Origin of the sequence: Photobacterium ganghwense, from assembly GCF_017329545.1 — a bacterium.
In the GTDB taxonomy this organism is placed as follows: Bacteria; Pseudomonadota; Gammaproteobacteria; order Enterobacterales; family Vibrionaceae; genus Photobacterium; species Photobacterium ganghwense.
Map to the genome: position 1 here is coordinate 2,706,231 of NZ_CP071325.1, position 57,671 is coordinate 2,763,901.

Annotated in this window: 49 protein-coding genes (2 of these 49 cut by a window edge); 15 read left to right on the forward strand and 34 right to left on the reverse strand. The window is 53.4% G+C overall.

Annotated elements, in window-relative coordinates; genetic code table 11:
* The 14 genes from pilW to trmJ all read right to left on the reverse strand — a co-directional run.
* Positions 1–220, reverse strand: partial view of a type IV pilus biogenesis/stability protein PilW gene (pilW, locus tag FH974_RS12335; RefSeq protein WP_047886605.1) — the start only. The gene continues 539 nt to the left of window position 1, outside the view; the window shows 220 of its 759 coding nt (coding positions 1–220); it begins with the start codon at positions 218–220; the stop codon falls past the left edge of the window.
* Between the two features lie 67 nt (positions 221–287).
* Positions 288–1,409: a dual-specificity RNA methyltransferase RlmN gene (rlmN, locus tag FH974_RS12340; RefSeq protein WP_047886604.1), complete on the reverse strand. Its 1,122-nt coding sequence runs from the start codon at positions 1,407–1,409 to the stop codon at positions 288–290.
* A 317-nt stretch (positions 1,410–1,726) separates the two neighbouring features.
* Complete coding sequence (gene ndk / locus FH974_RS12345; protein ID WP_047886603.1) at positions 1,727–2,152, reverse strand: nucleoside-diphosphate kinase; 426 nt, start codon at positions 2,150–2,152, stop codon at positions 1,727–1,729.
* 99 nt (positions 2,153–2,251) lie between these two features.
* Complete coding sequence (gene pepB, locus FH974_RS12350) at positions 2,252–3,532, reverse strand: aminopeptidase PepB (RefSeq protein WP_047886602.1); 1,281 nt, start codon at positions 3,530–3,532, stop codon at positions 2,252–2,254.
* A 62-nt stretch (positions 3,533–3,594) separates the two neighbouring features.
* A complete protein-coding gene (pepB, locus tag FH974_RS12355) occupies positions 3,595–4,884 on the reverse strand; it encodes an aminopeptidase PepB (protein ID WP_047886601.1) in 1,290 nt (429 codons plus the stop codon).
* 402 nt (positions 4,885–5,286) lie between these two features.
* The gene (gene iscX, locus FH974_RS12360; protein WP_047886600.1) at positions 5,287–5,487 is read right to left on the reverse strand and encodes a Fe-S cluster assembly protein IscX; all 201 of its coding nucleotides are present in this window, start codon (positions 5,485–5,487) and stop codon (positions 5,287–5,289) included.
* A gap of 122 nt (positions 5,488–5,609) precedes the next feature.
* Positions 5,610–5,948, reverse strand: a complete 339-nt coding sequence (gene fdx, locus FH974_RS12365) for an ISC system 2Fe-2S type ferredoxin (protein ID WP_047886599.1) — start codon at positions 5,946–5,948, stop codon at positions 5,610–5,612.
* Positions 5,949–5,950: 2 nt separating this feature from the next.
* The gene (gene hscA / locus FH974_RS12370; protein WP_047886598.1) at positions 5,951–7,804 is read right to left on the reverse strand and encodes a Fe-S protein assembly chaperone HscA; all 1,854 of its coding nucleotides are present in this window, start codon (positions 7,802–7,804) and stop codon (positions 5,951–5,953) included.
* Between the two features lie 38 nt (positions 7,805–7,842).
* A complete protein-coding gene (gene hscB, locus FH974_RS12375) occupies positions 7,843–8,358 on the reverse strand; it encodes a co-chaperone HscB (RefSeq protein WP_047886597.1) in 516 nt (171 codons plus the stop codon).
* An 88-nt stretch (positions 8,359–8,446) separates the two neighbouring features.
* Entirely contained in the window at positions 8,447–8,770 is a 324-nt protein-coding gene (iscA, locus tag FH974_RS12380) for an iron-sulfur cluster assembly protein IscA (RefSeq protein ID WP_047886596.1), read from the reverse strand.
* A gap of 21 nt (positions 8,771–8,791) precedes the next feature.
* A complete protein-coding gene (gene iscU / locus FH974_RS12385) occupies positions 8,792–9,175 on the reverse strand; it encodes a Fe-S cluster assembly scaffold IscU (protein ID WP_047886595.1) in 384 nt (127 codons plus the stop codon).
* A gap of 33 nt (positions 9,176–9,208) precedes the next feature.
* The gene (locus tag FH974_RS12390; protein WP_047886594.1) at positions 9,209–10,423 is read right to left on the reverse strand and encodes an IscS subfamily cysteine desulfurase; all 1,215 of its coding nucleotides are present in this window, start codon (positions 10,421–10,423) and stop codon (positions 9,209–9,211) included.
* A gap of 32 nt (positions 10,424–10,455) precedes the next feature.
* A complete protein-coding gene (gene iscR / locus FH974_RS12395; RefSeq protein WP_047886593.1) occupies positions 10,456–10,962 on the reverse strand; it encodes a Fe-S cluster assembly transcriptional regulator IscR in 507 nt (168 codons plus the stop codon).
* Positions 10,963–11,083: 121 nt separating this feature from the next.
* Positions 11,084–11,806: a tRNA (cytosine(32)/uridine(32)-2'-O)-methyltransferase TrmJ gene (gene trmJ, locus FH974_RS12400; protein ID WP_047886592.1), complete on the reverse strand. Its 723-nt coding sequence runs from the start codon at positions 11,804–11,806 to the stop codon at positions 11,084–11,086.
* Between the two features lie 242 nt (positions 11,807–12,048).
* On the opposite strand from trmJ, the gene suhB reads away from it, so the two are divergent.
* The gene (suhB, locus tag FH974_RS12405; protein WP_047886591.1) at positions 12,049–12,849 is read left to right on the forward strand and encodes an inositol-1-monophosphatase; all 801 of its coding nucleotides are present in this window, start codon (positions 12,049–12,051) and stop codon (positions 12,847–12,849) included.
* A 325-nt stretch (positions 12,850–13,174) separates the two neighbouring features.
* Positions 13,175–15,790, forward strand: coding sequence for a DUF3772 domain-containing protein (locus FH974_RS12410; RefSeq protein WP_053061907.1), 2,616 nt, complete (start codon positions 13,175–13,177; stop codon positions 15,788–15,790).
* Between the two features lie 177 nt (positions 15,791–15,967).
* On the opposite strand, the gene secF is transcribed toward FH974_RS12410, so the two are convergent.
* The 6 genes from secF to FH974_RS12440 all read right to left on the reverse strand — a co-directional run bounded on the left by secF (position 15,968) and on the right by FH974_RS12440 (position 22,885).
* Positions 15,968–16,915 (reverse strand): protein translocase subunit SecF, encoded by a 948-nt coding sequence (gene secF, locus FH974_RS12415; RefSeq protein ID WP_047886590.1) that lies wholly within the window; start codon positions 16,913–16,915, stop codon positions 15,968–15,970.
* A 12-nt stretch (positions 16,916–16,927) separates the two neighbouring features.
* Positions 16,928–18,781 carry a protein translocase subunit SecD gene (gene secD, locus FH974_RS12420; RefSeq protein ID WP_084712653.1) on the reverse strand — a complete coding sequence of 618 codons (1,854 nt, stop codon included), beginning with the start codon at positions 18,779–18,781 and terminating at the stop codon, positions 16,928–16,930.
* Positions 18,782–18,805: 24 nt separating this feature from the next.
* Entirely contained in the window at positions 18,806–19,138 is a 333-nt protein-coding gene (gene yajC, locus FH974_RS12425; RefSeq protein WP_047886588.1) for a preprotein translocase subunit YajC, read from the reverse strand.
* A gap of 16 nt (positions 19,139–19,154) precedes the next feature.
* Positions 19,155–20,285, reverse strand: coding sequence for a tRNA guanosine(34) transglycosylase Tgt (gene tgt, locus FH974_RS12430; protein WP_047886631.1), 1,131 nt, complete (start codon positions 20,283–20,285; stop codon positions 19,155–19,157).
* A gap of 288 nt (positions 20,286–20,573) precedes the next feature.
* Positions 20,574–21,626, reverse strand: coding sequence for a tRNA preQ1(34) S-adenosylmethionine ribosyltransferase-isomerase QueA (gene queA / locus FH974_RS12435; protein WP_047886587.1), 1,053 nt, complete (start codon positions 21,624–21,626; stop codon positions 20,574–20,576).
* Between the two features lie 170 nt (positions 21,627–21,796).
* On the reverse strand, positions 21,797–22,885 hold the full coding sequence (locus FH974_RS12440; protein WP_047886586.1) for a S1 family serine peptidase: 1,089 nt from the start codon (positions 22,883–22,885) through the stop codon (positions 21,797–21,799).
* Between the two features lie 230 nt (positions 22,886–23,115).
* Between FH974_RS12440 and FH974_RS12445 the strand changes: the two genes are divergently transcribed.
* Together FH974_RS12445 and FH974_RS12450 are read left to right on the forward strand one after the other, a co-directional pair.
* Positions 23,116–23,589 (forward strand): CBS domain-containing protein, encoded by a 474-nt coding sequence (locus tag FH974_RS12445; RefSeq protein WP_047886585.1) that lies wholly within the window; start codon positions 23,116–23,118, stop codon positions 23,587–23,589.
* A 42-nt stretch (positions 23,590–23,631) separates the two neighbouring features.
* Entirely contained in the window at positions 23,632–24,225 is a 594-nt protein-coding gene (locus FH974_RS12450) for an acyl carrier protein phosphodiesterase (RefSeq protein ID WP_047886584.1), read from the forward strand.
* A 298-nt stretch (positions 24,226–24,523) separates the two neighbouring features.
* Here FH974_RS12450 and aceA read toward each other — a convergent pair whose 3' ends face one another.
* From aceA to FH974_RS12465, 3 genes are all read right to left on the reverse strand, one after another.
* The gene (aceA, locus tag FH974_RS12455; protein WP_047886583.1) at positions 24,524–25,828 is read right to left on the reverse strand and encodes an isocitrate lyase; all 1,305 of its coding nucleotides are present in this window, start codon (positions 25,826–25,828) and stop codon (positions 24,524–24,526) included.
* A 231-nt stretch (positions 25,829–26,059) separates the two neighbouring features.
* Positions 26,060–27,670, reverse strand: a complete 1,611-nt coding sequence (aceB, locus tag FH974_RS12460) for a malate synthase A (RefSeq protein WP_047886582.1) — start codon at positions 27,668–27,670, stop codon at positions 26,060–26,062.
* A gap of 613 nt (positions 27,671–28,283) precedes the next feature.
* Positions 28,284–29,186 carry a hydrogen peroxide-inducible genes activator gene (locus FH974_RS12465; protein WP_047886581.1) on the reverse strand — a complete coding sequence of 301 codons (903 nt, stop codon included), beginning with the start codon at positions 29,184–29,186 and terminating at the stop codon, positions 28,284–28,286.
* Between the two features lie 134 nt (positions 29,187–29,320).
* On the opposite strand from FH974_RS12465, the gene FH974_RS12470 reads away from it, so the two are divergent.
* From FH974_RS12470 to ppk2, 3 genes are all read left to right on the forward strand, one after another.
* Positions 29,321–29,929 carry a peroxiredoxin C gene (locus FH974_RS12470; RefSeq protein ID WP_047886580.1) on the forward strand — a complete coding sequence of 203 codons (609 nt, stop codon included), beginning with the start codon at positions 29,321–29,323 and terminating at the stop codon, positions 29,927–29,929.
* Between the two features lie 257 nt (positions 29,930–30,186).
* Positions 30,187–30,981: a copper homeostasis protein CutC gene (locus tag FH974_RS12475; RefSeq protein WP_047886579.1), complete on the forward strand. Its 795-nt coding sequence runs from the start codon at positions 30,187–30,189 to the stop codon at positions 30,979–30,981.
* A gap of 174 nt (positions 30,982–31,155) precedes the next feature.
* Positions 31,156–31,977, forward strand: a complete 822-nt coding sequence (gene ppk2 / locus FH974_RS12480) for a polyphosphate kinase 2 (protein WP_047886578.1) — start codon at positions 31,156–31,158, stop codon at positions 31,975–31,977.
* Between the two features lie 137 nt (positions 31,978–32,114).
* Here the strand turns inward: ppk2 and phoU are convergent, their stop codons facing one another.
* From phoU to FH974_RS12500, 4 genes are all read right to left on the reverse strand, one after another.
* Positions 32,115–32,825, reverse strand: coding sequence for a phosphate signaling complex protein PhoU (phoU, locus tag FH974_RS12485; protein WP_047886577.1), 711 nt, complete (start codon positions 32,823–32,825; stop codon positions 32,115–32,117).
* 11 nt (positions 32,826–32,836) lie between these two features.
* The gene (gene pstB / locus FH974_RS12490; protein WP_047886576.1) at positions 32,837–33,655 is read right to left on the reverse strand and encodes a phosphate ABC transporter ATP-binding protein PstB; all 819 of its coding nucleotides are present in this window, start codon (positions 33,653–33,655) and stop codon (positions 32,837–32,839) included.
* A gap of 18 nt (positions 33,656–33,673) precedes the next feature.
* Positions 33,674–35,290 (reverse strand): phosphate ABC transporter permease PstA, encoded by a 1,617-nt coding sequence (pstA, locus tag FH974_RS12495; RefSeq protein ID WP_047886575.1) that lies wholly within the window; start codon positions 35,288–35,290, stop codon positions 33,674–33,676.
* An 83-nt stretch (positions 35,291–35,373) separates the two neighbouring features.
* Positions 35,374–37,593: an ABC transporter permease subunit gene (locus tag FH974_RS12500; RefSeq protein WP_047886574.1), complete on the reverse strand. Its 2,220-nt coding sequence runs from the start codon at positions 37,591–37,593 to the stop codon at positions 35,374–35,376.
* A gap of 301 nt (positions 37,594–37,894) precedes the next feature.
* Here FH974_RS12500 and FH974_RS12505 point away from each other — a divergent pair, with 301 nt between their 5' ends.
* The 3 genes from FH974_RS12505 (at position 37,895) to ppx (ending at position 42,182) form a co-directional block, all read left to right on the forward strand.
* The gene (locus tag FH974_RS12505; RefSeq protein WP_047886573.1) at positions 37,895–38,398 is read left to right on the forward strand and encodes a glycine cleavage system transcriptional repressor; all 504 of its coding nucleotides are present in this window, start codon (positions 37,895–37,897) and stop codon (positions 38,396–38,398) included.
* Positions 38,399–38,574: 176 nt separating this feature from the next.
* Positions 38,575–40,668, forward strand: a complete 2,094-nt coding sequence (gene ppk1, locus FH974_RS12510) for a polyphosphate kinase 1 (protein ID WP_047886572.1) — start codon at positions 38,575–38,577, stop codon at positions 40,666–40,668.
* Positions 40,665–42,182, forward strand: a complete 1,518-nt coding sequence (ppx, locus tag FH974_RS12515; protein ID WP_047886571.1) for an exopolyphosphatase — start codon at positions 40,665–40,667, stop codon at positions 42,180–42,182. Before ppk1 ends, ppx begins: the two co-directional genes overlap by 4 nt.
* Before the next feature lie 165 nt (positions 42,183–42,347).
* On the opposite strand, the gene FH974_RS12520 is transcribed toward ppx, so the two are convergent.
* The 5 genes from FH974_RS12520 to FH974_RS12540 all read right to left on the reverse strand — a co-directional run bounded on the left by FH974_RS12520 (position 42,348) and on the right by FH974_RS12540 (position 50,772).
* The gene (locus FH974_RS12520) at positions 42,348–43,280 is read right to left on the reverse strand and encodes a PstS family phosphate ABC transporter substrate-binding protein (protein WP_047886630.1); all 933 of its coding nucleotides are present in this window, start codon (positions 43,278–43,280) and stop codon (positions 42,348–42,350) included.
* 198 nt (positions 43,281–43,478) lie between these two features.
* Positions 43,479–44,783: a phosphate regulon sensor histidine kinase PhoR gene (gene phoR / locus FH974_RS12525; protein ID WP_047886570.1), complete on the reverse strand. Its 1,305-nt coding sequence runs from the start codon at positions 44,781–44,783 to the stop codon at positions 43,479–43,481.
* Between the two features lie 64 nt (positions 44,784–44,847).
* On the reverse strand, positions 44,848–45,537 hold the full coding sequence (gene phoB, locus FH974_RS12530; protein ID WP_047886569.1) for a phosphate regulon transcriptional regulator PhoB: 690 nt from the start codon (positions 45,535–45,537) through the stop codon (positions 44,848–44,850).
* 171 nt (positions 45,538–45,708) lie between these two features.
* Positions 45,709–49,494 (reverse strand): AAA family ATPase, encoded by a 3,786-nt coding sequence (locus FH974_RS12535; protein ID WP_207103318.1) that lies wholly within the window; start codon positions 49,492–49,494, stop codon positions 45,709–45,711.
* Between the two features lie 36 nt (positions 49,495–49,530).
* Positions 49,531–50,772 (reverse strand): exonuclease SbcCD subunit D C-terminal domain-containing protein, encoded by a 1,242-nt coding sequence (locus tag FH974_RS12540; RefSeq protein WP_047886567.1) that lies wholly within the window; start codon positions 50,770–50,772, stop codon positions 49,531–49,533.
* A 153-nt stretch (positions 50,773–50,925) separates the two neighbouring features.
* Between FH974_RS12540 and rdgC the strand changes: the two genes are divergently transcribed.
* The 3 genes from rdgC (at position 50,926) to FH974_RS12555 (ending at position 53,847) form a co-directional block, all read left to right on the forward strand.
* Positions 50,926–51,837 (forward strand): recombination-associated protein RdgC, encoded by a 912-nt coding sequence (rdgC, locus tag FH974_RS12545; RefSeq protein WP_207103717.1) that lies wholly within the window; start codon positions 50,926–50,928, stop codon positions 51,835–51,837.
* Between the two features lie 358 nt (positions 51,838–52,195).
* A complete protein-coding gene (trhP, locus tag FH974_RS12550; protein WP_047886565.1) occupies positions 52,196–53,587 on the forward strand; it encodes a prephenate-dependent tRNA uridine(34) hydroxylase TrhP in 1,392 nt (463 codons plus the stop codon).
* Between the two features lie 5 nt (positions 53,588–53,592).
* Positions 53,593–53,847 (forward strand): YfhL family 4Fe-4S dicluster ferredoxin, encoded by a 255-nt coding sequence (locus tag FH974_RS12555; protein ID WP_047886564.1) that lies wholly within the window; start codon positions 53,593–53,595, stop codon positions 53,845–53,847.
* 132 nt (positions 53,848–53,979) lie between these two features.
* Here FH974_RS12555 and mepA read toward each other — a convergent pair whose 3' ends face one another.
* Both mepA and FH974_RS12565 read right to left on the reverse strand, forming a co-directional pair.
* Positions 53,980–54,819, reverse strand: a complete 840-nt coding sequence (mepA, locus tag FH974_RS12560) for a penicillin-insensitive murein endopeptidase (protein ID WP_047886563.1) — start codon at positions 54,817–54,819, stop codon at positions 53,980–53,982.
* A gap of 149 nt (positions 54,820–54,968) precedes the next feature.
* The gene (locus FH974_RS12565) at positions 54,969–55,949 is read right to left on the reverse strand and encodes a sugar-binding transcriptional regulator (RefSeq protein ID WP_047886562.1); all 981 of its coding nucleotides are present in this window, start codon (positions 55,947–55,949) and stop codon (positions 54,969–54,971) included.
* A 526-nt stretch (positions 55,950–56,475) separates the two neighbouring features.
* On the opposite strand from FH974_RS12565, the gene FH974_RS12570 reads away from it, so the two are divergent.
* Together FH974_RS12570 and FH974_RS12575 are read left to right on the forward strand one after the other, a co-directional pair.
* The gene (locus tag FH974_RS12570; RefSeq protein ID WP_047886561.1) at positions 56,476–57,306 is read left to right on the forward strand and encodes a siderophore-interacting protein; all 831 of its coding nucleotides are present in this window, start codon (positions 56,476–56,478) and stop codon (positions 57,304–57,306) included.
* An 87-nt stretch (positions 57,307–57,393) separates the two neighbouring features.
* Positions 57,394–57,671, forward strand: partial view of a 3-deoxy-7-phosphoheptulonate synthase gene (locus tag FH974_RS12575; protein ID WP_047886560.1) — the 5' end (the start) only. The gene runs 802 nt beyond the window's last position; the window shows 278 of its 1,080 coding nt (coding positions 1–278); its start codon is at positions 57,394–57,396; the stop codon falls past the right edge of the window.

Consider the following 57,671-nt stretch of genomic DNA (forward strand, 5'->3'; position numbering starts at 1 on the left):
TCTGGGCACGATAGTATTTCGGTGCATATTCCAGCGCACGTTCCAGATTATCTCGGGCTCGCTGCCACTGGCCATTGTCCAGATATCCCAGACCTAAGGTGATTCGGGCTTCGGCCGCCTCTACCTCATCAACTTCCTGTTTCGTTGTGCCAGCTTGATCGACCGTAACACATCCGACCGTTAAACTACACAATAATAGGTACATCGTCCACCGTACCATGGCCAGCCGCTCCTTTGTCCTCAGTAAATTTCAGCCAAACCTGATGGTTTGGCTGAATGATCGTCTATTAGACTGATTTTACCGGGATTTGTTCACCGTTTTGAAGCTTAGCTTGGGTGCGTTTCGTGCGGTCAATCACATCGCCAACCAATTGTCCGCATGCGGCATCAATGTCATCACCACGGGTTTTACGAACGGTGACGGTGAAATCGTATTCCATCAGCGTTTTCATAAAACGGTCAATACGGGAGTTGCTTGGCTTCTTGTACGGTGACCCCGGGTACGGGTTAAACGGGATCAGGTTAATTTTCGCCGGTGTATCGCGCAGGGTATGAGCCAGCTGGCGCGCGTGATCCATATCATCGTTGACGTGATCCAGCAGGATGTACTCAACGGTCACACGGCCACGGTTAGCATTGGACGACGCAATGTAGCGACGTACCGAAGCCAGAAAATCTTCGATGTTCCAGCGATCGTTAATCGGCATGATTTCAGAACGCAACTCATCCGTTGGCGCATGCAGTGAAATCGCCAGTGCCACGTCGATTTTGCCTGTCATCTGATCCAGACCAGATACCACGCCAGAGGTTGATACCGTTACGCGACGCTTTGACAAACCAAAGCCCAGATCATCCAGCATGATTTCCAGTGCCGGGATCAGGTTTTTCATGTTCAGCAACGGCTCACCCATTCCCATCATCACCACGTTGGTTATTGGGCGACGGCCGGTTTCTTTTTCCACACCGACTTCTTTGGCTGCACGCCAAACCTGGCCGATGATTTCAGAGACTTTCAAGTTACGGTTAAAGCCCTGCTGTGCCGTTGAACAGAATTTACAGTCCAGCGCACACCCAACCTGAGAAGACACACACAGCGTGGCGCGATCGTCTTCCGGAATGTATACCGTTTCAACGTCCTGCGAACCCACACGCATCGCCCACTTGATAGTACCATCGCTCGAATACTGCGCTTCTGATACTTCCGGGGCACGGATTTCCGCCACCAACTTCAGCTTTTCACGCAACTTCTTGTTGATGTTGGTCATTTGGTCGAAGTCATCACAACCGAAATGGTAAATCCACTTCATAACCTGATCGGCACGGAAGGCTTTTTCGCCCAGTTCATCGGCGAAATACTGACGCAGCCCTTGGCGATCAAAATCCAGCAGATTAGTTTTAACAGTTGTCATCGGTTGTTGCCTCTTTACTCATGCGTGACGTTATCTGTACCTTGGGTAAGCTGCATATTATGGCTTACGACAGGACCTTTTAGGGACTGAAACCCCGCCGTCATCGGCTTGAATTTCAGTTTGGATTTAAGGCGCGAAATTGTACAGGCTTTGCCTGCGAGTTTCCACTTGTTAACACATTGGCAGCGTCAGGAGAAAAACACTGCGTCTCGTGCCTGGCGAGCAGGCATAAAAAACGGGAAGCCAGGCTTCCCGTCAGATTCTGATAGCAGCATCAACGCCGCCGTTTGTACCAATAATTTACAAGGGCAGCTTCATTAGCGAGGGCAGATTTCGTCTTCGGCAAAGAAGTAAGCGATTTCGCGCGCTGCTGAAACCGGGCTGTCAGAGCCGTGTACCGAGTTAAGGCGCATGCTTTGCGCGTAATCTGCACGCAGCGTGCCGCATGCCGCTTCTTCCGGATTGGTTTTACCCATCAGCTCGCGGTAGCGGGCAATCGCATTTTCGCCTTCCAGCACCTGCACCATTACAGGGCCCGATGTCATGAAGGCAACCAAGTCATCATAAAACGGTTTGCCTTCGTGCTCAGCATAAAAGCCTTTCGCTTTGTCTTCAGACAGGTGCACCATTTTCGCGGCAATAATTTTCAGCCCAGCACTTTCGATACGCTGATAGATAGCACCAATCAGGTTACGTTCTACAGCGTCCGGTTTTACGATGGAAAATGTTCTTTCAATTGTCATTATTATTGTTCCTTTTGAATCGTTCAGAGGGAAGCCGACCAGCCAGTCCTGACATAGCGCCTTTATGGCTTCCCATCGAGGAAACAACGCGTGTCGCGTTTACTGCAGCAACAGTGCTGCAATGTTCGCGACGCCTAAACCTGTCGCCCCTGCTGCCCAACGGCTGTCTCCGCTGTCACGGAAGCAGGAAGCCAGGTCAAAGTGTACCCAGCTGCTGTTGTCTGTATCTACAAAGCGGGACAAGAACGCGGCGGCATTCGATGCCCCGCCCATACCCCCACCTTTCTGCGCCCGGCTGTTAGCCGTATCTGCGTAGAATGACGGACAGTGACCCTGATGCCATTTTTCCAGCGGCAGCGGCCAAGCTGGCTCATTCACCAGTTCAGATAGTTGCTGCGCCTTAAACACCAGTTCTTTGTCCAGTCCAAACAAAGCGTTGTAATCACTACCTACGGCCATCATAGCTGCACCGGTCAACGTCGCGGCGTCAATCACAAGCGGCGCTTTAGTTTCGGTAGCAGCAATCAGGCCATCGGCCAGAACCAGACGCCCTTCGGCATCGGTATTCACGATTTCAACGCTCAGGCCGTTCTTGTACGTTAACACATCACCAAGCTTATAGGCGTTACCGGCAATCATGTTTTCCGCACAACACAGGATCAACTTCACACGTTGACGCAAACCTTGCTCAATGGCGTAGCCAAGTGCCGCGGTCACGGTCGCGGCTCCGCCCATATCGCACTTCATGGTGACCATGCCTTCGCTCGACTTGATGCTGTAACCACCAGAGTCAAACGTGATCCCTTTACCGACCAGGCACGCCGCTACCGGCGCGTCAGCGTTACCGGTCGGGTTGAAATCGAGCGTCAACATGACTGGCGGACGGCTGCTGGCACGACCCACGCTGTGGATACCAATCCAGCCGTGATCAACCAGTGCATCTCCCACAATCAGTTCGTGGCTGATCGCATCACCGGCAATACCGCCTAGAAACGCAATCGCTTCTTCCGCGAGCTTCTCCGGATACATTGCTTCTGGCGTTGCGTTCACCACCTGACGTACCCAGTCTGCACTGCGGCGACGAGCATTCAGCAGTTCCAGCTCATCTTCATCAATGGATGCCCAGCGTAGTTCAACTTGGGTTTTCGTATTGGCAAAGCCGCAGTAAAACGCCCACTGGCGCTCATAGCTCCAGCCAGTACCTTCTAGGCTGGCGCTGTTAATCCCCTGGCTCTGCAACTGACGTGCCGCCTGCTGAATACGACGCAGCGGGAAATCACCGGAAAAGTGAATTACCGCCCCTTCCGCTTCATAAGACACCAGTGCGTTATCACCCCAGATACCCGAGTAAGTGTCTGCAGAGAGTGAAATCCTTAACATATCTTTTCTTCCTTTTGCGGCCGCCCGCTCAGGCAGCCACCGTTAACTTGGTTAATGAGTAATTACTCTTCATCACACAGGATGTTAGCCAGGGTGCGCACGCCCATACCGGTTGCGCCAGTGCCCCACTTATCGCTGGCCGACTTGCGGTAGGTACCGCTGGCATCGATGTGCATCCAACCGTTTTTGTAGTCTTCCACGAAGTAAGACAGGAAGGCCGCAGCGGTGCTTGCTCCCGGCATGAACTCACCTTGTGAGATGTTCGCCAGATCGGCAAAGCTGGATGGCATCATGCTGCGGTGCTGCTCAGCCAACGGCAGCGGCCACAGACCTTCATGCTCTTCGCTGGCTGCCATCAGGGCTTTTTGTGCCAAAGCATGGTCAAAGCTGAACAGCGCGTGGTAATCGTTACCCAGCGCATTTTTCGCCGCGCCGGTCAGGGTCGCGCAGTCGATGATCAGTTCAGGATTCTGCGAGCTGGCATAAATCAGGCCGTCAGCCAGAACCAGACGTCCTTCTGCGTCGGTGTTCAGCACTTCAACGGTTTTGCCGTTCTTGTAAGTGATCACATCACCCAGTTTGAAAGCATTGCCGGAAACCATGTTTTCCGCACAGCACAGGATAAGCTTGATACGTTTGTTAGTGCCACGTGCAATGGCCAGTGCCAGCGCACCCGTCGCCAATGCCGAGCCGCCCATGTCCGCTTTCATCGCTGACATGCTGCCCGACGGTTTAATGCTGTAACCGCCTGAATCGAAAGTAATGCCTTTACCAACCAGGCAGGTGTGAACCGGTGCATCCGGGTTGCCGGTCGGGTTGTAATCCAGACGCAGCATTGCCGGAGAATGAATAGAGCCACGGCCGACAGTGTGAATGCCCACCCAGCCTTCATCCAGCAGGTCATTACCTTTGATGATTTTGTAGTTGACGTGCTCCGGAGCCAGAGACTTGATGAATTCACCGGCACGGGTAGCCAGTTGTGACGGGCGAATGATTTCTGCCGGCTGGTTAATGATTTCACGAACCCAGTTAGTTGCCATCAGGCGCGCCTGTAGTTCCGCTTCGTCTGCCTCTGACAGACCTTCCCAGCTCACTTCGTTACCCGGTTTGGTCGTGCGGTGGCCCTGAATAAATGACCAGATCGCTTCCAGATCCCAGCCTTCGCCAGTCAGTTGTACCTGCTTGATGCCCATACCGTCCAGCTTACGGCCGGCACGCTGAATGGTATCCAACAGGTTGTCATCGTTCAGGTGAACCAGCGCCCCTTCTCCGACGAACGTCACCAGAGCATTGCTGCCCCACTTCTCATCAGCAGCTTCCCTGGACAGTTGAACAATCATTTTGGCAGACATGAATTACTCCTTGGGTTGGTCGCCTTCCCTGTATGTGATGAGGAAAGACACAAAGTCGGTTAAACGTCCTGACGTCTGTTTCCGGTAATCCTCGCTGTAACGCCGTGAGGTAACAAAGGCATGACAACACTGTTATCGGATATAACAGCCTGTATGGGGGCGCTCACTGACTTTACCAAGGGGGTCACCGTCGGTTTCATTCGATTTCGGGCGATTTAACCGTAAATAACCGGAACAATAGAGTTAAATATTTTGTCTTTAACTCTATTTTCAGAATATTGAATACTCTGCCTTGCTCCCGATAAATAAACAAGTTGTTTACAACGAGACTAAGAGCAAGATCAGATCCTCGGCTGAGGAAGAGAAGCGTTTAGCGTAGAAAAAGAGAGGGGCAGCCGCAGATTATTCTGCTTCTTCGATCCAGTACATTTGCACGGCTTCCAGCACGCGTTCACTGCAGTGTTTCGGATCGTCGTCGAAGTCTTCCAGTTCCAGAATCCATTCCCGTAGATCGGTAAAACGGATTGTGGTCGGGTCAACATCAGGGTGCAGCTCAGAAAGCTCAATCGCCAGTTCGCGAGAATCAATCCATTTCAAGCCCATACGATACTCCTTACTCGTTTGCTCAGAGGGTACACCGTTGCCGGACAGCGGCACACGCCAAGGTTGGAATTGTTTTAGTGTAGCGGATCTGCCGGCGACAGGGCGCCGGCAGAGAGTCACAATCAGTGGCCTTCAGACGCCAGATTGATCGTGTATTTCGGGATTTCAACCACCAGGTCTTCATCCGCCACGCGAGCCTGACAGCCCAGACGTGATTCCGGCTCCAGACCCCATGCTTTATCCAGCATGTCGTCTTCCAGCTCGTCACTTTCTTCCAGCGAGTCAAAGCCTTCACGGATGATCACGTGGCAAGTTGTACATGCGCACGATTTCTCACAGGCATGCTCAATAGCAATCCCATTTTTCAACGCCACATCCAGGACTGTTTCACCGGTATTGGCTTCCAGCACCGCACCTTCCGGACACAGTTCATCATGGGGTAATACAACAATCTTAGGCATGCCTAAACCTCATCAATCGAATGACCAGCCAGTGCGCGACGAATAGACTGATCCATCCGACGAGACGCAAATTCCTGGCTTGCTTTATCTGTTTTCTTAATACCGGCTTCAATTGCACGCGGGTCTGTACCCTGACGCAGCTGAACCAGTTCCATCATGACGGCTTCCAGCTCTTCGCGCTCTTCTTTGCTCAGCAGGGTATCCCCGTCCTGAGCCAGCGCGGCAATCAGACCTTCCAGCACGCGATCTGCCTCAACTTGCTGCTCGGCAAGTGCACGGGCGTCTTTGTCTTCCTGTGCGTGAGCCATAGAATCGCGAATCATGGTCGCAATTTCATCGTCGGTCAGGCCGTAAGACGGCTTAACCTGGATAGACGACTGTACGCCACTGCTTTTCTCCATCGCGGTCACAGACAGCAGGCCGTCTGCATCAACCTGGTAGGTCACGCGGATATGAGCAGCCCCGGCCGCCATGGCCGGAATGCCACGCAGTGTAAAGCGGGCCAGTGAACGGCAGTCATCCACCATTTCGCGCTCACCCTGCACCACATGTACGGACATCGCTGTCTGACCATCTTTAAAGGTGGTGAACTCCTGGGCACGAGCCACAGGGATTGTGGTGTTACGCGGAATAATTTTTTCAATCATGCCGCCCATAGTTTCGATACCCAATGACAGAGGGATCACATCCAGCAGCAGCATCTCAGAGTCCGGCTTGTTACCCACCAGGATATCAGCCTGAATCGCAGCACCGATCGCCACCACCTCATCCGGGTTGATTGACGTCAGTGGTGTCTTACCGAAGAAACCACCAACCATCTCACGCACCAGTGGTACGCGGGTTGAGCCGCCAACCATGACGGTTTCGATCACTTCGTCAGTCGTTACATCCGCATCTTTCAGCGCACGACGACAGGACATCAGGGTTTTCTTCACCAGCGGCTGAATCAGTGTCTCAAACTGTGCGCGGGTTACCTTACCCTGCCAGCCCAGCACATCCACTGCCACGCTGTCGCTGTCAGTCAGAGCTTCTTTCGTCTGTTGAGCGACATCTTGCAGTAGGCGCTGCTGCTGCGCAGACAGCGCGGCGGTCACGCCCGCCTGCTCGGCGATCCAGTCCGCTAGCAGATGGTCGAAGTCATCGCCGCCCAGTGCCGAGTCGCCACCGGTTGCCAGCACTTCAAACACCCCTTTGGACAGGCGAAGAATTGAGATATCGAACGTACCACCACCCAGGTCATAAACCGCAATCACGCCTTCCTGACCAGAGTCCAGGCCGTAGGCAATCGCAGCCGCCGTTGGCTCGTTCAGCAAACGCAGCACATTCAGGTTCGCCAGTTTAGCCGCATCTTTGGTACCGGCACGCTGCGCATCATCGAAATAAGCCGGCACAGTGATAACCACACCGGTCAGCTCACCACCCAGTGCAGCCTGAGCACGCTCGTTCAGATTTTTTAGAATTTCGGCAGAAACCTGTACCGGGTTAACCTCGCCCGCACGGGTCACCAATTGCGGCAGACCATTGTCGGTCGCTTTAAACTGGTATGGCAACTGCGGATAACGCTGCTGGATATCCGCCAGCGAACGACCCATCATACGTTTCACTGAAATGATGCTATTGGCAGGGTCCTGCTGAGCAATGTCACGCGCCTGATGGCCGACAACAATGCCCGCTTCGCTATAGTGCACGGCCGAAGGCAAAGTCGATCGCCCCAGCTCATCTTTCAGGGTTTCGGTGGTGCCGCTGCGAACCGCAGCTACAAGTGAATTGGTGGTACCCAGATCAATGCCCACCGCCAGCTTATGTTGGTGCGGGGCAGCGCTTTGGCCGGGTTCAGCAATCTGTAACAGTGCCATGTTTGTTCCTGTGGAGTTAGTACCGGGTTTGGAAAAGATCAGTCAAGCAGGCTGTCTTCCAAACGCTCAACTTCATCACGCAGCTTAACAATAAACTTCAGCTTGCGCACGACGTCGGCTGCGGTTTCCCAGTTTTCATCTAGTAGTCGTTGCTCAAGATCAGCCATGTTCGCTTTATAAAGCGCGGTGACCTCTTGCTCGAAATCAAACAGTGCCGCTTCGGGATCACTGGCTTGCGGGATATCTTCCAGAGTTTCACGCAGTTCCATTTGCTGCATCAGGAAGACAGGATCCTGGAGGGTCTTCTGTTCGCCCCGGATCTCCACCCCTCGCTCTGCCAGCATGTACTCAGCGCGGGAGATCGGATTCTTCAGCGTCTGGAATGCATCGTTAATCTGAGCGGCTTTCTGCACAGCCATCAGACGATCACGCTCTGAAGCCGTTGCGAAATTGTCAGGGTGAAAACGGCGCTGTAATTCCCGGAACTGATTTGCAAGAAGGCTACCGTCCAGCTCAAACTGAAAAGGTAGCCCGAAGAGTTCAAAATGATTCATATCACGTCAGTAACTGTAAAGCTGAATCCAGAAAAACAGAACCTGATAACCGCCGGAGGGCAGCAATCAGGCTCCGTTGACTCAGCGATTAAACGTTGAAGCTTTCACCACAACCGCATTCGCTGGAAACGTTAGGGTTGTTAAACTTAAAGCCTTCATTTAATCCTTCTTTGGCAAAATCCAGCTCTGTCCCTTCGAGGTAAACCAAGCTTTTGGCATCAACGATAATTTTGACACCTTTTTCTTCGAAGACGTGATCGCCTTCGTCCAGCTGGTCGACAAACTCAAGGACGTAGGCCATTCCTGAACAGCCTGAAGTGCGTACACCCAGTCGCAGGCCGATGCCTTTTCCTCGGTTTTCTAGGAAGCTAGCGACGCGACTTGCTGCCGCTTCAGTAATTGTAATGGCCATACAACAACCCTTAAAACGTTATTATTGTTCGTGCTTTTTCTTGTAGTCGCTAACTGCGGCTTTGATTGCATCTTCCGCCAGGATCGAGCAGTGAACTTTAACCGGTGGCAGTTCCAGCTCTTCCGCAATCGCAGAGTTTTTGATTGCAGCAGCTTCGTCCAGGGTCTTACCTTTCACCCATTCAGTGATCAGTGAGCTTGACGCGATAGCTGAACCACAGCCGTAGGTTTTAAATTTCGCATCTTCGATGATGCCGTCTTCAGATACTTTGATCTGAAGTTTCATTACGTCGCCACAGGCTGGTGCACCCACCATGCCGCTACCAACGTTTTTGTCATTTTTGTCAAATGAGCCAACGTTACGCGGGTTCTCGTAATGATCAATTACTTTTTCACTATATGCCATGACAGTTTCCTCAAATACGTGATGACCGCTATATCAGTGGTGTGCCCACTCAACCGTGTTCAGGTCAATACCTTCTTTGTACATATCCCACAGCGGAGACATTTCACGTAGTTTCTCTACCGCGCCGCGGATTTGCGAAACTGCGTAGTCTACTTCTTCTTCAGTCGTGAAGCGACCGAAAGAGAAGCGAATTGAGCTGTGTGCCAGTTCATCGTCCAGGCCCAGCGCACGCAGTACGTAAGAAGGCTCAAGACTTGCCGATGTACAGGCAGAACCAGAAGAAACAGCCAGATCTTTCAGCGCCATCAGCAGAGATTCACCCTCAACGTACGCGAAGCTGATGTTCAGGTTGTTTGGCAGGCGTTGTTCCAGATCACCATTGATGGTCATCGCTTCCATACCTTCCAGACCTGCCAGCAGACGGTTACGCAGAACCAGAGCGTGCTGGTAATCTTGCTCCATCTCTTCTTTAGCAATTCGGAATGCTTCACCCATACCGACAATCTGGTGAGTTGCCAGCGTACCGGAACGGAAACCACGCTCGTGGCCGCCACCGTGCATTTGCGCTTCCAGACGGATACGAGGCTTACGGCGAACGTACAGTGCGCCAATACCTTTCGGACCGTAGATTTTGTGCGCAGACAGCGAGATCAGGTCAACTTTCATTTCCTGAACATCGATAGGCAGCTTACCCGCAGACTGAGCAGCATCCACGTGGAAAACCACTTTTTGCTCACGGCAGATTTCGCCAATAGCAGCGATGTCCTGAATAACACCGATTTCGTTGTTCACGTGCATGATAGAAACCAGCACCGTGTCTTCACGGATAGCGTCACGCAGTTTAGCCAGGTCAATCAGACCGTTAGACTCAGGCTCCAGGTACGTCACTTCGAAGCCTTCACGCTCCAGCTGACGGCATGGGTCAAGAACCGCTTTGTGTTCTGTTTTACAGGTGATAACGTGCTTGCCTTTCTTGTCATAGAAGTGGGCAGCACCTTTAATGGCCAGGTTGTCTGACTCAGTCGCACCTGATGTAAATACGATTTCGCGCGGGTCTGCATTCAGCAGATCAGCAACTTGCTCACGAGCAGTATCAACCGCTTCTTCAGCCTGCCAACCAAAGCGGTGAGAACGAGAAGCCGGGTTACCGAAGTTTCCATCCATCGTCAGGCATTGCATCATCTTCTCTGCAACGCGAGGGTCGACCGGGCAAGTAGCGGAATAGTCAAAATATATTGGCAGTTTCATCTTCATCTCCGAAAACACGGACGTCTAGTTCTCTAGGAGCGAACATCGACACCGATAGCGGTGCTGTCGTGTGTATTTTTGTGTCCAAATGACGATTTCTTCAGGATTTGATCCTGTCGATCAGAGATCTCCTGTACGTCATTATCTTGCATCAACTCACCAAGAGTGATGTTGTTCAAAAAGCCGCTGATACGGGCGCTTAAATCATGCCACAGCGTATGGGTCAGGCAGCGTACTCCGCCCTGACAATCACCCTTACCCTGGCATTTCGTCGCGTCGACTGATTCATCGACTGCGGCAATCACCATACCAACAGCAATATTATTGGCATCTTCGCCTAGGCGGTAACCACCACCCGGACCACGCACGCTGGCAACCAGACCAGCCTTGCGCAGGCGTGAAAACAGTTGTTCCAGATAGGATAGTGAAATCCCCTGACGTTCAGAAATATCCGCCAGTGGAACAGGACCATCCTGAGAATGCAGAGCCACATCCAGCATGGCTGTGACTGCGTATCTTCCTTTTGATGTCAATCTCATAACACACCGCTACCCACGTTTGTTCATGGGAGGAGTGTCGCATACCCGAGTAAAATGGTCAAGTATATACCTGAGCAATTTACTCAGACATTTAACCATTCAGTTTGTATGCCTACTAGCATTACTTAAAAAGAGATTTTTCTATGGAAGACAGAATTCCACGCAGGATATTCAGCTCCTGCGCTTCAGGCCTCGCACGGGAAAACAATCGGCGCATTTTAGTCATGACCATGCTTGGTTTATCCGGAGCAATAAACGCGGTTCGCGTCGCGACTTGCTCCAGATGCTGGTAGAACTGTTCGAGTTCTTTCATTCGAGGATAATCATCATCCTCTGGCTGACCGGCATATTGCTGGCTGTCGAGATGTGCCATCCGGATTTCATAGCTGATGGTCTGAACCGCCATCGCCAAGTTCAGGGAACTGTATTCCGGATTGGCAGGAATGTAGACATGGAAGTGGCAGCGTTGCAGCTCTTCGTTGGTCAGGCCCGTACGCTCTCGACCAAACAAAATCGCCACCGAATGGTTGGCGGCTTCTTTAACGGTGCGGATACCGCACTGACGCGGATCCAGCTGAGGCCACTCCAAGGTGCGCGAACGGGCACTGGAACCGACTACCAGACCGCAGTCGGCAATGGCTTCATCCAAGGTTGCCACAATCCGGACATTCTCAACGATATCAGACGCCCCGGCAGCCAGTGCGTACGTAGTTTCGTCAATCTCACAGGCAGGGTCGACCAGCACCAGATTGGTCAGTCCCATCACTTTCATTGCTCGGGCAGCCGAACCAATATTGCCCGGATGTGATGTACCAACAAGAACCACACTGACTTTTTCTAACATGGGGGTGTAACTTCCGACTCGCTTATAGTGAACCGACAGATTCTAACACAGAGTTTTTAAAATAGGTGAAAACCTGTAAAAACAAGGTTGCACTCTGCGGTTGCGTGAATTAAACGAATAAAAACGCATCACTTTTCCTGACGTAACCGTTAGCGTGCAAAAAATAACCACTTCCCTTTTGCTCAAGCTCTGATATACTCGCCGCCGCTTTTTAGTTCTTTAACATCCGTTGGGAAGATCCTATGCATCCGATGCTAAACATCGCCATTCGCGCTGTGCGAAAGGCTGGTGACCATGTCATTAAATCACTAGAAAAACCGCAGACTATTGAAGTCGCAAATAAAGGTACTGATGTTGTTACCAATATCGATCATGAAGCAGAAGCTATCATTATCGACACTATTCGTAAGTCTTATCCTGATCACTGCATCGTAGGTGCTGAAACTGGCAATTATGACGGTAAAGACAAAGAATGTCAGTGGATCATTGACCCAGTGGATGGCACCAAAAACTTCGTTCGCGGTTACCCGCACTTCGCTATCTCTGTAGCCCTGCGTATGCGTGGCCGTACAGAAGTTGCCGCCGTTTACGACCCATCTCGCAACGAACTGTTCACAGCAACCCGTGGTTCTGGTGCTCAGCTGAACAGCCAGCGTATCCGTGCTTCTCAACCACGTGACCTGACTGGTACGACACTGGCAACTGGCCTGCCTTACGCAGCAAAACAACATGCTGAAAGCTACATGAAAATCCAGAGCGCTCTGTTTGTTGAGTGTGATGACATGCGTCAGAGCGGTTCTACTGCACTAGACCTGTGTTACCTGGCAGCTGGCCGCGTTGACGGTGTCTTCAAGCTGGGTCAGAAACCTTGGGAAATCGCAGCCGGTGAACTGATTGCTCGTGAGTCTGGTGCTATCTGTGCAGACTTTACTGGTAACACTAACTACATGAGTACTGGCAACCTGGTTGCTGGTAACGCACGTGTTGTTAAGCCTCTGCTGAGCAAAATCCGTGAACACGGCAGCGACGCGCTGAAAAAATAATGCCAGAGTCGCTCATTGACTGAGTGCCTGTTTCGAAACGCCCCGGCAAATGCCGGGGCGTTTTTTTTGCTTAACCACGGTTCGTCTTGCCGTGCTTCAGAGCCCTCATGGCTCTCGTGCCTGATCCTATTTCTCTTCTTTTATTACTTCTTCTATTGCTACTTTCTTCCGCCGTCCGATGCCTCTTCTTGATTGGCCCTGATTTCCCCCTCCATACCCATCGTTCGCACTCCTGCTCAGGCGGCCTGCCTATTTTTGACTTATTCTAAAATATCCGTCATTTCCACCCGGCCTACCTGACAGCCGGAACGAGAAGGAGTCACGCATGCGCACTGACCAGACTGGATGGCTCTCGTTCCTTCGAGGCTCAGGGGGGCTTGCGGTACTCACTCATTTCTTATGGCTACTGTTGCTGCTTGGGTCAGTGCTCACGTATGGCGCAGACTTCAGTCAGCAGGAGCCATATATCTCCTGGGAGAAAACCGCGAAAAAAGCCGAGCAATTGTTGTTCGATAAAAACACCACCAATGGTCAGTTCGAAGCTATCCGACAACAGCTGGCGGAGCAACGAGATCAAGCCTATAAAATTGCGAACTATAAAGATGTTGAAGTCCGGACATTAGAAGCCCAGCTTGATGCTTTGGGGCCGCCTCCGGCCGAGGGAGAAAGCGAGGCTGAAGTGACCGCCAAGCGGCGTGCAAACCTCGAACAATCGCTGGCCATCGCCAGCGGCCCCAGCTTTTATTCCGAAGGGGCTTACGAGCGGGCCAATTTGCTGATCAGCGAAATTGACTCCAGGATCCGGAAAAACACCACTCAGGAATGGCTCAATAAAAGCCCGTCACCTTTAGTGCCGTCCCACTGGGAAACGGCGGTCACGGAATGGCATACCTTTACGGATAAAGTCAGCCAGGAATTTCAGGTTTACCTGAGTGACGAAGAACGAAAGCACAAGCTGCTGGCAGCGCTACCCTTATCTATTGCCCTAATCGTACTGGCTGTTTTACTGATTGCGATCATCCAGCCGCGGATAATTGAAAAGTCAGAGATCGCGATCCGTAAAATCAGGAAAAAGAGCCTCGCCTTTCTGGTCAGCCTGATGGCTGCATGTCTGCATTTACTGTTTCCAATTCTGAGTTTCCTCGCCATTTACACCGCCTTTCTGGTCTCAGGTCTGCGGCTGACATCGGTGAACACAGTTATTGCGGCGATGCCTTTCATGGCGCTGTTTCTGGTGATCAGTTACTGGCTGGGATTCCTGATATTCCGGCCGCGAACACCAGATCAGCGCATCATCAGCATCACAGATTCCGTGGCCCGCCGCGGCTTACGTACCTGTGTACTGCTCGGGCTGTTCATCTGTCTGATTTCTCTGATAGATGCGTTACAGCTCGACTATACCTTTAGCCCGGCCTCAACCGCCGTCTTTACCCTCCCGGTTATCGTATTCGGAAGCTTGCTGATGTGGCGACTGGCTCTGATCCTCAGCAAAGCCGTTGAACAGGACCAGTCGACCGAAGGTGAACATACCGATACGGTCAGCAGCGGCGTCCTGAAAGCCCTTATTGTGTTGATGAAAGCCTCCAGTATTCTGAGTGTGCTTTTCGTTTCAATTGGTTACGATAACTTAGCCAGACAGGCCATTATCCCGATGGTGGTGTCGATTGGTCTCATCGCGTTTGCTATGGTGGTTTACTACGGGATACTGGGCCTGATGGCGCGCTTTGGCGATCAGGATGATGATCAGAGTGATGTGCCGGGCGACAGCCAGCATGGCCTGATCCCCTTCTTTCTGATAGCGCTCATCACCCTGATTGTGGCGCCGCTACTGGCGATGACCTGGGGCGCAAGGCTGACAGATATTGCTGAAATATGGCGCCTGCTCTCAGAAGGTATTGAGCTGGGCGATGCCCGAATCTCTCTCAATGTTATCCTGACCCTGTTTACCGTGCTGTTTGTCGGTGTTGTTGCCACCCGCTGGCTGCAGTATGTACTGCGTCATTCGGTGCTGCCCAAAACCAAAACCGATGCAGGTGCCCGTACCGCGCTGATCACCGGCGTCGGCTACGTCGGCTACACTCTGTCGGCACTGATCGCGGTTTCAGCTGCCGGGCTTAACTTGTCGAGCCTGGCGGTAGTTGCCGGTGCGCTGTCAGTCGGGATAGGTTTCGGCCTGCAAACGGTCGTCTCCAATTTTGTATCCGGGATCATTCTGCTGATTGAGCGCCCGATAAAAGAAGGCGACTGGATTGAAGTGTCCGGTTACTCCGGCTTTGTGAAAAAAATCGCGGTACGCTCCACCCGGATAGAAACGTTTGACCTGCATGATGTGGTGATTCCCAATTCAGATCTGATCGCCGGCATTGTGAAGAACATGACGCTGCGCAGCAGTCATGGCCGGCTAGTGGTTAAAATTGGTGTTGCCTATGGCAGTGATTTGAAGGTGGTGAAATCGGTGCTGATTGATGCCGCCAAACAACACGACATGGTGCTGAGTTACCCCGCCGCTCCGGTGGTGATATTCAGTGAAATGGGCGACAGCGCATTGCTGTTTGAACTGCGCTGCTTTATCCGGGACATCCGCCAGGTCTTTGTGGTCAAATCGGATCTGCTGTTTGAGATCTACCAACAGCTCACCGATCACGGCGTGTCCATTCCTTTCCCGCAGCGGGATATCCATATTAAGAATCTGTCCGACTTGGTGCCACCTCAAACCAGCCGTGAGCACAAAGACAATGAGAAAACAGGCGATGTAGAAGACGGTGAAAATACAAGCGGTAAAAAGACAGACGGTGAGAAGACTGGCAATAAAAAAACTGACCCGATAAAAACTGCTGCCACCAAACCTGAGCGCAATGCGGATAACGCCAATCCGCAGGATACTGACATGGGTCATGCGACTGGCAATGCCGCCAGCGATAACGAAAGCGATGCGCCCTGACGGTCATGGCTAATTAGCGTGCGATCTGCCCCCCTATCACTGCTGCCTTAGCGTGATCCTCAACAAATAAAACGCACTAAAAAGCGAAAGCAATCAATCGTTTCCAACAGAGATAAAAAAATCCGGGCCAGGCCCGGATTTTCCATTCAGAACAACGTGTGTTTTCGCTGCCGTGCCTTAAGGCATGGCATCAAACTCTTCGCCTTCTTTTTCTACCTGCGGCGGCATCAGGTGCTCACGGGTGATCCCCAGTTTCAGCGCCAGTGCAGAAGCCACATAGATAGAAGAATATGTACCAACCGTGATACCAATCAGCAGGGCTGCCGCAAAGCCGTGGATCATGCTGCCGCCTTTCACGAACAGGGCAATCACCACAAACAGCGTCGTCGCTGAGGTGATCAGCGTACGGCTCAGGGTCTGAGTGATCGAGCTGTTCATGATTTCCGCTGCATCGCCTTTACGCATCTTACGGAAGTTTTCACGAATACGGTCGAAGACAACAATGGTATCGTTCAGGGAGTAACCGACCACGGTCAGCAGAGCTGCAACGATAGTCAGGTCAATCTCAATCTGTGTGAATGAGAAAATACCAATGGTGATGATCACGTCGTGTGCCAGTGCCAATACCGCACCGGCTGCCAGACGCCATTCGAAACGCATGGATACGTAAAGCAAGATACAGATCAAGGAAACCAGGATCGCCAAACCACCCGCTTCAGCCAGCTCGTCACCCACGTTCGGGCCCACGAACTCAATCCGACGCATTTCTACGTTCTGCCCGGTGCCGGTACGCAGGGCATCAATAATCTGGTTACCCAGCTTCTCGCCCTGAGCATCTTCACGCGGCTGCAGACGTACCATGACATCACGTGCCGTACCGAAGTTCTGCACAATTGCATCACCAAAACCGGCCACTTCCAGCGAGTCACGGATTTTGCCCAGATCCGCCGGCTTTTCAAAGCCGACTTCAATCAGCGTACCACCGGTGAAATCCAGGCCCCAGTTCAGCTTTTGGGTCGTCACGGTCGCAATCGCCGCAATAATCATTAGGGCCGACAGGAAGAAGGCTCCTTTCGACCAGCGCATAAAGTCGATCACCTTATTCGCTTTCATAATCTGAAACATGTCAGCGTCTCCTTAGATCGACAGCTTATCGACGCGCTTGCCGCCGTAAACCAGGTTAACCAGAGCACGGGTACCAATGATCGCCGTGAACATAGAGGTCAGAATACCGATCGACAGGGTAACCGCGAAGCCTTTAATGGCACCGGTTCCCACAGCAAACAGAATGATTGCCGTGATCAGTGTGGTGATGTTCGCATCGGCAATAGTACTGAAGGCATTGGCGTAACCTTGCTGAATCGCCTGCTGCGGACTGCGTCCGTCGCGAAGCTCCTCACGAATACGTTCAAAAATCAGCACGTTGGCATCCACCGCCATACCGACGGTCAGTACGATACCGGCGATACCTGGCAGGGTCATGGTCGCCCCCGGAATCATCGACATCACACCAATAATCAGTACTAGGTTCATCGCCAGCGCCATGTTGGCGAACAGGCCGAATCGACGGTAGTACAGCAGGGTGAACAACATAACCGCGATCATGCCCCAGATACACGCCTGGATCCCCATATCGATGTTCTGCTGACCCATAGACGGGCCAATGGTGCGTTCTTCAACGATAGAGATTGGCGCAATCAGTGCACCGGCACGCAGCAGCAGCGCCAGGTTATGCGCTTCAGCCTGAGAATCGATACCTGTGATACGGAAGTTACGGCCCAGCGCGGTCTGGATAGTCGCCTGGTTAATCACTTCTTCGTGTTTTTCCAGGATAACTTTACCGCTGGCGTCACGTTTACCGCTGTCTTTGTATTCAGTAAAAATGGTCGCCATCAGCTTACCCACGTTGTTACGTGAGAAGGCTGTCATTTTGCTGCCGCCTTCGCTGTCGAGCGAGATGTTTACCTGCGGACGGCCATATTCATCAGCACTTGAGCTTGCATCCGTGATGTGAGAACCCGACAGGATCACTCGTTTTTTCAGAACAACAGGGCGCTGATCACGGGTGAATTTCACTTCGCTGCCTGGTGGCACACGACCGGAAGCCGCTGCCGCCAGATCAGCCGCGCTGTCGACTTCACGGAATTCCAGAGTGGCGGTTGCCCCCAGGATTTCTTTCGCACGGGCAGTATCCTGTACCCCTGGCAGTTCTACCACGATGCGGTTTGCACCCTGGCGCTGTACCAGCGGCTCAGCAACACCCAGCTCATTCACACGGTTACGAAGAATGGTAATGTTCTGATCGACGGCGTAGTTGCGGATTTCTTTCAGACGCTCTTCAGTGAAACGCGCCGTCAGAACAAAGCGACCGTTGCTGCCGGAATCTGTGAACAGCATATCCGGGTGCAACTTAGCCAGCGCAGATTTGGCTTCAGCCAGTTGCGCGTTGTCACGCAGACGCACTTCTACCGTGTCAGTGGTTTTGGCGATCGCACGGTAACGAATCTTGGCTTCACGCAGCTCGGTACGGAACGTTTCTTCCTGCTGACCCAGCAGTTTTTCCATCGCGGCGTCCATATCCACTTCCATCAGGAAGTGCACCCCGCCACGGAGGTCAAGGCCCAATTTCATTGGGTTAGCGCCGATAGCTTCCAGCCAGTCAGGAGTCGATGCAGCCAGGTTCAACGCAACAACATAGTTATCGCCCAGCTGTTCATTCAGAATATCGCGAGCACTGATCTGTGTATCAGTGTCGTTAAAGCGGACCAGGACAGTGCCGTTTTCGAATGCGACGGATTTATAAGAGATTTGGTTTTTTTTGAGATCTTCGGTAACGGTATCCAGCGCGGACATATCTACCGAGGCGCCACGCGCCCCGGAGATTTGAATTGCTGGATCTTCACCGAACACATTGGGAAGCGCATAAAGCAGACCGATGATCAGTGTAAACACCACCATCAGGTTCTTCCACAAGGGATAACGGTTTAGCACTGCTGTGATCCTTCAAAGCAAGTTTTACAGAGACTTCATTGTGCCTTTTGGCAGAACGGCAGAAACAAAGTCTTTCTTGATGGTAACTTCAGTCGTGTCGTTCAGAGCGATAACGATGTAGTCGTTTTCTGCTGAAACTTTCGTGATACGACCAACCAGACCACCGTTTGTCAGCACTTCGTCACCTTTGCCCATAGAAGACATCAGATTTTTGTGCTCTTTCACACGTTTCGCCTGCGGACGGTAAATCATGAAATAGAAAATTACCGCAAACAGACCAAGCATGATGAAAAGCTGCATGCTGCCACCCTGAGGTGCCCCTTCCGCTGCCGCGTGTGCTTGAGAAATCAGACTCATTTACTAACGTCCTCGTTTAGTTGTTTTCGTTTAATGGTGGAACTTCACGGTTACGACGCGCGTAGAACTCTTCTACAAAAGCGTCGAAACGATCTTCTTCAATCGCCTTACGGATACTGGCCATCAGACGCTGGTAGTAACGTAAGTTGTGGATTGTATTCAGACGCGCACCTAGAATTTCATTACATTTATCCAGGTGATACAGATACGCCTTCGAGTAGTTGCGACAAGTGTAACAGTCACAATGCGGATCGAGAGGACTTGTATCCGTTTTATGTTTCGCATTACGGATCTTGATCACACCGCCAGTCACAAACAGGTGACCATTTCGGGCATTTCGGGTCGGCATTACGCAGTCGAACATATCGATACCACGACGAACACCTTCCACCAGATCTTCTGGCTTGCCTACGCCCATCAGGTAACGAGGCTTGTCTTCCGGCAGCTGCGGACAGGTATGCTCAAGAACACGGTGCATGTCTTCTTTTGGCTCACCGACCGCCAGACCACCGACGGCATAACCGTCAAAGCCGATGTTGGTCAGCCCTTCCACGGAAACATCGCGCAGGTCTTCATATACACTACCTTGGACGATACCAAACAGTGCATTTTTGTTACCAAGTTTGTCATGGTGGTTTCGGCTGCGCTGTGCCCAACGCAGTGACATCTCCATCGACTTCTTCGCTTCGTCGTGTGTGGCCGGGTATGGTGTACACTCATCGAAGATCATAACGATGTCAGAACCCAGGTCATTCTGGATTTCCATCGACTTTTCAGCGTCCATGAAAATCTTGTCACCGTTTACCGGATTACGGAAATGCACACCTTCTTCCGTGATCTTACGGATATCGCCCAGGCTGAAGACCTGGAAACCGCCGGAGTCAGTCAGAATCGGGCCCTGCCACTGCATGAAGTCGTGCAGATCACCGTGCAGTTTCATTACTTCCTGACCCGGACGCAGCCACAGGTGGAAAGTGTTACCCAGCAGGATTTGCGCGCCGGTGTCTTTTACTTCTTCCGGCGTCATCCCTTTTACGGTGCCGTAAGTACCTACAGGCATAAATGCCGGTGTTTCCACCGTACCGCGTTCAAACTTCAGGCGACCACGACGGGCACGTCCCTGAGTTTTATCTAATTCAAATTTCACAAAGCCTCCAACAGCCAGAGAAACAATCTGACATTTCATTTCCCGGCCGGTTATGGCCAGGAATACCCTGACGCCGCAACGGCGAAGCTGCAGCGCCTGTCTGCCAGGGGGCTTCCCCGCTGGCAAGCCACTACGCATTTAAGCCTAGTGGAAGAAACTGAGATTGGTCGGACTAAGCGCCCAGCCCCTCTTCAGGAATGAATATCGTCTTGATATTCAAAGACAACAAAGGCCGCATTCTAGCAAATGCAGCCTTAAGTAACACTGACTTAGACCATTAACTGGTCATCAAGCGGTCTTACGGGTGATGAACATCGAATCACCGTAACTGAAGAAACGGTAACGATTTTCTACCGCTTCTTTATAAGCATTCATGGTGTGCTCGTAACCGGCAAAGGCACTGACCAGCATGATCAGTGTCGATTCCGGCAGGTGGAAGTTGGTAATCAGCACATCCACCAGCTGGAATTCATAGCCAGGGAAGATAAAGATATCGGTATCACCGAAGAATGGCTTCAGCTCGGTGCCGTTTTTCACCGCGTCCTGCGCCGCGCTTTCCAGCGAACGTACCGACGTCGTGCCGACGGCAATCACACGTCCGCCGTTGGCCTTGGTTTCCGCAATCGCCGTTACCACCTCTTGCGGTACTTCGACATACTCGGCATGCATATGGTGATCATGGATGCTGTCCACACGCACCGGCTGGAACGTACCGGCACCCACGTGCAGGGTGACAAACGCCAGATTCACGCCTTTTTCTTTAATCGCTGACAGCAGCATTTCATCAAAGTGCAGGCCTGCTGTCGGTGCTGCTACCGCGCCCGGCTTGGCGTTGTAAACCGTTTGGTAACGCTCTTTATCAGCCTCTTCATCCGGGCGGTCAATGTATGGCGGCAACGGCATGTGGCCGACATCTTCCAGGATTTCCAATACGGTTTTGTCGCTGTTAAAACGGATTTCAAACAGCGCATCATGGCGGGCAACCATTTCTGCCTGATACTCGTCGTTTTCACCCAACAACAGCTCGTTACCCGGCTTTGGCGGCTTTGACGCGCGAACGTGGGCCAGAATGCTTTTATCGTCCAGCATGCGCTCAACCAGCACTTCCAGCTTACCGCCGGACGCTTTGCGACCGAACAGACGGGCAGGGATAACTCGGGTATTGTTAAATACCAGCAGATCGCCCGGCTGCACCAGATCCAGCACGTCTTTAAAGCCTTTATGGGCAAGCTCACCGTTATTACCGGTCAGTTGCAGCAGGCGGCTGGCTGTGCGTTCAGGTTGCGGATAGCGAGCAATCAGCTCGTCAGGAAGGTCAAAGTGAAAATCTGAAACTTGCATCGTTAGGGCCCTAAATTACAGCAGGCAGCTAGTATAGGCTGCCACACTGCAAGATCAAGCAGAGATCACTCTCACGCGCTGCAAGTTTTTCCTCTCTTTATGCACACCGGATTAGCGGGCTTGTGATAACCCGCCCGGCGGGATCTCGTTTCAGGGGGAAGTGAACCCATTCAGGCTCGGCCAAGACCACGGCGTCGACAGGCCAGCACCATCAGCCCGCAGAGCACCCAGATGCTCATCGTGCCCCCGCCACTGCTACCACCACCACTCGCGACCGGCTGTGCAATGGGAATTCCCTGACCGGCACCGGAATAATCGGCAGTGAACGGATTGCGGGAAAACTCCGGTGTGACCTGAGTAAATAGGCTGCCGCCAACTTCACTGGCCAGCCAGTTACGGTAAGTCGCCACTTGGGTATAAACGCCCGGCAGGCGCCCGGCACACCCTTCGCCGAAACTGACCAGGCCAACCAAGCGCAGTCCGAAATCGCTGTCCCCGGCTGCCTGCGGGTTCTGCCACACCAGCGGCCCTCCCGAGTCACCAAAGCAACTGTCTCGCGCCAGTTCAGGAGCCGTAGAACCGGCACACACATAAATACTGTAATCGTTCGCGGTGACACTGCTGCCCCACATGCCATCACAGCGGGAATCCGGTACGCCTGACAATAAGGTCTGCCGCAGCCGTGTTGAGCCTGAACTGGAATCGCCAACAGACGTACTGCCCCAGCCGGATACCAGCAGGTTCGCTACTCGCTCAGCATTATCGACCCAGCCATTGGCAAACTCGAGGTCAGCCGCCGCCTGCTCGCCGGACGTTGCGAGCTGTATCGGACGAGCGCTGTCAGGCAGGGTTTCTGCCAGCTTCAGCACGGCAATATCATTCGAAAATCGGGTAGAGTTATAATTGGGGTGTATCACGATGCTCTCAACCCGCACAGCACTGGCGGAAGTCGCACTGAAGATGGAAGTAATACCAGCCCAAACTTCCACATCTTCCGGCGCAACCAAGCTCTGGCCGTTACGCATGCAATGCGCGGCGGTGATAACGGTAACCGGGCTGATAACCACCCCACCGCAGATAAACGTACGCGCCCCCTCACTGTCACGAAACGTCATGTTCAGATAAGCCTGCCAGGGCAGCTCATTGGGCGCCGTTTCAATACCACCAATAATTCGGGCTTGTGAGACCGGCTCTGCTCCAGTGGCCTGGAAAGGTAAGCACATAGACCAAGACAACAAAATAAACAACAGCTTATGCATTGATTTATTCCTACATGGCATGTCGTTTATTGAGTATATGACACAATCTTATTTTTAACGGATGAGAAACAAATGAGACACAGTCAAATAACTTGTGTTTTCTTTGACGAGTGTCATGGGTTGCTTATTCAGGATTGGCTACAGTCAATACGTAGGCAATGCATACAGAATCGAGAGGTACAGCTGTAGCGAGCCACAGGGAGGATAAATCTTTGATACAGGAGGCTTGTATGTTTACCGTAGCTGATATGATGACCCCCAACCCGCATACGCTGAGTACCAGTCACACTCTGGCTGATGCGAAGCGGGTGATGGCGAAATACCACATCCACCATGTACCGGTCACGGATGAGAACAACCACCTGGTTGGGTTAGTGAGCCAGCGCGATATTCTGGCCGCCCAGGAATCAAGCCTGGAGCATATCTCGCAATCCCGCTTTGTTTCTGCGCTGGATATTCCTCTGGCCGACAGCATGCACCGGGATCTGATGAGTGTGGCACCCAATGCCGGATTAAAAGAAGCGGCCCTGTTCATGCAGAAACATCAGATTGGCTGTTTGCCAATCATTGACCACAATAAACTGGTCGGTATCATCACTGACTCCGATTTTGTGTCAATTGCGATTAACCTGCTGGAAATTCAGGAAGAGGTAGAACCCCTTGAAGAGGAAGGCGAAGAAGACGGTTCAGATTCTCTGCTCTAGTTACCAACCCCGGCGTCATCACGCCAGAAAGTCACCGTAAGCATGAACTTTCTGGCACATTTACATCTGGCTGAGCAGTGCCAGAGCCATCTGGCGGGTAATTTGCTGGCTGATTTTGTCCGGGGTAATCCTGACCAGCAATTTCGCCAGGACGTTGCCGACGGAATCCGCCTGCACCGTTTTATCGACAGCTATATTGATGCTCTGCCTGAAGTCCTTGAATGCCGACGCTTGTTTGACACCGATACCCGCCGGGTCAGCGGCATTGCTCTGGATATCACCTGGGATCATTTTCTGGCCCGCCACTGGACACAATTTCACCCCCAACCGTTAACTGAGTTCGTTCGCACTGCCCGCCGGGAAGTCGAACAATTCTCGGATCCGGCCCCCGAGCAATACCTGGCGACAATGGCCCGGATGTGGCAACAAAACTGGTTGGAACAATACCAGCACGTCAGCACGCTGGAGCGGGCTTTGCAGCGTATGGCATTGCGTCGTCCCCGGCTCAATCAATTGGCAGCCTGCCCGGACGTGATTCTGGCTCACTATCCGACTCTGGAGCAGCAGTTCTTTGTGATTTACCCTCAGGTCAGCCGGGCAGCTCGACAATTTCGACAGCAGCAACTTCAGCCGTAGTGCCGTGCCAGCAGTATCTGCAGTATCTGCAGTATCTGCAGTATCTGCAGTATCAAGTTATAGCCAGTCACCGCTAACGCGAAGAACAACCTCAGGCATGAAGGGTTTTTCAGGCGACGCCTAATTACAGAAGGTGCGCCCAACAGAGCCTGGGATAGTCCCCAGATAGCATTGCAGATAGAAATAAAGGTAGAAAAAAGAAAAAGAAAAAGAAAAAGAAAAAGAAAAAAAGGAGCGCACCAGGCGCTCCAAAAGACTATCAACGATTACTAGGAGTTTAAGGGTTTATACCCATTTTTTAGAATTGCTCTTCTTCTGTAGAGCCAGTCAAAGCCGTAACGGAGGAATTACCGCCCTGAATGGTATTGGTCATCTTGTCAAAGTAGCCAGTACCCACTTCCTGCTGGTGCGCCACGAAAGTGTAACCTTTCGATGCAGCTTCAAACTCAGGACGCTGTACTTTCTCAACATAGTGGCGCATACCTTCACCCTGAGCATAAGCGTGTGCCAACTCAAACATGTTGAACCACATGTTGTGAATACCTGCCAGTGTGATGAACTGGTATTTGTAGCCCATGTCAGACAGCTCTTGCTGGAACTTAGCAATCGTGTCGGCATCCAGGTTCTTTTCCCAGTTGAATGATGGCGAGCAGTTGTAAGCCAGCAGCTGATCCGGGTACTGAGCATGAATCGCTTCAGCAAACTTACGCGCTTCTTCCAGACACGGAGTGGCCGTTTCACACCAAATCAGGTCAGCGTAAGGGGCATATGCCAGACCGCGGGCAATCGCCTGGTCAATACCGGCACGAACGCGGTAGAAACCTTCCTGAGTACGCTCGCCCACAATGAAGTCAGCATCATACGGGTCGCAGTCAGAAGTCAGCAGATCCGCCGCGTTAGCATCGGTACGGGCAATAACCAAAGTCGTAGTACCGGAAACGTCAGCCGCCAAGCGTGCTGCAACCAGCTTTTGTACCGCTTCCTGAGTCGGAACCAGAACTTTACCGCCCATGTGACCACATTTCTTCACAGAAGCCAGCTGGTCTTCGAAGTGAACCCCGGCTGCACCTGCATCAATCATATTACGCATCAGTTCATACGCATTCAGGACACCACCAAAACCGGCTTCAGCATCAGCCACGATAGGCAGGAAGTAGTCGATACCCTCTTCCGGGTTACCGCCATTTGACCACTGAATCTGATCAGCGCGGCGGAAGGCATTGTTGATACGTTTTACCACGGTTGGCACTGAATCGACCGGATACAGCGACTGATCTGGGTACATTGTTTCCGCAGAGTTGTTATCTGCTGCGACCTGCCAGCCTGACAGATAGATAGCCTCAATACCCGCTTTCGCCTGCTGCACAGCCTGGCCGCCTGTCAGTGCGCCAAGACAGTTAACATAGCCTTTCTTCGCGTCGCCATTGACCAGGTCCCACAGCTTGTCAGCACCACGCTGGGCAATAGTGTTTGCCGGCGCAAATGAACCACGCAGATTAATGACTTCTTCTGCGGTATAAGTCCGCTTTACATTTTTCCAACGTGGGTTTTCTGCCCAATCTTTTTCCAAGGCTTCGATTTGTTGCTGGCGAGTCAGTGTCATAATGATGTCCCTCGTTTCAGTTGCGATAATCCGCATCACACTTTAGTTATTGAACTGAGTTTTACCGCCCGGAGGTAATCCCTCCCCCGGGCACTGCATTTTCTGTCGCTGGCTGTTACCACTTCGAATACAACGGGTTCTATTTCATCCACTTCGAAAACTAGCGCTTCGAAAACAGTTGTTGCTAAATTCTGTGGGTACAAGAGATTCTCATACCCTGCTCCTGCATCTTCAGGATAAGTATTCGTATCCCGGCACCGTCAGGAAGTTCACCAGCTCGTCACTGGTGGTCAGGCGTGACATCAGCACCGCGGCTTCGTCATAGCGCCCGGCAGCAAAACGTGCTTCCCCGACTTCCTGTTTCACGACGTCCATTTCCTCTTTCAGCATTTGCTCAAACAGCGCTTTAGTGACCATTTGTCCATTGCTGAGTGTTTTGCCGTGTTTAATCCACTGCCAGATAGAGGCTCGGGAGATTTCTGCCGTGGCGGCATCTTCCATTAATCCGTAGATAGGCACACAGCCGTTCCCGGAGATCCATGCTTCGATATACTGCACCGCGACACGAATGTTGTGGCGCATTCCGTCTTCCGTACGCTCGCCATCACAAGGTGCCAGCAGTTCGGCAGCCGTAATCGGAGCATCTTCACTGCGGCTGATGTCAAGCTGATTGCTGCGCTCGCCCAGTACCCCATCGAACACCGCCATGGCTGTGCTTGCCAGACCAGGGTGAGCAACCCAAGTGCCATCGTGGCCGTTATTGGCTTCAAGCAATTTGTCGGTCTGGATTTTGTTCAGTACCCATTCATTGCGCTCTGGATCTTTCGATGGAATGAAGGCCGCCATGCCTCCCATCGCAAACGCACCACGTCGGTGACAGGTTTTCACCAGCAGACGCGAGTATGCATTCAGGAAAGGTTTTTCCATCGTCACGACCTGGCGATCCGGCAGGATACGGTCAGGATGGTTACGCAGCGTTTTGATGTAGCTGAAGATGTAATCCCAGCGGCCACAATTGAGGCCCACAATGTGCTCTTTAAGGCTGTAGAGGATTTCATCCATTTCAAAGACGGCCGGCAGAGTCTCGATCAGTACCGTGGCTTTGATCGTGCCGCGCGGCAGACCGAATTCATCCTCGGTAAAGCTGAATACTTCGCTCCACCAGGCGGCTTCCTGATGCGCCTGCAGCTTTGGCAGGTAGAAGTACGGACCGCTGCCTTTTGCCAGCAGTTGCTGGTAGTTGTGGTAAAAATACAGTGCGAAGTCGAACAGGCACCCAGGGATAGCTTCTCCCTGCCACAACAGGTGTTTTTCCGGCAGATGCAGGCCGCGTACGCGACAGATCAGCACCGCAGGGTCATCGTTCAGTTGATAGTGCTTGCCGTTTTCCGGGTTGGTGTAGTCGATGGTGCCGTTCACCGCGTCTCGCAGATTACGCTGGCCATCCAGCACTTCATTCCATGCTGGAGCAAACGAGTCTTCAAAGTCGGCCATGAACACCTTTACATCCGCATTCAGGGCATTAATCACCATCTTACGGTCAACCGGACCCGTGATCTCCACGCGGCGATCCTGCAGATCGGTAGGGATGTTCTGAATTTTCCATTCGCTGTTACGGATCTCTGCAGTCTCCGGCAAGAAATCAGGCAACGTGCCGGCATCAATGGCTGCCTGGCGAGTTTCCCGTGCAGCCAGCAGCTGAGGGACCCGGGAAGCAAAACGTTGCACCAGTTTTTCCAAAAACTGCTGAGCCCCGTTATCTAGAATCTCTGCCTGCGCCGGTGTCAGGTCAGTCTGAAGTGACAATTTCACTTCATGGCTTGCCGGTGTATGTGTGTCCATTTATCTCGCCCCTTTCAGCTGTAACTTTATCACCACGAATGTCAGTAACCTGATTTTGGGTTATCGACCATCCCATGGCCATAACACGTTAGTTACGTTGCCTTAACAAAAAATGAATTGCAAGCCACTCCATTTTTTCACATTTCCGCAACACAGGATCTAAGCATTTAAAAACAACAAGTTACAAATATTAGAGCAATAACTCAAAACACCAAATTGAAACAGAATTCAGGTGATTACTCGGTTTTTCACCAGATAATAAAAAATCCATAAAAATGTAACGAGTTACGTAATAAAATTTCAGTTTTTGCCAGTTCAAACGAATGTTCAAATTTGCGTTTCAAACAAAAACACAAATTCAACCCTGACACCAAACCAATGATTTTTAAGCATGAAAACGCAGTGTTTGGGACGAAATTTATACAACCCACATAGCAACCAGAGGCATATCAACCCTATTTATTCGCTACGCGAAACAACATATACCTACAAAACAGTTTGAATAGCTCACTGGTGGACTATGGGTAAGATCGGGAAAGATGAAATAAAAGCAGGATAATGTGCTGAGAAAGCGATTTTTTCTCAGCACACCAGTAAATTGGAGGAAATAAAATCAGAGCAGTCCGGCAACAATTTCTGCCAGGCGTTCGAAGGTGCGGGTACGGGTAGAGGTCGGACGCCATACCAGTCCTATCTCACGGTAGGCTTCTTCCTGGCCCGGCGGATCAACAATCACCAGGTTCTGGTTATCCAGCAGGCCATGATCGATCGCCATCTGGGGAATGAAGGTGGTGCCCAGCCCGTTCGCAACCATTTGAACTAACGTATGAAGACTGGTCGCCGTGAAAGGGTTAATCTTCTCTTTCGACGTCAGTTTGCAGGCAGAAACCGCGTGATCGGTCAGACAGTGCTCTTTCTCAAGCAAGAAGACCGATTCATTCGGCAGATCGGCATACCTCAGCGGTACGCTGACCTGTGAAGCCTGCTTCTGGCTGATCACCATTTTGAAATCGTCACGCCCGACCACCTGACTGTGCATACCGTTAATATCCACCGGCAGCGCCAGAATCAGGACATCCATCTCGCCATTACGCAGAGCCGTCAGCAAGTTGGCCGTGGTATCTTCCCGCAGCAATAAATGAAGGTTCGGGTGGAGGCGGTTCACCTCCTGCACCAGATCGCAGAGCAGGAAAGGGGCAATGGTCGGGATACAGCCGATGCGCAGCTGACCATCCATCCCATCCCCTCCTTTACAATTGGAGAGCTCCATCAGATCCTGGGTACGAGCCAACAGTTCCCGGCTGCGTACGACCACGTCCTCCCCGGTCGAGGTAAAGACCAGAGACTTGTTGTCACGCTCAATAAGTTGACAGCCCAGCAATTCTTCCAGATTCTGGACGCCGGAGCTAAGGGTTGACTGACTGACAAAGCAGCGCTTGGCCGCCTCACCAAAATGTCGGGTTTCAAACAGGGTCACCAAATAGTGCAGCTGTTTAAGTGAAGGAAACTTGTTCATCGCAATTTTCGATTACATCAATCTATTTATTCCGCTTTTTTCAATGTACCAGTTTCGTTATAGTTTGTCCCGTTCAAACAGAAGCCTACCGGAAAGGTCGGCGACAAACACAATATTTTAGGAGCACCAAACACATGGTACTAGTAGGTCGTCAAGCACCAGATTTTACTGCTGCAGCTGTTCTTGGTAACGGTGAAATCGTTGATAACTTCAACTTTGCAGAATACACAAAAGGTAAAAAAGCGGTAGTTTTCTTCTACCCACTAGACTTCACTTTCGTATGTCCTTCTGAGCTGATCGCTTTTGACAAGCGTTTCGAAGACTTCCAAGCGAAAGGCGTTGAAGTAATCGGTGTTTCTATCGACTCTCAGTTCTCTCACAACGCATGGCGTAACACTGCTGTTGAGAACGGCGGTATCGGTCAGGTTCGTTACCCTCTGATTGCAGACGTTAAACACGAAATCTGCAAAGCTTACGATGTTGAGCACCCAGAAGCAGGCGTTGCGTTCCGTGGTTCTTTCCTGATCGACGAAGAAGGCGTTGTTCGTCACCAAGTAGTTAACGACCTGCCACTGGGCCGTAACATTGACGAAATGCTGCGTATGGTTGACGCTCTGAACTTCCACCAGAAGAACGGTGAAGTTTGCCCAGCACAGTGGGAAGAAGGTAAGAAAGGTATGGACGCTTCTCCACAAGGCGTTGCTGCTTACCTGTCTGAGTTCACTGCAGACCTAGGCAAATAAGACATCTTATTGTCGTAAATCACACTCGCTCAACGGTGTGACGGCACAAACGTGAAAACGTAAAGCCGAAAAGTCAGTCTATGACACAATAATATGAGGCCCGGATACACCGGGCCCTTTTCGTTTCTGTCTTCCGCTTTCTGCCCTTTCTCCCTTCCCCAACTGAATGACTCCTCCCGCTGTCTTGATCTGTGCTATCGCATCAGACATTCGGATGCTCTACACTGCAGATTCTTCACAATAACTGAGCTAACCCGATGACACTCCGGCATATTGAAGTCTGTATCGATAACATTGAATCCCTGCATCTCGCCCAGCAAGGCGGTGCAACCCGTATCGAACTGTGTTCCTCCCTCGCCCTTGGCGGCCTGACGCCCAATCCGGGACTGATGAAACTGGCAGCCCGTCACGCGACGGTGCCAGTGTACGCCATGATCCGCCCGCGCCAGGGGGATTTTCTGTTTAGCGAGCAGGACAAAGAAATCATGCTGGCTGACGTCTACGCAGCTCGTGAAGCCGGATTGCAAGGCATTGTGGTTGGTGGCCTGTTGCCAGACAGCCGCATTGATGCCGAGCTGCTGGGTGCCTTGTGCCGGGAAGCCCAGGGGATGGGGGTGACTTTCCACCGTGCCATTGACCAGTGCCTTGAGCCGTTTGCGGCACTGGACACCATCATGTCTCACAACTGTGAGCGTGTACTGACTTCCGGCCTTAAAGCCAACGCCTATGAAGGCATTCCGGTACTGGCTGAGATGGTCAGATATTGCGGTGACCGGCTGGCCATTATGGCCGGTGCCGGACTGCATGCTGGCAACGTGGTGGAGATTGTGCAACAGACCGGCGTGCAGGAAGTGCACCTGTCAGGTAAAAGCACCCGTGCCAGCCTGATGCAGCAATATTCACAGGAAGCCTATATGGGCAGCGCGGAGGTTGACGACTTTACCATTCCGGTCACTGACCCGGACAAAATCAGGGCTGTTGTCCAGGCACTCCAAACCCTCGACAACCATACCCCATATAGCCATACCCCACACAATCAACGTCGTTCCTGAAGCTATTCCTGCATGCCCTCCCTGCCACACCAAAGACTTGGCAGGGACAGTTTGCTTTTAGCTGCCCGATACAGAAAAAGTGCCATTGGTTTCAAATAATTAGCTATCCAATTCGTCAAGGATCTCATTCCGCGTTACTCTTTTGTTAAGCGCAGTAAAAAGTGAGAGACAGGTATGGGTTATCAGCCACCAGCACAACGATTGAAAAAAAAGGATTACGACTCAGAGCTTGAGCGCCTGCAGATTGAACTCGTCAAACTGCAGGAATGGATCAAACAGGAAGAGCTCAAGGTTGTGGTGATTTTTGAGGGCCGCGACGCCGCCGGGAAAGGAGGCGTTATCAAGCGCATCACCGAAAAGCTCAACCCTCGGGTATGCCGGGTCGTGGCACTGCCCAAGCCCACCGAAAAAGAGCGCACCCAATGGTACTTCCAACGCTATGTCGCTCACTTGCCGGCCGGCGGTGAAATGGTGCTGTTTGACCGCAGTTGGTACAACCGGGCCGGGGTCGAGAAGGTCATGGGGTTCTGTACCGACGACGAATACGAAGAATTCCTACGCTCCTGCCCCGAATTTGAACGCATGTTGGAGCGCTCCGGTATTATCCTGCTGAAGTACTGGTTTTCCGTCTCTGATGAAGAGCAGGAAAAACGCTTCCTGGAACGGATCAACACCCCGATAAAGCGCTGGAAATTCAGCCCGATGGATTTGGAATCCCGCTCGCGCTGGGCAGCCTACTCCGAAGCCAAGGACAAGATGTTCGCATACACCGACACCAAACAGTGTCCATGGTGGGTAGTGGATGCCGATACCAAGAAAAAGGCGCGCATCAACTGCATTTCTCACCTGTTGTCCCAGATCCCTTATGAAGAGATTGATTACCCTAAAATTGAGCTGCCAGACGTGAATAAAGAAGGGTATATCCGGGCGCCTGAAGATGATCAGACCTTTGTTCCGGACCTGTTTTCTGATGATGCTGACGACGACAGTGAATAGTCACTAGTAAATAGTCACTAACGTGGAAAACAAGAAAGGCGGACTGGTCCGCCTTTTCTTTTGCTCCTGGCTTCTTGCATCAAACGCCTTGCACCCAATTTCACCCACTCGATTTGACTTGCCCGGCGCAGAATCAATCAGCGCAGAATATCTTCCCGCTCTTGCGGGCTGGTGTGGCGAATATCCTTGCCTTTGACAAAATAGATGATGTATTCGCAGATATTCTGGCACCGGTCACCGACCCGTTCGATAGAGCGGGCTGACCACATTACCTGCAACACGTTAGGGATCGAACGCGGGTCTTCCATCATGTACGTCATCAGCTGACGGATAATCGCTTCGTATTCACGATCAATCCGGTCATCTTCTTGGTACACCTGAATCGCGGCTTTAACATCCATCCGGGCAAACGCATCCAGAACCTCATGCAGCATACGCACCGCGTGCTGACCCAGCGCCTCCAGCGACACCAGCAGGTTGTACTGCTTATTGGTGAAGTTTTCCAGCGCCACTTTCGCTATGCTCTCGGCCACGTCACCGATCCGCTCTAGATCGGTAATGGTCTTGATAATGGCAATCACCAGACGCAAATCACTGGCGGTTGGCTGTCGCTTGGCAATGATGCGGGTACAGGCTTCATCAATTGCCACTTCCATGGCGTTGACCTTATGGTCATCTTTGATCACCCGGCGAGCCAGCTCAATGTCCTGTTTATGCATCGCTTTAAGGGCGTCAGCCAGCTGCTGTTCTACCAGCCCGCCCATCGCCAGAACATGGGAGCGGATGCTCTCCAGCTCGGCATTAAACTGGCCGGAAATATGACGGCCAAGGCTTACATTGTCTAACATCGCTTAACTCCTTAACCGTATCGACCTGTGATGTAATCTTCTGTTCGTTTTTCGCGTGGGGTGGTGAAAATATCATTGGTACTGCCGTATTCCACCAGCTCGCCCATGTGCATGAATGCCGTATTGTCTGACACCCGTGCCGCCTGCTGCATGTTGTGCGTTACGATGATCACCGTGTACTTGGTTTTCAGATCGTTGATCAGCTCTTCAATGGTCAGCGTCGAGATCGGGTCCAGCGCTGATGTCGGCTCATCCAGCAGCAGCACCTCCGGTTCAATGGCAATCGCCCGGGCAATAACCAGACGCTGCTGCTGACCACCGGACAACCCGAAAGCATTCTCGTGCAGGCGGTTTTTCACCTCATCCCACAACGCAGCACCGCGCAGCGAGTTTTCCACCGCGTCGTCCAGTACCCGACGATCCCGGATGCCCTGCAGACGCAGCCCGTACACCACGTTCTCATAAATCGATTTAGGGAACGGGTTCGGGCGCTGAAACACCATCCCGACCCGGCGTCGCAGCGAGGCCACGTCCACCTTATTATCATAGATGTTCTGCCCGTGCAGCATGATCTGGCCGTCAACCCTGCACCCTTCAACCAGCTCATTCATTCGGTTGATACACCGCAGCAGGGTCGATTTCCCGCAGCCTGACGGGCCGATAAACGCGGTCACCTGCCCTTTAGCAATGCGCATGTTGATATCAAACAGGGCCTGATGGTTGCCGTAATGCAAATCTAGCCCCTCGATAGACAACGCCGTTTTTTCCTCGGGCAACGCGGACAAGTCAACGGGGGCAAACAAACCGATTGGGGAATTAATTGAAAACATAATCCTTCCTGACTCTCGCTATTGCTCCAGGGAGCGGAACTTCTCTCGTAAATGGTTGCGGATACCGATGGCGGTCAGATTCAGACCAACAATCACCGTCACCAGTAAAAATGATGTGGCATACACCAGCGGGCGGGCAGCTTCAACGTTCGGACTCTGAAAGCCGACATCATATATATGATAACCAAGATGCATGAATTTACGATCCAGGTGCAGATACGGGAAGTGGTTATCAATCGGCAATGACGGGGCCATTTTCACCACTCCCACCAGCATCAAAGGGGCCACTTCCCCGGCGGCGCGAGCAACTGCCAGGATCAATCCGGTCATGATTGCCGGACTGGCCATCGGCAATACCGTCCGCCACAGGGTTTCTGCCTGTGTCGCGCCCAATGCCAGTGAGCCGTGCCGGATAGACACAGGAATCCGCGCCAGGCCTTCTTCGGTCGAGACAATCACAACTGGCAGGGTCAGGATCGCCAGCGTCAACGCCGACCACAGGATACCCGGCGTACCGAATGTCGGCGCTGGCAGCTCAGAGGCAAAAAAGACCTCATCTATGGTGCCGCCTACCATGTAGACGAAAAATCCCAACCCGAACACCCCGTAAACAATGGACGGAACCCCGGCTAGGTTAATCACCGCCACCCGGATCAATTTGGTAAACATACTTTTCCCGGCATACTCGTGTAGGTAGACGGCCGCCATCACCCCTAGCGGAGTGACAATCACGCTCATCAGCAGCACCATGAATACCGTACCGAAAATCGCCGGAAATACACCGCCCTCGGTATTGGCTTCGCGCGGGTCCTCGCTGACAAACTTACCGAGCTGATCCAGCCAGTGCACCAGTTTGGCCGACAGTGTCATTTCATTCGGAAACCACAAATCGAGGATCTGCGCTAAAGGCAAAGCAATTTCTTTGCCAGACATTTCCCGCACGATCAGCGTGTCGCTTTCCAGTTGCTGGCGCAGTTGAGTCAGTTGCTGCTCCAGGGCATGAAGGGACTGCTCCAGGCGGACTTTTTCTGCCGGATCCACCTTGCCGCTATCTTCACGGCGCAGCCGCTCAAACTGGTAGTTAAGCGATTTCAGCTCATTTTTTTCCAGCTGACGAATCTGCTCCCGCACGGCAATGGCCCGCATCAGGCTGAGGTTAAGGCTATCCAGCGAGATCGGCCTGCCGTCCTCATACAATGCGGTGGGCACCCCGTAGAAACGGCCATTTTTCATCCGCTCGATGACAGCTACCCCGGCTGCCAGTTGCTGGCTCACAATATGCGGTGCCAGTACCGTCACAAAGTCACTGCCCAGCAGATCCCGGTTGCCGGTTTTGATGATGTAACGATCAACCTGACCGGCCGCGGCAAACGCCGACGTGTCTACCCCGGCATCAGCCAACTGCTGAACCGGTACCGTTTTCCGCTCGTACAACTCACCGATGACGGTGCTGTGTTCCATGGCCGGCTGACCATTCACTGACAACTCAAACTGATAAACAGGGGCTGGCCAAAAATAGCCCAGCCCCTTCCAGCCGATCAGTAATAACAGCCCCAGTACCGCCACAAGGCTCAGACTGACAGCGCCGGCGGTCAGCCAAATCCAGGGCGAGCCCGATTCAAACCATTTACGCATGATACCACGTCGTCATTGTTATTCTTTTCGTCTTCATTCCTGTGAAAGTCTCTTTCGCTCTGTGCACTGTCTGGCGTGCCTCATCAGAGTGAACTGTATTTTTCCCGCAGCCGCTGGCGTACCAGCTCGGCGACGGTATTAAAGAAAAAGGTAAATACAAACAGCACAAAAGCTGCCAGGAACATGACCCGGTAGTGAGAGCTGCCCACTTCGCTTTCCGGCATTTCAATCGCAATGGTGGCAGACAAGGTGCGCATTCCCTCCAGCACGTTCCAGTCGAGGATCGGCGTATTCCCGGTCGCCATCAGCACAATCATGGTTTCCCCGACTGCGCGCCCCAGCCCCATCATCACGGCGGAAAAAATCCCCGGACTGGCAGTTAGCAATACCACCCGTGTCAGTGTCTGCCAGTGGGTCGCCCCCAGCGCCAGCGAACCGCTGGTCAGGTGGCCAGGTACCGAGAAGATCGCATCTTCCGCAATTGAGAAAATTGTCGGAATCACCGCAAACCCCATCGCAATCCCGACCACCAGGGTATTGCGCTGATCGTAGCCAATGCCCCACTCATTATTCAGGTACACCCGCATATCGCCGCCAAAGAGCAGCGTTTCCAGCGCAGGGCTGAGAGCAAAACACCCGTAACCGACCAGCACGATCACCGGCATCAGCAACAGGATATGGAGACCGCCGGGAATGCGCTGACGAAAACGTCCCGGCAAGAGCGCCCAAACCAGTCCAGCAGCCATCATTGCCAACGGGAAGGCCACCAGCAGCAGGGCAATCCCCGCCAGATTTTTTTCCACAATCGGCGCCAGCCAAATTCCGGCCAGAAAGCCCAGAATGACCGTCGGCAGCGCTTCCATCAGCTCAATGGTCGGTTTAATCACCCGCCGCATCCGCGACGACATAAAATACGCGGTGTAAATTGCACCGGCCAGTGCCAGTGGAACCGCAAAAAACAGGGCATAGAGCGCCGCTTTCAGGGTACCGAAAATGATTGGCACCAGACTCAGCTTAGGTTCAAACTCATCACTGGCCGAGGTGGACTGCCAGACAAAATCCGGCTCCGGATAGCCCTCGTACCAGATTTTCTGCCACAACGAGGCAAAACCGATTTCCGGATGGCGGTTGTCGACTTTATAAGTCTGCCACTGATTGCCCGTAACGGCGACCAGACGATCGGCACGTGGCGAAATCATCAGGGTGTCCGGCACCTTATCAGTAAATACCGCAGAACTGTAGATAGCCCCTTTCACTGTGGTATAAAACGCCGACAACTGGCCGTCATCCTGCAGCACAAAGAAGCCTTTACGGGCATATTCCGGGACCAGCGATGTAACATTGCCAGGCGGCAGAGCAAATTCACGGGTCTTCACCAGCGAGCGGCGCCCGTCTTTCACGATTTCAAACCACTGCGCCACACGGTGCTCGCTGTCCGTGATTAACAAGGAGTTGGCACCGGACAACAACGCCAGTTGACGCGGCTCCGCATCGCCGTCTGCGACACTCACCACCTGACGGATCTGCGCCTGCGCTTCGCCCAGAGTCACAACATAGATACGTTTTCCGGCCAGCAGATACAAGGTTCGCGCATCCGGCGTGACCGCCAGATCATCAATAGGCTCTGCAACGCCTTCCAACGCGAAGTCAGTGGCCTGCCAGTGCTCTGGCCCCGTCTGCCCCAGGACCTCTCCCCCGGTGAACTTTTTCACCCGGATACGCTGATCTGCGGTCACCCCCGCCAGCACGGCCCGACGGCTGCGTACCGACACTGCCAGTTTAACGATCGGCTGGCGTTGCGGATCAAGCTGCAATGGCTCCTGGCCGAGCGGAAATGCCATCGACAAGCCGCTTTGATAACCGTCACCCGCAGCGAGCGGCCGGGCTATCACCACTTCGCCTTCGCTGCCGCCGAGGGCGATCAGATCTTCCGCCGGCAGGCTGCGCCCGATGCTGGTTGTATGTGGCAGTAAGGTGTATTGGCGAACTTCGCGACCGGGATCGGCCGACGTCAGGGGGATCACCGACAACTGCCCGGTATCGGACAGGCGAAACAAGGTGTCGTTGCGATCGTTAAAAGTGACCAGTGCCGTGCGATCTGCAAAGGAGGTCGAGAAAGCCTGCTGAGGTACCACGCGGACCGCAGAGAAAATCGGCAGGATCACATAAAGCAGGTAGAAAAAAATCAGAACTAAGGTAATTAAGACGAAGATCCCTCCAGCTGTCACTCCATATCGGGCAAGCTTATCGGTTACCTTCCGGCCAGGACTGTTTCCCATCAAAAATTCGCTGGCCTTTGCCATTATTACCTCAATAAATTTACACGCTTACTTATAATATTGCCTTTAGATGACAATTATATGACAACGAAATTGTCCCAGCTACGGGGATGGATCCCGCCGCTTGCAATAGCCACTTTGCAGCATACTTAACAGCACGCACTGCAATAAAAATGTCACAAAACTGTTCTACCCTTGACTGCAGGTAATTTTGTACAGTTTTCAATAACCTGAATTATTACGAAACTAGACAGAACATACACCAGGTCACATAATGGTCAATAGCCTCCGGCTTTCTATCGCCTCAACGAATAAGGATATCGTTATGAAGCACCTCATCATCACTGTTATTGGCCGCGATCAGGCGGGTCTTGTTGAAACCCTTTCCGATACGATTTACCAGAACAACGGTAACTGGCTGTCCAGCAGCCTGAGTAAACTCGCCGGCCAGTTTGCCGGGATCCTGCAAGTGGAAGTCGCCGATCAGCACATTGCCGCGCTGAGCAAAGCACTGAGCGAGATCGAAGCCCTGCAAGTGCAGATTGTTGAGGATGAAAGCAAGACCTCACCGACCACCACCCTGTTTAACCTGCTGGTCACCGGTAATGACCGGGTAGGTATCGTGAAAGATGTCACCACCAAGCTCAAGCAGTTAGGCGTCAACATCAACAAGCTGAAAACCGACTCTGACAGCGCCCCCAACTGGGGCTACCCCATTTTCACCGCTGACTTCCAACTGGAGTTGCCGGACGGACTCAGTATTGAGCATGTCCAGGAAGCGCTCGAGTCGATTGCCGATGACCTGACCATTGATATTGATAATAACTAAGGCCTGAGCCCGTTTCAGCTGTACCTTTAGACGGATTGCTGCGCCGCTCCCTGCCGGTATGTCGCCTCAGGCGGCTATCTGTGGGGAGTCTGGGCATGCGCAGTAGACACCACTGGTAGGAAGAAACCGGCCACAGGCCAGCAGTACCTTTAGCCCAAGCTTTCTATAGGAATAAAATGAGCACGGAACCTCTCTATTTAGAAAAAGAACTCAGTTGGCTTTCCTTCAATGAACGTGTGCTGCAGGAGGCTGCCGACAAGTCAGTCCCCCTCATAGAGCGTGTGCGTTTTCTCGGTATCTTCTCCAGTAATACCGATGAGTTTTACAAAGTACGCTTTGCCGATGTAAAACGCCGCATTCTGATCAATCAGGAAAGAGGCAGTAACGAAAACTCCAAAGAACTCCTCAGCAAAATCCAGAGTCGCGTGCTCAAACTGAACCAGGACTTCGATACCCTTTATAACGAAATTCTGCTGGAAATGGCCCGGCGCCACATTTTCCTGGTCAATGAACAACAGCTCGATGATCATCAGCAAAACTGGCTCCGAAAACATTTTCGTACCCAAATCCTTCCCCACATTTCGCCAATCCTGCTGACCGATGATGTGGATTTGCTGCAATTTCTTAAAGACGAATATTCCTACCTGGCGGTAGAAATGCAGCAAGGCGACAGCAAACGCTACGCCCTGCTGGAGATCCCGACCGATCAGCAGCCACGGTTTATCAAACTGCCGGAGGCCAAAGGGAAGCGCCGCAAGACTCTCATCCTGCTGGATAACATTATCCGCTTCTGTCTCGATGAAATTTTCAGCGGGCTGTTTGAATACGACAGTCTGGCAGCCTATGCGATGAAAATGACCCGCGATGCGGAATATGACCTGAGCCAGGAAGTGGAACACAGCCTGATGGAGCAGATGTCTGAAGGCCTGAGCCAACGTCTGACGGCCATGCCGGTCCGGTTCGTGTACCAGCGCGATATGCCGGCAGATATGGTCGACACCCTGTGCAGCATGCTTAAAGTCTCCAGCTACGACAGCATTATCCCGGGCGGCCGTTACCATAACTTCAAAGACTTTATCGGTTTCCCGAACGTCGGCCGCAACTACCTGGAAAACAATCCGCTGCCACCGCTCGAAAGCTACCAGTTTGTCAGCGCCCGCAACGCCTTTGATGCGATCAAAGCGCAGGACATCCTGCTGTACTACCCGTACCACACCTTCAACCACATGACGGAGTTGGTGCGCCAGGCAGCGTACGACCCGAAAGTGCGCAGCATCAAAATCAATATCTACCGGGTGGCCAAACAGTCCCGGATCATTGAGTCAATGATTGATGCCGCCAACAACGGCAAACGGGTGACCGTGGTGGTCGAGCTGCAAGCTCGTTTCGATGAGGAAGCCAATATTGAATGGGCCCGACGCCTGACCGAAGCCGGCGTCCATGTGGTGTTTGGCGTACCGGGCCTGAAGATTCACTCCAAGCTCTGCCTGATCACCCGTATCGAAGGGGATGAACTGGTGCGCTATGCCCATATCGGTACCGGTAACTTCCACGAGAACACCGCCCGGATTTACACCGACTTCTCCCTGATGACCTGCAAGCCGGCAATCACCGACGAAGTCCGCATGGTGTTCAGCTACATCCAGAATCCGTACCAGCCGGTGAAATTCAGAAAACTGATTGTCTCGCCGCGTAACTCGCGCTTACGGATGTACGACCTGATTGATCGTGAAATTGCCCATGCCAAGCAAAATCTGCCGGCGGGTATTACACTCAAGGTGAACAACCTAGTGGATAAAGGATTGATCAACCTGCTTTATCAGGCCAGCAATGCAGGCGTGAAAATCAAGCTGATCATCCGTGGCATGTGCTCGCTGATCCCCGGCATCAAGGGCATCAGTGAAAATATTACCGCGATCAGCATCGTCGACCGCTTCCTCGAACACCCGCGAGTCATGGTGTTTGATAATAACGGCGATCCGGAGGTTTTCATTTCTTCCGCTGACTGGATGACCCGAAACATCGACAACCGAATTGAAGTCGGCTGTCCGATTGACGACCCGGCCCTGAAGCAAAAGATCATTGATATCCTCAATATCCAGCTGTCAGACACCGTCAAGGCCCGGGTACTCGACCGCGACATGAGCAACAATTATGTGTCCCGGGGCAACAAGCGGAAGATCCGATCTCAAATCGAGATCTATGATTATCTGAAGCAGTCGGAAAAACAGCTCAAGAAGCAAGCGCAGAAAAGTGAAAACGACGCATGACAGAACCCGAAGCACCCCGTGAAATTGCCGCGATAGATATTGGCTCCAACAGCTTTCACATGGTTGTTGCCCGCGTGGTCGGCCAGAGCCTGCAAATTATCAGTCGCCATAAACAGCGTGTGCATCTGGCCTCCGGGCTGGATGCGCAGCAAAACCTCGATCAGGCCGCGATTCAGCGCGGCCTGAACTGCTTGGCCATGTTCGCCGAACGCCTGCAAGGGTTCCCGCCGGAAAATGTCCGCATTGCCGCAACCTATACCCTGCGCCAGGCCAGAAATGCCCACGTTTTTCTCAAGCGGGCTGAAGCTCTGATCCCGTACTCGATCGAAATTATTCCCGGCACCGAAGAAGCCCGCCTGATCTACCTTGGCGTGGCTCATACCCAGCCGGACAACGGCCGCAAGCTGGTCGTTGATATCGGTGGCGGCAGCACAGAGCTGGTGATCGGGGAAGGTTTTCATCCCCTGATTGCCTACAGCAAGCACATGGGCTGCGTCAGCTACAACAAGCTGTTTTTCCCGAAAGGCAAAATCAGCAGCAAACGCATGGCTGCCGCCCAGCTGGCTGCCCAGCAGAAAATGGAAAGTATCGCCAACACCTACATGCGTGCCGGCTGGCAAACGGCAATCGGCTCCTCGGGCACCATCAAGGCGATCCGGGAAGTGCTGATCGGCATGGGCCATCAGGACGGCGTGATCACCCCGGAACGGCTGGCACTGCTGATTGAGGCCATGCTGAAAGTAAAACAGGCGGACGAGCTGGATCTACCGGGGCTGACAGACGACCGCAAACCGGTGTTTGCCGCAGGGGTAGCTATCCTCAGCGCAGTCTTCAAATCGCTGGACATTGAAGAGATGATTTTCTCAGACGGCGCCCTGCGTGAAGGGCTGTTGTACGAGATGGAAGATCGTTTCCGGTTCAGTGATATCCGGGTCCGGACCGCTACCGCAATGGCCGAACAGTACAATGTTGATCTAGCCCAGGCAACGCGGGTTAAGGAAACGGCCGAAATGCTCTACAGCCAGATTGAGCCACAACCGGGGCTGACCAAAACCGATCTGGCCACCCTGCTCGGCTGGGGCGCCCAGTTGCACGAAGTCGGCCTGAGCATCAGCTATCCGGGCTTTCACCGTCACTCGGCCTATCTCCTGCGGCACAGTACCATGCCCGGGTTTAACCTGGAGCAGCAAACGGTGCTGGCAACACTGGTCAGATACCAACGCAAGAGCCTGAAGCTGGAAGAAATGCCGGAGCTGAGTATTTATAAGCGAAAGCACCTCTACCCCCTGATCCGCACCCTGCGCCTGGCCGTGGCATTGAATGGCCAACGCAGTGACAGCCCGCTGCCACCGATCACGGTTGAAGCCAACAAAGAAGAGTGGCGCCTGATCCTGCCGGAAGGCTGGGAAGCCGATAACCGACTGCTCGCCGCCGATCTCCGTCAGGAGCAAGAATACTGGCAGAAAGCCGGCTGGCAGCTGCACCTATGTGAATCGCCGCTGCTCATCGCGTAACCACGGACATCGACCAGTACTAAATGCCAGCTAGGTGCCAGGTGCCAGGTGCCAGGTGCCAGGTGCCAGGTGCCAGGCAAAACACAAAACGGCTTGCCCTGAGGCAAGCCGTTTTTTGGTAGTTAGCCCCATCTGACCGCTCAAGAGCTGACCGGCCGAGGAAACTCACAGCTCCAGTTGGCGCAGGGTCGCTTCAACGGAACTGGAAGGCAGCGGGATGTAGCCGTCCTTCTCCACCAGATCCTGGCCGGTGTGAGAGAGAATAAAACGGACAAACTCAGCCACCAGCGGCGACAACGGTTTGTCCGGCTGCTTGTTGATGTAGATATACAGATAACGAGACAGCGGGTATTTGCCGTTGACGGAGTTCTCGATGGTAGCAGCCACATAGTCAGTTCCTTCGCGGGCAATCGGAATCGCCCGAATCCCAGTCGTCTGGTAACCCACCCCGGAGTAACCGATCGAGGTCAGTGAACTGGCGACCGACTGCACCACCGATGCCGACCCCGGCTGTTCATTCACGTTGTTGCGAAAGTCACCGTGGCATAGGGCCTGCTGTTTGAAGAAACCATAGGTGCCGGATACCGAGTTACGCCCAAACAGCTGAATATCCCGCTCGGCCCAGCGCCCAGTCATACCGACCTGTCCCCAGTGATCAATAGGTGTCAGCCCGCCACAACGCAGAGTTCGGGAATAAATCGCATCCAGCTGAGCAAAATTCAGTCCTTTCAGGGGATTATCTTCATGGACAAACACCGCCAGTGCATCAATCGCCACCCGGATTTCAGTCGGCGGGTAACCGAATTCCTGCTCAAACGCTGCAATTTCTTTGGCTTTCATCCGTCGGCTCATCGGCCCCAGCTGCGCTGTCGATTCAATCAGGGCTATGGGCGCGGTAGACGAACCGGCCGCCTGGATCTGAATATTGACCCCGGGATAAAAGCGCTTGAATTCTTCTGACCAGTAGGTCATCAGGTTGGCAAAAGTATCGGAGCCGACCGATGACAGGTTGCCGGCTATCCCGACCCCGGTCACCGGCTGGTAGTCAGGTAAACGGCTATGGGTGGCCTGCGCCGGACTGCTGGCCACCAGTGTCATCAGCACGCCCAGTCCGGCCGACAGAAATCCGGATGACAAAACCTCGGCTGACAGACGGGTACACAATGCCCGTGGCCAATGAGCGAGGCGACGCAGTTGGTACAGGGCGACTTTCCCTCTCGTCCTCAAGACGGCTTACTCCTTAAATACGGCAAAAGCGGCCACAAGGGCCGCTAAGAGTCACTGATGTATTTGCGCTCAGGCCGCTTTGGCAACCAGGCGCTGTGGCAGGGTAAAGGAGAACGTACTGCCTTCCCCCACCACACTTTCAATTTCCAGGTGCGAGTCATGGTGACTCAGAGCATGTTTCACAATAGCCAGCCCCAGACCGCTTCCCCCGGTTTCCCGAGAGCGGGCCTTATCCACCCGGTAGAAACGTTCCGTCAGGCGGTGAATGTGCTGCGGTTCAATGCCCTGCCCGTGGTCAATCACTTCCAGCCGTGGCCCGCCCGGAGACAGGAACCAGCGTACTTTGACTTCCGCATTGGTCGGGGTGTGTTTCACCGCGTTGTACACCAGGTTAGAAATCGCACTGCGCAGCTGATCTTCATCACCACGTACTTTGAGGCTTTTATCAACTTCAAAAGTGAACAGGTGCTCATCACCACCGCTGAGAGACACCGCTTCTTTTTCCAGGATTTCCAGCATTGCCGGTACATCGATGGTTTCTTCCAGCTCGATATTCGGGGCCGCCTCAATCTTCGACAGGGTCAGCAGTTGCTCCACCAGTGAGTTCATTCGGCTTAACTGCTCAGTCATGACGCCATGGGCTTTATCCCACATCGGGCCAACCAGCATATCCGGATCTTTGGACATTTCCAGATACCCCTGCAGCACCGTCATCGGGGTACGCAGTTCATGGGAAACGTTAGCAAAGAAGTTGCGGCGCATCCCCTCAAGCTGCTTCACCTGCGACACATCACGTACCACCATCAGGTATTCCCCTTCGGTATACGGCATGATACGCAGCTCCAACGTGCGGTCAAAATTAAAGGGCGAGGTAATTTCCAGCGGCATATCAAAGGAGCGTCCGGCCAGATAGCGGACAAAATCCGGACTGCGCAACAGATTACTGATCGGCTGCCCGGCATCATCCGGCCAACGGAATCCCAGCAGATCCTGCGCCAGCTTGTTACACCAGACGATGTTCCCTTCGCTGCGAAAGACAACAACAGCATCAGGAAGGGATTCCGCACCATTGCGGAAGCGGCGGATCAGAGTTGCCAGTTCTTTGCGGCGGCGACGGTTGCGCTGTTGCAGCCGGTAAATCCCGTTAAACAGAGGTTCCCAGCTGCCCGAGCCGGAAGGCGGTGTCAGGCTGCGCTCTTTCCACAGCCAGTTGGACATTTTCAGCTGATTATGAAAATGCCAGATAAGTTGGATCCATGTTGCCACCAGCAAGAACCAAGGCATATAGCCAAAGATCATTCCCAGGGCCACCCAAGGCAAGTAGAAAAGGATCAGTTCCCAGACCAACTTTTTCCACGACAGCCGCTCAACCATTGTTTACTCCGTGACAGCGGAGCATTCAGGTCACTCCCGCTGTCTGTTACTGCTTTGAAAACCACTAAACCCGTGTTGAGAAACGATACCCGGCACCACGTACAGTCTGCACCAGCTTATCGTGACCATGTGCTTCCAGCGCCTTACGCAGGCGACGGATGTGAACATCGACCGTACGGTCTTCGACATACACATTGGTTCCCCAGACATTGTTCAGCAGCTGTTCACGACTGTACACCCGCTCCTGATGCGTCATGAAGAAATGCAGCATCTTAAATTCAGTCGGCCCCATCTCCAACGGCTGCTCGTTCGAGGTCACACGGTGTGAGACCGGATCCAACTTCAGCCCCTGGACATCAATCACATCATCCAGCGAAGTCGGGGATACCCGACGCATCACGGCTTTCAGCCGTGCCATCAGTTCTTTCGGAGAAAAAGGCTTGGTGATGTAGTCATCCGCACCGACTTCCAGTCCGCGGACTTTATCTTCTTCCTCACCCCGCGCCGTCAGCATCACGACCGGAATCTGGCGTGTTACTTCATCGCGTTTCAGGTGTTTAATCAGGTTGATACCGGAACCGCCAGGCAGCATCCAGTCAAGCAGAACCAGCTCAGGGTACGGCTCGCAAATCTTTTCCAGCGCCGTGTCGTAATCCTCAGCTTCAATAGCCTGATAGCCTTTTTGTTCAAGAACAAAACAGAGCATTTCGCGGATTGGTGCTTCGTCCTCTACAACAAGAATCCGTCTTACCATAATGTTCATTACCTACTTAGTTGCTGTCTTTCGAGCGCCATTATGTGTGTAAAGTATGACACTTTTGTGACTAGCCCGGAGAAAAACGTAACCTGTTGTATATGAAACTGTCATACAAACCAGGTTGTGAATCAAGCTCACAACCTAGCCGTACAATATTCAATCAGGCGCTTAACCTTTGACCGCTATTTTACTCCGTCCCCCGCCCTGCGCTTCAACGCAAACCTGCACCCCGATACGCTCCACCAGCGTGCTGACATGGGAGATCACGCCGATCTGACGTCCATCGGCCTGCAGCGCATCCAGGCAGGACAGTGCCATTTCCAGGCTGTCCGGGTCCAGCGTACCAAAACCTTCGTCAATAAACAGTGACCCCAGTTGGCGGGTATCGGCCGCGAGGGAGGCCAACGCCAACGCCAGAGCCAGCGACACCAGGAAACTTTCCCCGCCTGACAGAGATTCCACGCTGCGCACTTCGTCGCCCATGTCGTGGTCAATCACCTGCAAGGCTAGCGGGCTGCCCGGAACCGGTTGCAGCGCGTAACGCGGAGCCAGCTCCTGCAAATGCTCATTGGCCAACACCACCAGCTGCTGCAGGGTCAGTCCCTGTGCCAGCGTGCGGAACTTGTTGCCGGTTGCTGAGCCAATCAGCTCGCTCATCTGACCCCACAGTTCAGTCTGCTGTTGCTGCGCCGCCAGCTTCTCGGTCAGCTCCCCGGCCTGCTGCAGTGCCTGTTCAGCCTGTACCAGCCGTTGACGCAGCCGGAAGATCTGCTCTTCCAGTCCGGCTTTGTCCTGCTGCCACTGGGTCTGCAACGGTGCCAGCTGGACGCTGATCGGCTCTGCCGAATTCAGGGCCAACTCAAAAGCCTCGCCCCAGTCACGAGCAGCATCGGCTGCAGCCTGATGCAGCTCAATGGCGCGCTGCCGCTCCTTCAGCACTGACGCCGCCTGGGTGAGCGCATCATCCAGCGCCTTCAGGGCCGCCTGCTCTTGCTCCTGCCAGTGTTCATCTTTACTCAGCAACTGCATCAGCTGATGTTCATTCAGTCCCAGCTTTTCCTGCCAGCCCAGCCAGTCATGAACCACCTGACGGTGCTCCGCTGCCGTCTCTTTTTCCTGCTGCTGCCAGCCTGTCAGCGCTGCCTCGGCGGCGGCCACTTTCTCACCGGCCTGGCGCTGCGCCTGCTCCGTTTCAGTCAGTCGCTGCTGGGCCTCAGACATAGCGGCTTTGTGCTGGGCCGCCAGGCTGTCAGCATTCTGCTCACCGATGATAGCGACCCGTTGCTGCCAGGTAGATTCCGCCTGCTGCTGCAACGTCGCCGCTTTCTGCTGCCATTCCGCCAGTTGGCGATAGCCTGCCGCCAGTCCGGCTTCCAGTTCTGCCAACTGCGGTGCCAGTTCCGTCAATTGCTGCTCGGTCTGCTCCAGCTCTTTCTTACCGGAAAGATAATGTTCAACCTGTTGTTTCAGCTGATGAATATACTGCTCCGAACCGTGCTGACGCAGCATCTGCAGCCACTGGTTGCTGCCGTACTGCTCGTTCAGTGCCTCACTGCGAGCCGCCAGAATCACCTGTTGGGTCTCGCTCTGTTGCTCAATCGACTGCAGTCGTTCTTTCCACTGAGTCGCACTCTGCTCCAGCTGGTGCTGACGCTCTTTCATTTCCGTGGCGGCCTGCTGCAACTGATGTTGCTGATGTTGCAGATGACGCCCGTGCTGAATCTGCTGCTGGGCCAGTTCCATCGCCTGCTGCTGCAAACGGATGTCACGGTAAGCCTGCTCAGCGTCCTGCTGCCATTGGCGTAATTGGTCGTTCAGCCGGGCGGTGTCCGGTGACACCGTCAGGCTCTCCTCCAGCTCCAGTTGTTTGAGCACATCCAGCAGCGGAGCCAGCAGTTGATCCTGATACTGACGGAAACGGTGCAACTCATTATCAATCACCGCCAGACGCTGCTGACCGTGTGGTAACTGCTGTTGCAGGTGGCGGCGTTCTCCTTCTCCGTCCTGCAGTTGCTGCTGCAGTTCACGCAGGCGTTGTTGCTGTTGGTGCAGCAAGCCTTCAACCACCGGATGCTGCGCGGCGTACGGATGATCTTCCGAACCACACAACGGGCACGGGGTATCAGGCTTAAGCTGGCTGCGGTACTCCGAAAGGTTCACCACGGCCAGACTATGCTGGAACTGCTGCTCGGCTTCCTGATACCGGGCCCGCAACTGCTCCATCGCCGGAGCCAGTGCCGCCAGTCGCTGCTCCACCTGAGTCAGATACTCAGTCAACTCTTGTCGCTCACCCTGCAGTTTTTCCGTCTGCTCCAGCAGCCCGGCCCACTCTTTGGTGCCGGACATCGCCTGGCGCAGGGTATCGAGTTCGGCTTGCTTGTCGTTGTATCGTTTCTGGCTGTCGGCCAGCTGCTGCTCTTGTTGCGCCAGATCCAGTCGGGTCAGCTGCTGCTCAAGCTCGCCTAAGTGACCGCTCACCTCTTTTTGTTGCTGCTCCAGCAGCGCAAAATTGCGAGACTGCGATTGCTGCTCATGCAGGATCTGCTGCTTTTCCTGAGCCAGACGGCCTAAGGTGCGATGCGCCGAGAGGTACTGATCCAGGTTATCCAGAACCGGCTGATACTGCTCCGCGACACCGGCCAGTTCATGATATTGCTCGAGCTGGATCCGCAACTGATGCTGACGGGTTCGCCACTGCAACTGCTGGCGTTTTTTCTCGTCCAGAGCAGTTTGCTGGCGCTGACAGTCATTCTGATGCTGCTGGAACTCAGCCTCAATAGCACTCAACTGACGCTGGGTTGCCGCCAGTTGTTCATCCAGTACCGTGACCTGCTTGAGTTTCGGCTCCAGCGCTTCCCACTGCTGGCGGGCGATGTTCAGGGCTGTGCGGGCCTGCTGCACCGCGCCATCGGCATTGACCAGCTGCTGCTTGTCCTGAACCAGACTTTGCTGGGCATTGGTGATTGAGGTTTCCAGCTTCGCCAACTGCAACCGGGTTTTCTGCAGCAGGGAAAAATCGTGTCTGGCCGGTTGCGCTTTGGCTATCTGTACCAGTGTTTCACGACGGGGAGCCGCCTCCTGGTGCTGTTGTTCTGCTTGCTGGCGGGCCTGCTGCGCATCCGCGCATTGCTGCGCCAGGCGCGCTTCGGTCTCCAGCGCCTGCTGATGCTGCGCCAGCGCCGTCAGTGATTGATCGATACCTTGCAGCTGCGCTTTGAACTGTTCCAATTGAGCGGATAACTCGGCCTTTTGCTCATCATCCAGCAGTTCAATGTCCCCCAGCTGCGCCTGAAGCTGAGTCAGTTTCTGTTTTTCGTCCCGGGCGCGTTCATAGGCCGCGACGGACAGGCGGCCGTAAATCTCACCGCCGGTCATGCGTTCGAGCAGAGCGGCACGCTCGTCGGATCCGGCTTTAAGGAACGCGGCAAATTCCCCCTGCGGCAGCATTACCGCCCGGCGGAACTGTTCAAACGTCAGGCCAATCAGGCGCTCAATCTCCGTCTGCAGCTCGGCTTTTTTACCGGCAAAACGCTGTCCGGTGTCGAGGTTTTCCAGCCATTGTTCCGCGGCCTGAATACGGCCGTCCGCCTTGCTCCGAGCGCGGCGCACATGCCAGTGGGCCCGCCAGGCGGTGCCGTCATTGGCCATGAAATCCACCTCGGCGTAGCCTTCGGCTTTGCCGCGCGACAGAATGCTGCGCACGTCATTGGCCTTGATCCGGTTCGACTCATCATCGCGACCAATTTCAGCATCGTTTTTCTTGTTCGATTGCAGGCGGGGAATGCGGTCGTACAGCGCCAGACAGATGGCATCCAGCAGCGTGGATTTTCCGGCCCCGGTCTTACCGGTGATGGCAAACAAACCGGCTTCGCCCAGCCGGCCACCGGCAAAATCGATCTCAAACGGTTGCTGCAGACTGGCAAGGTTTTCACCACGTAGCGCAAGTATTTTCATCGTTGTTGTGCTCTATTCATTTACTCGGTGGCTGTATTACAAATTCGCTTCATCTTCTTCGACATTGATCAGCAGCTGCTCAAACGCGGCCGTCATCGCCTCATCCGGTTCGCCCTGATATTTCTGCGTCCAGCTCAGGTTGAACACTTGCTGTGGCGTCACATCAGACAGACGACGGTGCCCCAGTCCCTGCTGGGTCTGGGTCGCCGGATAATGAGGCGTAATTTTGGCCAGACGCACGGCTTTGCCATCCAAGGCTGCCATGATTTTTTCCCGCAGCAGGGCTTGTGGCTTATCAAGCAAAACATGCACTTCCAGAAACGGCTGCTGCTCGCGCGGCTTGTCTTCCACGTCCAGCGCGCTCAGCTCTTCAATTACCTGGGCCAGCGGTGCCGGTGACGCCGGAACCTTGAGCATGTCCACCACGCGCGGCACTGAGACCGGCTCAATCGCCGTCACATCGGCCCCGTCGAAGTCAACCAGCACCACCTGGTGGTTGTAGCCCCGCTCTGACATGGACAACGGCAGCGGCGAGCCGCTGTAGCGGATGTGCTCCTGCTTGGCGACCCGTTGCGCCAAATGCAGATGCCCGAGCGCCACATAGCTCAGGTCCTCAGCAAAAATGGACGCCGGTAAGGCATGCTGGTTCCCGCCCAGTACCCGACGCTCTGACATCTCTGACAGCTTGCCCGAGGCCATGTAAGCATGTCCCATCCCGATCAATGCCTGATTCGGCTGGCGGCCATGCCGCGCCGCGGCGGTCACTTCTCCATACAGGGTTTCGACCCCCTTGATCAGGCGATCATCCTCTTCACTCAGACCATCCGTACGCAGATCGGCACTGCGCAAAAACGGGACCGCCAGCACCCAGGCTGCCTGCTGCCCGGAGGCGTCGGTCAGCGGCACCAACATACGTTCGGTGTCCAGCTCGCCATCTTCACGGCGATGAATCCCCCCGACGATATGCAGGTCAAACGCTTTCAGCAATTCATGCGGGGCATCCAGCTTACTTGGCGAATCGTGGTTGCCGCCAATCATCACCACATTCAGGTTCGGCAGGTTTTTCGCCAGCCGGGCTAGAAAACGGTACAACATGCGCCAGGCACTGGCCGGCGGATTGGCCGTATCAAAAATGTCCCCGGCCACCAGCAATGCATCGGCCTGGCGGGCTTCCAGTGTGTCTGCCAGCCAGTCAAGAAATGCCTGATGTTCGAAATCCCGGTTGTAACCATGCAGCTGATGACCCAGATGCCAGTCGGAGGTATGGAGAATCTTCATTACAAATCTATATGCCGAGTTGGAAAACTGCGTGAGATTGTACCGCACTTTTTCTTTCGCCCAACCCGGTGGCCGAGAAAACCAACGACATTCTTTTATCAATGCAATAAGATTGACAGCCAAATGCACAACCTAGGATCTGTAACAGCCATGATGTGGTTTAAAAACGTACTTACCTATCGCTTCAGCCGCGAAATCGACATCAACCCTGACCAACTGGAACAGCAACTGGAAGAATTCCGTTTTACGCCATGTGGCAGCCAGGACATGCAGAAATTTGGCTGGGTACACGCCCTGGGTAAACACGGTGATATGTTTACCCATGTGGCCGGTGACAACATCCTGATCTGTGCCCGTAAAGAAGAAAAAATGCTGCCGTCATCGGTGATCAAAGAATCACTGAGCGAGAAAATCGAGGCGATGGAAATCGAACAAGGGCGTAAGCTGAAGAAAAGCGAAAAAGACACTCTGAAAGATGAAATCGTGATGGATCTGCTGCCGCGCGCGTTCAGCCGTCGCTCCCAGACTTACGCTCTGATCATGCCAAAAGAAGGCTATATCGTGGTTGATGCCGGCAGCTTCAAGAAGGCCGAGGAACTGTTGGGCCTGCTGCGTAAATCAATGGGCAGCCTGCCGGTTGTACCAGTTACCCCGGAAAAACCGGCTGAACTGACCATGACCGAGTGGGTACGCAGCAACGAATCACCTAACGGCTTCACCATTGGTGAAGAAGCCGAGCTGAAAGCGATTTTGGAAGACGGCGGCGTGATTCGCTGTAAGCAACAGGATCTGTCGTGCGATGAAATTCTGGCGCACATTGAAGCAGACAAACTGGTCACCAAGCTGGCAATGAACTGGCAGGATCGCATTGACTTCGTGCTGAACGAAGACCTGTCGGTAAAACGCCTGAAGTTCTCCGACGAACTGCGCGATCAGAACGACGATATCGACAGGGAAGACATGGCGCATCGCCTGGATGCTGACCTGTCTCTGATGGCTGGTGAGTTTTCCGCTTTCCTGCCAAACCTGTTTGACGTGCTGGGCGGCCTGGAAGCCAAAGCCTGATCGGTTGGCACCACACGACTCCTGTCGCAAAAATACCGGCCACAAAAAAACAGCACTCAAAGAACACCAACATTCAAAGAAAAAAGGCGACCACAGGTCGCCTTTTGCTATCCCGCCCCCACGGGTCACCCATCGTTTGTTTGCCGCCTGTGTATCGGCTCCTGTCATCCCAACCGGTTGTTTTCGGTTAGCCGGTGGCCTTCCCTTTCGAGCAACAGCACCGCCCGCCATCAGGATTCCTACCTCATTTCCCTCTATCCATTGCCTTTGTGGGTGGGATCACAGTAAAATCCCGCCTCAACTCCGTATCCCGAGTGATACGGCCTGATTTGCAATCAGACACTGGATTATAAGAGCTATGTTTAAACCTGAATTGTTATCGCCTGCGGGCAGCCTGAAAAACATGCGTTACGCATTTGCCTACGGCGCAGATGCCGTGTACGCCGGCCAGCCACGTTACAGCCTTCGTGTTCGTAACAACGAGTTCAACCACGAAAACCTGAAAATCGGTATCGACGAGGCGCACGCGCAGGGTAAGAAACTGTACGTGGTATGTAACATTCAGCCGCATAACTCTAAGCTGAAAACGTTCATCCGTGACCTGGCTCCTATCGTTGAGATGGGCCCGGATGCGTTGATCATGTCTGACCCGGGTCTGATCATGATGGTGCGTGAAAACTTCCCGCATATGCCAATTCACCTGTCAGTTCAGGCGAACGCCGTTAACTGGGCAACCGTGAAATTCTGGGCAACTCAAGGCGTTGAGCGCGTGATCGTATCTCGTGAGCTGTCACTGGAAGAGATCGAAGAAATTCGTGAACACTGTCCGGAAACCGAGCTGGAAGTGTTCGTACACGGTGCACTGTGTATGGCGTACTCTGGCCGTTGCCTGCTGTCTGGCTACATGAACAAGCGTGACCCGAACCAGGGTACCTGCACCAACGCCTGCCGCTGGGAATACAAAGCCGAGAAAGCAACTGAAGATGACGCGGGGCAAATCGTGGAAATTCAGGAAGCCTCTGCCGTTCAGATGCAAGAGCCAGAGCGTCCGGAAGTGGCAATCGGTAAAGGCAAGCCAACTGACGAAGTGGTGCTGCTGAGCGAATCTCACCGCCCGGATGAGAAAATGGCAGCGTTTGAAGACGAGCACGGCACTTACATCATGAACTCAAAAGACCTGCGTGCTGTTCAGCACGTTGAGCGTCTGACGAAGATGGGTGTTCACTCACTGAAAATCGAAGGCCGTACCAAGTCGTTCTACTACTGTGCCCGTACCGCTCAGGTATACCGCAAAGCGATTGATGATGCTGTCGCCGGTAAGCCATTTGATGAAACCCTGATGGGTACTCTGGAGAGCCTGGCTCACCGTGGTTACACCGAAGGTTTCCTGCGCCGTCACACGCACGATGCCTACCAGAACTACGAGTACGGCTACTCTATTTCTGACACCCAGCAGTTTGTGGGTGAGTTCACCGGCAAACGCCGCGGTGATCTGGCAGAAGTAGAAGTGAAGAACAAATTCGTTGTGGGCGACAGCATGGAGCTGATGACCCCGAAAGGCAACGTGATCTTCACCCTGGAGACCATGGAAAACCGTAAGTCTGAAGTGATCACCGATGCCAAAGGTAACGGCCACTTTGTCTTTATCCCGGTACCTCAGGATATGGATCTGGAATTCGGTCTGCTGATGCGCAACCTGAATGCCGGTGAGAACACCCGTAATCCTCACGGTCCTAAAGACGGTAACTAATCGCAATGGCATTGCTAATTACAGAAAAGTGCATCAACTGCGACATGTGTGATCCGGAGTGTCCGAACGACGCGATCTCCATGGGTCCGGAAATCTATGAGATTGACCCGGACAGATGTACCGAGTGTAAAGGGCACTACGACAAACCGACCTGTCAGTCGGTCTGCCCGATCACCAACTGTATTATTACTGACCCGGAACACATCGAGACCGAAGACGAGCTGCTAGAGAAGTTCGTCACCCTGCAAGGTCTGGTGTGAATCCACTGGTTTTGCCATCAAAAAGCGCCCTGTCGGGCGCTTTTTTTGTATGGTTTAAATGCTGATTTGCCTTCCTATCACAGACAGCCCCCCCTTCACCATCGAAAGACGCATTCGGATACCAGATGGGTTTCAGCTGTCTTTTTGCAGTAAAGCCACGCACTGGGCCGGTGGTACTACCGGCGGTTTCTTTTTCACCTTGGCAACCGCCTTCGGTTTCTCTTTGGTGACCGGTTTAGGTTTAGGCCGCCAGGAAGCCAGTTCCGCGCCGCAGCCATCACCCGGCGGGGGCGGCATCTGCGCCTTACAGCTGGTATCACCTTCCGGGCAATTCAGCCGGACATGGAAGTGGTAGTAATGGCCCCACCACGGCCTGACTTTCCGCAGCCAGTCACGTTCTTTCCATTCCCGCTGGCACAGCTGCTCTTTGATCACCGGATGGACAAAAATCCGCGCCACACGTTCATCTGCGGCCGCGAGCTGAATCATCAGCGCCTGTTTATCACCCCAGTTTTTCTTGTTGATGCGGTACTGCTTAAGGTGCACCATCGGTAGTGGCTGCACATCAATCAGCTCTTCATCACTCAGCGGTTTATCCGACAGCTTCAGCCAGATATCTGCATCCAGCCCGGTCTGATGACTGGCGTGCCCGGAGGCAAAGCGTCCCCCCCGCGGCATCGCGATATCCCCGACCAACAGCTGTCCCAGCTTAAGCTGGTTCACCCCGTGAGCCAGATCGTGCAGAAACTTGATCATATCCTGATGGCCATAATAGCGCCCGCGATAAGATCGCATGACCTGATAACCATCCCCTTCCAGCGGCAGGCTCTGCCCGCCCGCCAGACAACCGTTACTGTATCCCCCGATTGATTGCGATTCCCCGTGACTCGGGGTTTTAACTTTTTCCCACGGACTCGCCCATGCGGCCTGGCTGACCACGACTGCCAGCATCCATACATATCGTTTTAACATTGCGCGCTCCCTATTTCCCCTTATCAATCTTAGCAAGCTCGCCGGAAGGCAGGGTAACTCCCTCGGTTAAAACGCCGGCCCACCTTTCAAAAAAGGCCGCCCGCAGGCAGCCTGATCTCAACTGATCCGAAATGGCATCATCAGATCCTTTATTTCATTTGTTGATCAAGATTGAGGATGGTCAGGGCGTTGCTGACACTGGTGGCCAGCACATCCACCACACCGGATCGCAATGCGCCCAGCAGCGCCAGGGCTTTACTGTTTTCCGCGGCGGTCACCACCACAATCGGGATATGGCGCAGCTCTTCCATGCTCAGACCAATCACCCGGTCGCTCATCATGGTGTCGGCTCGGCGACCCTGACTGTCAAAAAAGTCATAACCGGCAATGTCACCTACCACCCCTTTCCGGATCCGCGCCTCTACGATTTCCTGCGGGGTAAACCAGCCCATTTTGACCATGTGGCTGTTCTCGTTCATATCCCCGACCCCAACCAGCGCGACATCCGCACGGCGGGCACGGTCCAGTGTTTCTTTGACCGTGCCGTTTTTCATGATGGCTTCTTTGACTTTGATATCATCGACATACGCCGGGGCGTACAGGGTTTCACTGATCCCGTCGTATTTCTTGGCCAGCTGGCGGCAGATATGGTCGGCATTGATGGCATTGCCTGAGCGGTGCGTACCGCCGATACCACAGACAAAACGGCAGTTGCGATGCGGCACTACGCCGACATGATTGGCGATAGAGGCGATATTGCGTCCCTGGCCTACCGTCACCACCATGTCATCGGTCAGAACGGAAGAGAGGTAGCTGGAAACCAGACTGGCAACCTGCTGGCGCTGACTTTCATCGTCCGGCTGGTCCAGTGCAATCAGGGCACGTTTCAGGTTAAAACGCTCAATCAGCTGCTGTTCGAGTTTCTCGCTGAATACCGGGTGATACTTTACCGTAATTTCCACCACTCCTTCATCCCGTGCCCGGCGGAGCAAGCGGCCCACTTTCGCCCTCGACATGCCGAAGGTTTTGGATATTTCTTCCTGGGTCGCGCCGTCCTGGTAATAGGCAATGGCGATCTCAGTCAGCAGATCGCTGTCTACATAGCTGGTGTCATTCGGGGTGGCAGTCATTAACCAGTCCTTACATTCCGTCAAAAAGCCCTGCGGCATCATGGGTTAACCGCCTAAGTGTACCGCTATTCCCATGAAGCAGCGAGCGTTCCGGCATTCATGGCAACGAAGCCATGGTGGTTGTTATCGTCCCCCAGCCCTGATGGTTGAAACAGCCGCGATAACAAAAATGACTGCTACTTTGCTCTTTCTCACTCCTCGCACACCTTTTAGGCTTATGGTAAGCCTAAAGCTGCACAGGCTGTGCGCTCAACACAGCCCCTCTTAAATACAACCAATAAATACCTGTTATTATTGTTTTTTATTTTCCGTACAGCTTTTTACCTGCTATGTGACTAAAGCTCAGAAAGCTGCCCTTTGTCCTCATCAGACAGACAACTCTTGCCCAAATCCTTATTGTTACTACTGTTACTGTTTGTTTTAACTGGTGTGATCTCAGTAACTTAGATGAGCTTTTACTGTTAACACTGTTGAGTTTATGTATAATCAAACGAGAATGGATATCATTATTGATTAAGGAGCCACTATGTCCGCAAATGACAGCACGGTTAAACGTCAGCCGGTGTTACTCACCGTGAAATCTGTCCAGGATTTGGGCCCGCGCTACCGGCGCATCTGCTTCACCTCCCCTGAACTGGCACACTACCCGCCATGCAGCCACGGCGCCCATATCAAGATCATGCTAGCCCACGGAGACCAGTCCGAGCCGGTGTTGCCGGCGATGACAGAAAGCGGCCCTAAATGGGCATCGGCGGAAGACAAACCTTTGCTGCGCACCTTCTCGGTACGCGCCCTGCGCCGTGAAGTCGGTGAGATAGATATCGACTTTGCCCTGCACGGCGATATCGGGCCAGCCTCTCGGTTTGCCCTGGCCGCCCGCCCCGGCGATAAGCTTGGTATCTCCCCGCCGGGCGGCCCGTTCCCGATGCTCAAACCGGCCTCACAGTACTTCCTGGCCGGTGATTTGACCGCTCTGCCCGCTATTGCCGCCATGCTCGAAGACATGCCTGCGGACAGCCGGGGGTATGTCGCCTTGCAGGTGCCTGACCATACCGATCTCCAGGATCTGGTCTGCCCGGAAGGGGTCAAGATTGAGTGGTTCTTTGGTCAACCCAATCAGGTTCAGCCGCTGATCGACCAGTTCTGCCTGCAGCTTGAAAATGACAAGCACCATGTCACGGACAGCTATTTCTGGCTGGGTGGCGAAGAGCAGATCGTCGTGGGTCTGCGGCGCTACATCCGCCGTGAGCTGGATGTGGATCGTTCACAGGTTTACGCCATTCCCTACTGGCGCTTTGGTAACGATGAAGACAGCTATCACGCCAGACGCCACGAAGTAATTGATAATAAAGAATAAGAATCGACCACCTGTAACGACGTCAGGCTGAAAGGCCTGGAAGCACAAGAGTGATGTCATCGACCGATGACAACAAAGGAACCAACAATGGCTATTGACCCTTCAGTGATCCGAGCCCACTCATGGCAGGCACTGCCTACCCCGGCCACGCTGGCTCAGGATATTCCCTGCCCGCCGGCGCTCACCGGACACATCTCTGCCTCGCGAAAGGCCATCCGGGATGTCCTGCACGGCCACGATGACCGCCTGCTGGTGGTGATTGGTCCGTGCTCCATTCACGACCCGAAAGCGGCGCTGGACTATGCCCGACAACTGGCCGCGTACGCCGAGCAGCATCAGGACCAGTTAGTGGTCGTGATGCGGGC

What these genes read in the sequence shown, in the direction of transcription:
- rlmN (WP_047886604.1), bottom strand. Translation starts at nt 1,409, where the DNA reads ATGACAACTGTTAAAACTAATCTGCTGGATTTTGATCGCCAAGGGCTG.
- ndk (WP_047886603.1), bottom strand. Translation starts at nt 2,152, where the DNA reads ATGACAATTGAAAGAACATTTTCCATCGTAAAACCGGACGCTGTAGAA.
- pepB (WP_047886602.1), bottom strand. Translation starts at nt 3,532, where the DNA reads ATGTTAAGGATTTCACTCTCTGCAGACACTTACTCGGGTATCTGGGGT.
- pepB (WP_047886601.1), bottom strand. Translation starts at nt 4,884, where the DNA reads ATGTCTGCCAAAATGATTGTTCAACTGTCCAGGGAAGCTGCTGATGAG.
- iscX (WP_047886600.1), bottom strand. Translation starts at nt 5,487, where the DNA reads ATGGGCTTGAAATGGATTGATTCTCGCGAACTGGCGATTGAGCTTTCT.
- fdx (WP_047886599.1), bottom strand. Translation starts at nt 5,948, where the DNA reads ATGCCTAAGATTGTTGTATTACCCCATGATGAACTGTGTCCGGAAGGT.
- hscA (WP_047886598.1), bottom strand. Translation starts at nt 7,804, where the DNA reads ATGGCACTGTTACAGATTGCTGAACCCGGCCAAAGCGCTGCCCCGCAC.
- hscB (WP_047886597.1), bottom strand. Translation starts at nt 8,358, where the DNA reads ATGAATCATTTTGAACTCTTCGGGCTACCTTTTCAGTTTGAGCTGGAC.
- iscA (WP_047886596.1), bottom strand. Translation starts at nt 8,770, where the DNA reads ATGGCCATTACAATTACTGAAGCGGCAGCAAGTCGCGTCGCTAGCTTC.
- iscU (WP_047886595.1), bottom strand. Translation starts at nt 9,175, where the DNA reads ATGGCATATAGTGAAAAAGTAATTGATCATTACGAGAACCCGCGTAAC.
- FH974_RS12390 (WP_047886594.1), bottom strand. Translation starts at nt 10,423, where the DNA reads ATGAAACTGCCAATATATTTTGACTATTCCGCTACTTGCCCGGTCGAC.
- iscR (WP_047886593.1), bottom strand. Translation starts at nt 10,962, where the DNA reads ATGAGATTGACATCAAAAGGAAGATACGCAGTCACAGCCATGCTGGAT.
- trmJ (WP_047886592.1), bottom strand. Translation starts at nt 11,806, where the DNA reads ATGTTAGAAAAAGTCAGTGTGGTTCTTGTTGGTACATCACATCCGGGC.
- suhB (WP_047886591.1), top strand. Translation starts at nt 12,049, where the DNA reads ATGCATCCGATGCTAAACATCGCCATTCGCGCTGTGCGAAAGGCTGGT.
- FH974_RS12410 (WP_053061907.1), top strand. Translation starts at nt 13,175, where the DNA reads ATGCGCACTGACCAGACTGGATGGCTCTCGTTCCTTCGAGGCTCAGGG.
- secF (WP_047886590.1), bottom strand. Translation starts at nt 16,915, where the DNA reads ATGTTTCAGATTATGAAAGCGAATAAGGTGATCGACTTTATGCGCTGG.
- yajC (WP_047886588.1), bottom strand. Translation starts at nt 19,138, where the DNA reads ATGAGTCTGATTTCTCAAGCACACGCGGCAGCGGAAGGGGCACCTCAG.
- queA (WP_047886587.1), bottom strand. Translation starts at nt 21,626, where the DNA reads ATGCAAGTTTCAGATTTTCACTTTGACCTTCCTGACGAGCTGATTGCT.
- FH974_RS12440 (WP_047886586.1), bottom strand. Translation starts at nt 22,885, where the DNA reads ATGCATAAGCTGTTGTTTATTTTGTTGTCTTGGTCTATGTGCTTACCT.
- FH974_RS12445 (WP_047886585.1), top strand. Translation starts at nt 23,116, where the DNA reads ATGTTTACCGTAGCTGATATGATGACCCCCAACCCGCATACGCTGAGT.
- FH974_RS12450 (WP_047886584.1), top strand. Translation starts at nt 23,632, where the DNA reads ATGAACTTTCTGGCACATTTACATCTGGCTGAGCAGTGCCAGAGCCAT.
- aceA (WP_047886583.1), bottom strand. Translation starts at nt 25,828, where the DNA reads ATGACACTGACTCGCCAGCAACAAATCGAAGCCTTGGAAAAAGATTGG.
- aceB (WP_047886582.1), bottom strand. Translation starts at nt 27,670, where the DNA reads ATGGACACACATACACCGGCAAGCCATGAAGTGAAATTGTCACTTCAG.
- FH974_RS12465 (WP_047886581.1), bottom strand. Translation starts at nt 29,186, where the DNA reads ATGAACAAGTTTCCTTCACTTAAACAGCTGCACTATTTGGTGACCCTG.
- FH974_RS12470 (WP_047886580.1), top strand. Translation starts at nt 29,321, where the DNA reads ATGGTACTAGTAGGTCGTCAAGCACCAGATTTTACTGCTGCAGCTGTT.
- FH974_RS12475 (WP_047886579.1), top strand. Translation starts at nt 30,187, where the DNA reads ATGACACTCCGGCATATTGAAGTCTGTATCGATAACATTGAATCCCTG.
- ppk2 (WP_047886578.1), top strand. Translation starts at nt 31,156, where the DNA reads ATGGGTTATCAGCCACCAGCACAACGATTGAAAAAAAAGGATTACGAC.
- phoU (WP_047886577.1), bottom strand. Translation starts at nt 32,825, where the DNA reads ATGTTAGACAATGTAAGCCTTGGCCGTCATATTTCCGGCCAGTTTAAT.
- pstB (WP_047886576.1), bottom strand. Translation starts at nt 33,655, where the DNA reads ATGTTTTCAATTAATTCCCCAATCGGTTTGTTTGCCCCCGTTGACTTG.
- pstA (WP_047886575.1), bottom strand. Translation starts at nt 35,290, where the DNA reads ATGCGTAAATGGTTTGAATCGGGCTCGCCCTGGATTTGGCTGACCGCC.
- FH974_RS12500 (WP_047886574.1), bottom strand. Translation starts at nt 37,593, where the DNA reads ATGGCAAAGGCCAGCGAATTTTTGATGGGAAACAGTCCTGGCCGGAAG.
- FH974_RS12505 (WP_047886573.1), top strand. Translation starts at nt 37,895, where the DNA reads ATGAAGCACCTCATCATCACTGTTATTGGCCGCGATCAGGCGGGTCTT.
- ppk1 (WP_047886572.1), top strand. Translation starts at nt 38,575, where the DNA reads ATGAGCACGGAACCTCTCTATTTAGAAAAAGAACTCAGTTGGCTTTCC.
- ppx (WP_047886571.1), top strand. Translation starts at nt 40,665, where the DNA reads ATGACAGAACCCGAAGCACCCCGTGAAATTGCCGCGATAGATATTGGC.
- FH974_RS12520 (WP_047886630.1), bottom strand. Translation starts at nt 43,280, where the DNA reads ATGACACTGGTGGCCAGCAGTCCGGCGCAGGCCACCCATAGCCGTTTA.
- phoR (WP_047886570.1), bottom strand. Translation starts at nt 44,783, where the DNA reads ATGGTTGAGCGGCTGTCGTGGAAAAAGTTGGTCTGGGAACTGATCCTT.
- phoB (WP_047886569.1), bottom strand. Translation starts at nt 45,537, where the DNA reads ATGGTAAGACGGATTCTTGTTGTAGAGGACGAAGCACCAATCCGCGAA.
- FH974_RS12535 (WP_207103318.1), bottom strand. Translation starts at nt 49,494, where the DNA reads ATGAAAATACTTGCGCTACGTGGTGAAAACCTTGCCAGTCTGCAGCAA.
- FH974_RS12540 (WP_047886567.1), bottom strand. Translation starts at nt 50,772, where the DNA reads ATGAAGATTCTCCATACCTCCGACTGGCATCTGGGTCATCAGCTGCAT.
- rdgC (WP_207103717.1), top strand. Translation starts at nt 50,926, where the DNA reads ATGTGGTTTAAAAACGTACTTACCTATCGCTTCAGCCGCGAAATCGAC.
- trhP (WP_047886565.1), top strand. Translation starts at nt 52,196, where the DNA reads ATGTTTAAACCTGAATTGTTATCGCCTGCGGGCAGCCTGAAAAACATG.
- FH974_RS12555 (WP_047886564.1), top strand. Translation starts at nt 53,593, where the DNA reads ATGGCATTGCTAATTACAGAAAAGTGCATCAACTGCGACATGTGTGAT.
- mepA (WP_047886563.1), bottom strand. Translation starts at nt 54,819, where the DNA reads ATGTTAAAACGATATGTATGGATGCTGGCAGTCGTGGTCAGCCAGGCC.
- FH974_RS12565 (WP_047886562.1), bottom strand. Translation starts at nt 55,949, where the DNA reads ATGACTGCCACCCCGAATGACACCAGCTATGTAGACAGCGATCTGCTG.
- FH974_RS12570 (WP_047886561.1), top strand. Translation starts at nt 56,476, where the DNA reads ATGTCCGCAAATGACAGCACGGTTAAACGTCAGCCGGTGTTACTCACC.